This is a genomic window from Eikenella sp. NML120348 (assembly GCF_001648435.1).
Taxonomy (GTDB): Bacteria; Pseudomonadota; Gammaproteobacteria; order Burkholderiales; family Neisseriaceae; genus Eikenella; species Eikenella exigua.
Genome location: NZ_LXSP01000004.1, coordinates 167,855 through 224,185, shown reverse-complemented (window position 1 = coordinate 224,185; position 56,331 = coordinate 167,855). Strand labels below are relative to the sequence as shown.

Sequence of the window (56,331 nt, the reverse complement as noted above, 5' to 3'; positions counted from 1 at the left end):
CCCGCAGCGGGTGCAGCTGTCCGCCAATGCGGTAGCTTGGCCTTCCGACCGACTGCAAGCGTGGCTGGATAAGCGTATTGCGGCGAGCCATGCCACCCATAACACCAGCGCCGCCGATAAGGGTGGGAAGGGGGCGAGATGAGCAGCCAAGCCGTATTGTTGTGCGACCGGAGCAATCTGACTTTCGCCCTTACGGATAGGGCGGGGCTGCTGGCCGCGTTGGAAGCAGGGCAATGGCCGGCAGATGTGCAAATCCACAGTTACAGCCGCCGCAATGCGCTATATAGCTTGGGTTTGGAAACAGAGAAACGCGCGAAACAGGCGGGAGCGGTGTACCTTGTCCGCTATTTTGACGATGTACCGGCAATGGAAAGCCTGCAAGCAGCCTTGCTGGTGTATGACGTGATAAGCAGCGGGCAGATACCGCCGGATGATGAAATCAGGCGTATTCGAGAGCAATGCGAGCAAGGGCGTATTTTGCCGGTGTGGCTGGAAGGATTGCCGTTTGCAGCGGCCTATCAGGCGATTTCGCCATATACTAACCCGCCGCCGATGGTGGAGCAGGCCGAACGGGCGGCCTTGCGCGGCGAAGATGCCCGGCGCGGCAATCCGCCGCCGCTGTTCGCGGTGGTGCATCTGGGCGAAGCGGAAAAGGCTACCTGAAAACCCCACCGCCCCTTGACAGCACAATTCCACCGGGCAATAATGGCCGCGCCGTTTTCAATCAAACGGCCAGCCGTGAGAAGCTGATACAACCAGGCAAGCAGCCGCCCACCGCGCAAGGTGTTTCCGACACCAGCACGCCAAGCGGTATTTTCATGCTTGCATTCCCCTTGCTTTACCTTTCAGAGGCAGGCGGGGGCAAAGTAAGGCGTAAGCCTTGCCGATACTGGTTGTCGGTTTCTCACCCTTTGCCCTTTGCCCTGCCGCCCCACCGCGTGAGAACGGAAAGGCGGCGTAGAGCCTAACCAGAAAGAGGTAAGCAATCATGACCAAAATCCGACAGGGCTATTCACGCCCGCTTGTTTCTCATCCTATCCGCACGTTTCCCAGCCTGATACAGGCTGCTGCCTTTATCGACCGCCTGACGGCCGCGCGTGCCGACCATTACCGCTTCAATATCCAGCAATCCGCCGCCGACAAATGGACGGTGTGCCGTGTGGTATCGGGAGGTGTGGCATGAATACCGGCAAACCCGACACCAGCCGCATCAATATGGCGCTATATGGCGGCTTGGCCGGCTTGTTGGCCAACCGTGAGTATCTTGCAGCGGAGTATGTGGTTGATTTATCCGATACCGAGCTGGACAACCTGCTCGAGCTGTCGGAAGTGGCCTCCCGGCGCTTGGGCTTTATCTTGGAAACGGTAGGCCGACTGCTGGAACACCATGCCACCCTGCCGGCTTCCCAGCAAGAGCTTGGCGCGGCGGAAAGCGCCCGCCTGTCTAATGCGCTGATGGCGGAATTGGGCGCGGCTTTGCTCTATCTGCACGAGCTGTCCGGTGTGCTGACGGAGCAATACGGCTTCCGCCAAGGATTCCAACAAGCTTTGAACGGCACGCAAAAGCAGGAAGGGGGCAAACGATGAACCCTTTAGCCATTAAGCCGTTGTTTGCCTTTGCCAGCCTTGCCGAAACGGCGGAGGCGATAGCCGCATTGGGAGGCAACCGGCCGGAGGGTGCGCGTATTGGCGTGTTGCGGCAGGGTGAGCGCTGGTGTGTGTATCTGTGGGGCGTATCTGCCGGCACGGTGGCGCTGGACAGGTGCAATCCTGCGGCGCTGGCGGGGCTGCTGGAGTGCGGCAGCTTTACTGAAGCGGCGGAATATGCGGCGGCGCATGAGGCCGGCAATCCCATGATTTTGCAGCTGGCAGGCGGGGCTTGGCTGGTGTCGGGCAATCCGCTGGCCTACCGGCGCAGCCAAACGCCAGACCGGCAGCCTGCCGCCGCAAGCAACCGGCATAAACACCGCAAGCGATAAATGCGCGGTAAACGGCTTAAATTTGCGTTTATAGCGCGTTTAAGCCGTGCGGCAGTATTGCCCTATCTTTCCATTCTATCCCCTTAATTTCGCAAATCAGGCCGCCTAGCGCACGTTTTGGCACTAGGCAGGGCGGTTTGCAGCCTGAAGAAAGCCAAATCATGAGTTATCCAGACGAAAAACGGCCGCGCTTTTCCCTAGCCGAAGTGAAGGCGGTGGCACGCGGGCGCTGGCCGGCCATCTTGGCGGCCTTGGGCGTGGATGCCCGCTATACCGATACGCGCAAACACCAGCCATGCCCTGCCTGCGGCGGCAAAGACCGCTACCGCTTTACCGACCATAAGCAGGGTGGCGGTTTTATCTGCAACCATTGTGCCCCGGATGGCGGTAGCGGCTTTGATTTGCTGATGCTGGTGTCGGGTTATGACTTCAAGGAAGCGGTGCGGGCGGTGGCCGGGGTGTTGGGCATGGGCGGCGGGCAGCCTGCGCCGGTGTTGGCCAAAGCCGCGCCGCCTGTGCAAGAAGCGGTAAGGGATGAGGCCAAGCGGCAGCGGCTGGCGGCTTTATGGGGCGAATGCGAGCCGTGGAACGGCAGCCGGCTGATTGCGGATTATCTGCATGGGCGCGGTATTCCCTACCCGGAACAGTTGCCGATAAGCGGCGATTTGCGCCTGCATCCGCGTTTGGCCTATTGGCACGTGGGGCGTGTTATCGGGCGTTTCCCCGCTATGGTGGCGGTTTACCGCGATACGGCGGGCAAGCCGTGCGGGTTGCATCAAACCTATCTCACGGTGGCCGCCGGCGGCGAAGTGGCCAAGGCGGCGCTATATGAGCCGCGCAGCCGGCAACGGCTGCCGGCCAAGAAAATGCAGGCGGTGGGCGCGGGCAGCCTGACCGGTGCGGCCATGCGCCTATTCCGCCCGCAAAACGGCCTATTGGGTGTGTGCGAGGGTATCGAGACGGCGATAGCGGCGCGGTATATATCGGGCGTGCCGATGTGGGCTTGCGGTTCGGCGCACGGGCTGAAATCGCTGGTGTTGCCCGATAGCGTGCGGGAGCTGGTCATTATTGCCGATAACGACCCGAATAAAACCGGCATTCAGGCCGCGCGGGCATTGCAGCGTCGATATAGCGGCAAATTGGACAGCATTAGGATTTGGCAGCCGGACGGTATCGGCACGGATGCGCTGGACGTGCTGGCGGCCAATACGGCTAAAGGCTACCTGAAACAATAGAGGCTACCTGAAAATGAGCGACAACAGAGACGACAGAAACGAAACAGGCGAAAACAACGCGGCAAACGGCCGCCAAGGCGCAGCCAAGGGCAATCAGGGCGGCGGCAAGGGTAACGGCCGCTTGAAGCTGGTTAAGGGCGAACGCAGCGATTTGGAGGCATTGGCCGCCATTCGGGACAGCGAGCCGCAGCCGATAGCGCCCTATTACGAAGTGATTTGGCACAATGCCACCTTGTCGGCGGGGGTGTGGTATCACGGCGTGAGTACGGATAAGGACGGCGTGGAACACTTCAAGAAACCGCAAAAGCTGGCAGACCCGTTCGAGATTGTCGGGCGCGGGCAGGATTTCGAGGGCAACGAATACAGAGTAATCGAGTTCAAACGCAACGGCCGTACGGAGCGGCGCGCGCTGCCTATGGATATAGTGGGGCGGCCGGACGGGTGGGGTTTCCTGCGCGGTTTGGGTATCGGCGTGAAGCAAGGCAGTATGTTGATGGGGCTGCTGGCCGACTATATCCAATGGGAAGGCAACGCCGAGGTGTGGCAGGTAGTGAGGCGCGGCGGCTGGTGTGATAAGCATTTCAGCGCCTATGTATTGCCCAGCGGCGAGGTGTTGGGCAGCCCGGAAGGCAAAGTTATCTATATCGGCGACACCAGCAAGCAGGAAGCGTTTCAGTCTGCCGGCAGCGTGGCGCAATGGCAGGCGGAAATCGGGCGTTATTTGGCCGGCAACAGCCGCCCATTGCTGGCTTTGGGCATGGTTTTTGCCGCACCCCTGTTGCGGCTGGTTAAGCAGGAAAGCGGCGGTTTCCATTTTTTCGGTAGTTCGTCTATCGGCAAGAGCATATCGGGGCTGATTGCGGTGTCCGCACTTGGCGACCCTTCCCGCCTGAAAGTGCAATGGAAAGGCACTTCGCTAGGTTTTGACAATGAAGCCGCCTCCAATAATGACGGCCTGTTGTTTCTCGATGAAATCAGCGAGGCCGACCCGAAAACCGCCAAAGAGGTAGCTTATTCGGTATTCAATGGGCAATCCAAGCTGCAAGGGGCGGCCAAGGGCGGCAATAGAGGCCGCTTGAGTTGGACGGTGGCGGCCATTTCCACCGGCGAATACGATTTAGAAAATTATTTGCGCGCTGCCGGCTTCGAGCTGAACGCGGGGCAGGCAGTAAGGCTGCCGTCTATCCCGGCGGATGCGGGCAAGGGCTACGGCGCATTTGACGAATTGCACGGCTTCGCTGCCGGCAAGAGCTTGGCGGTACATTTGGAGGAAGCGGCCAAAAGCCTGTATGGAACGGTATTTCGCGCTTATGTAGCGGAGCTGGTGCAACGGTTGCACACCGAACCGGAAGCGCTTAAGGGGCGGCTGAAAGCCTTGCAGGGCGAGTTTGAAGCGCAATTACCGCCGGATTTGGCCAGCCAGCCTGCCCGTGCTGCGCGGCGTTTCGTGTTGGCGGCGGCAGCCTTGGAATTGGCAACGGAGTGGGGCATAACCGGGCTTGAAAGGGGGGCGGGCTTTGCTGGTGTTTTATCCTGTTTCGGTGCTTGGTATGAGCGGGACGGCGGCGGCAACCGTGAAGACAGGATAATCCGCAAGAGAGCGCGCGATTTCCTACAGGCTTACGGGCAGAGCAGCAAGTATTTTGTCAATTTGGTGGATGTGGGTATTGGCGGCAGTTACCAACCCGATTATGCGGAGTTTTGGGGCTTCGTTGTGCCGGCAAACTATGAAGACGGCAGTACGGGCAAACCGCGTTATTTCCTCACGGATAAGGTGTTTGAAGAATATATCTGCAAGGGCTTTGACCCGCGCAAGGTATGCCAAGTTTTAACGGCGGATGGCTGGATGCGCAAAGACGGCAAGCATAACCGTATCAAGCTGCCGCGTAAGGCGGTGGAACTAAACCTGCTTTGTGTGAAGCGGATGTATTGCTTTGTCGGGGACGTGCCGCCGGATGAGGCGGCAGAGCAAATTTGACGGTGCGCGTCGGGCGGATATGAGCTGGCGAGGCAAGCGTGGGGTGTGTGCATTTTTAACACCAGCTATCACACGCGCGAGAAGAATAAGTGGGGAAGGTGGGGGCAGGTTTAATATATGTTAGTTAATCAACATATAAATCAATATGATATATTGAAATGTGCCGCTTAATAAAAAGTGGGGAAGGGGTGGGGACACGGTTGGGAAGGTGGGGAAGCGTTTCAGGTAGCCTGCCCTTTCTACCGGCTGGTGTCCCCACCCCTTCCCCACCCCTTCCCCACCTAAGCGCCTTTGTAATATATTGATTATGTTTGGTTTCCCCACTTTCCCCACTTTCCCCACCATGTTTTGTATATATAGAAAAAATAAAATCAGGGTGTGTTTTATAAATTCAGGAAAAACAATATGATAGACGGTATCGTTAGCGGTAGGCTGCAATTAAAGCCGAAAATGCTGAAAACCAAACGGGGAACGGACTACCTAATCGCGAAGCTGACGGTGTACGGCTACCGCAGCGGCAACCTGCCGGCTATCGAGCTGAACGCCGACCTAATCGCCTTCGATAGGCGGCTGTGTAGCAGACTGATGGAATGCAATGCCGGGCAGAGTGCAGCGGTTTGGCTAGAATGGGCGTTGGCTGATAGCCTTAATGTAGGCAGTTGTGTTGTGTTACTGGTTAGGCAGCGTATTTGGTAGAATGGGCAGGATAGCTGCTGAAAATCAAGCTACCTGAAAACCCATGTCTAAAAATGTCTAAAAGTCCAAAAAAAGCCTAGACATTGCAAATCTACGGTATTTTTTACGGTATTTTCGGATTTTTGAAAATTTGTGTCTTTATATTTCAATAAGTTATCTATCCATTTCGATAGAGCCTCTGGCATTTTAGCGGTTATTTTTTTGTCTAACGCCTTTACGGCAATCTCCCAAATCCAAGACCAGCAAGGCTTTCAGTCATGTTTGGAGTTTGTTCAGTATCTATCGCGGATTATCCGGGTGTCATTGAAACGACAGAATTTTTGGGGGTATATTTGGGATATTCTAGAAATACTTTCGAAAAATGCCCCTTATAATGAACCGACAACTAAGTTGATCGTACCAAGTTTAGTTATAACACGGTGGTGAGTATAGGCATACAAATAGGTAAGCGATAAGTGAGCCGGCAGCAAACAAAGAAAGTAGGCATGTGTCACAAACAACGTTTTTCAAGTATCTAAGGCTACCGAGAATTTTCAGGTAGCATTAGATACTTGCATATAAATAAAGAGCCGGGGAAACCGGCTCTTCTGCAATATAAAACGAATTAACGTTTGGAGAACTGTTTGGCGCGCCGTGCTTTGCGCAGACCGAATTTTTTACGCTCCACTTCACGGGCATCGCGAGTAACGAAGCCAGCTTGAGACAGAGCAGATTTCAAACCTGCATCATAGTCGATCAGAGCACGGGTGATGCCGTGACGGATAGCGCCGGATTGGCCGGTTTCACCGCCACCACACACGTTTACCATAATATCGAATGCTTCAGCATTTTCGGTCAGAACCAAAGGCTGGCGCACCACCATGCGGCTGGTTTCACGGGCGAAAAATTCGTCAACGGGGCGACCGTTTACCACAATCTGACCAGAACCTTTTTGCAGGAACACACGGGCTACAGAACTTTTGCGACGGCCAGTGCCGTAGTAGTATTTACCGTTCATAAAATGGTGTCCTTAAATTTCCAATACTTTGGGTTGTTGGGCGGCATGCTGATGTTCGCTGCCAGCGTACACTTTCAGCTTGCGGATCATGGCGTAGCCCAAGGGGCCTTTAGGCAACATGCCTTTAACAGCTTGTTCTAGAGCGCGGCCGGGGAATTTGTCTTGCATTTCCCGGAAAGTGCGCTGGTAGATACCGCCAGGGAAGCCAGAGTGGCGGTAGTAGATTTTGCCTTCATTTTTATCACCGGTAACACGCAGCTTGTCGGCATTAACTACAATGATGTAGTCGCCAGTATCTACGTGCGGGGTGTATTCGGGCTTGTGTTTGCCACGCAAGCGACGGGCGACTTCGGTAGCCACACGACCCAGAACTTTATCTTGGGCATCAATGACATACCATTCGCGCTTCACCTCGTGCGGTTTGGCTGAGAAGGTTTTCATAGCAGAAAAATCCAAATTAATATAAGAAAACTTTAATTTTAAAGATTAAGCGGTTTACTGTCAATGTTTATCCTGAGCGGAAACGGAATTTATGGCGTAATCCCTATACATTGTTGCAGTAAGGCAAGCTAGGGAGGAAGGTTGTATATATGGATTTGGCCGCTGCTGCTTGGCATTGTTTTGCTGGGTGTGAGTTCGGGTAAAGTCAATTTATCTCAATGGATTAGATTTACCCTGTGTTGATCTGGTTTGGCGCATGGAAAACGTGACAAGGAGTGTAGAGGCTACCTGAAAACCGTATTGCCCGTAGCGCCAAGGATATTAGTCATCCCACAACATTTCCTGCATCAGCCGCATGCCCCATTGCCATCCGCCCAAGCGGCGGTTGAGGTGGCCAGGTTGCGGTGCGCGTAACAGCCTGGCTTGCCAGATGGTGGCAGTATCGCTTGCCCAGTTGGTTGGGCACAGCGGGTTTTCATCTTGCCCGATTACTAAAGCGGCTTTGCAGTTGGTACGGGTACGTTGTAGGGTATGCCATTCATCATCCATGCAGGCAGATTGCAGGGGAGAAACCAAGATCATACCACGGATGCGTTGCTGGCCGCGCATGCTGTTCTGAAACTACCAAGCCATCACGGCCGGTACGCCTGCGCCATGTGCCACAATCATGGCTTGGCCGGGAATAAGCCGCCATGCTGTATTGATTTTACTTTGCCATTGGGCAATGCCTTCATCGGCAGCGCAAGATACTTGTTGCACCAGCGGATAACTGCGTGCCCAAATGTCTATCCACATTTCCGGCTCGGCGGCGTCACGCACGAGGAGCAGGGTAAGATCTTGAGCGGCAGACATAGGCGGTAGGGTGGAGTAGGGGAAAGGCATTATTGTAATGTATGGCTATTCCAAAGAGGAGTGAGGAGAGATAAATCCATGCTGTTATTTCTCTTTGGCACAGATGTGAGTTGAGCTTGGCGAGGCTGTGCTGCCACTTTTCAGGTAGCCTGCGGCACGATAGAAGCCACCGAATGCCGGTGCTATAATTTGCCACTTCATATTACGCTGTTTCCATTAAGATGATTTTGCGGTGGAATCAGCTATCCTATTAAGCTAAAACAACAGGTTATCCATGCTTTCTAATTCCACCATCCTCGTCACCGGCGGTACCGGCTCGTTCGGCAACACCTTCGTGCCCATGACCCTGGCCAAATACAATCCCAAAAAAATCATCATATTCTCCCGCGACGAAATGAAGCAGTGGGAAATGGCGAAAAAATTTCAGGGCGACAAACGCGTGCGCTTCTTCATCGGCGACGTGCGCGACAAAGACCGCCTGTACCGCGCGCTCGACGGCGTGGATTACGTCGTCCATGCCGCCGCCACCAAAATCGTCCCCACCGCCGAATACAACCCGTTTGAGTGCGTGAAAACCAACATCAACGGCGCAATGAACCTGATTGACGCCTGCATCGACAAAGGCGTGAAGCGCGTCGTCGCCCTGTCCACCGACAAAGCCAGCAGCCCCGTCAATTTATACGGCGCGACCAAGCTCGCCAGCGACAAACTCTTCGTGGCCGGCAACGCCTATTCCGGCGAACACGGCTGCCGCTTCGCCGTGGTGCGCTACGGCAACGTGATGGGCTCGCGCGGCTCGGTGATACCGTTTTTCCTCACCCAACGCGCACGCGGCACGCTGCCGATTACCGACCCGCGCATGACCCGATTTATGATTTCGCTGGAACAGGGTGTGGAGCTGGTGTGGCACGCGTTTGACGACATGGTGGGCGGCGAAATTTATGTGAAAAAAATCCCGTCCATGAACATTTGCGACTTGGCTGCCGCCGTTGCACCCGAATGCGCGCAGGAAACCGTCGGCATCCGCCCCGGCGAAAAACTGCACGAGCAGATGATTGGCGCGGAAGACTCGTTCCACACTTACGAATATCCCGAACACTTCAAAATCCTGCCCGCCATCAACGGCTGGGATGAAACGCCCGAGCGCATCAAAAACGGCGTGAAAGTGCCCGAAGGCTTCGTGTATGCCAGCAACAACAACACGGAATGGATGACGCGCGAGGAATTGCAGGCGTGGATTGAGGCTAACAAAGAGAAAATCGGCGCGATTTGATAGAGAAGGCTACCTGAAAGGGAAGCTTCAATGAAGTTAAAACTAGTTGAACAATTTTCAGGTAGCCTGAATTTTATGATGGAGACATTAAAGGAGAAAATTATGTATTCAAATCAAAAGAGACTTTTGGCAGCATTGCTAGGAGTAACCGTCCTTTTTGCATGTACATCAATTACGGTTCAACCTGTTAGTGCGGCTGAGGATATTAGGGAAATCTGTATTGAGAATAACCCGCGTGTGCAGGTTAGAGATTTTGTTAGCGTACTGCAAAATCGGTTGGCATATCATAATATTCAGTCGCAAGTTGTAGAAGATAAATCAGCATAAGGTTGTGTTTATTCTATGACTTATACTGCTTTGCGTTCTTGGGACGTAACTACTTACCTATCTCATCTCATGCCGAATTATATCTTTGGAAAGAAGGAAGACAAATTACGCAAGCAGAATATCATTTGCGTGGCGGTGGCGGTCTGGCATTGACAAAATTTGCTTCTACACAAACCAAAATGGAACCTGTCATTGATCAATTGTTAGGACGAAGTGGTGTAAAACAAGGTGCTCCTACAACAGTTACTCAGCCACGAGTTTCCCCTGTTCCTATGCAGCAGCAACCTCAGCAAATAGAGCAGGAGCAGCCGATGATAAACGAGAATATGGGCAGTAATTAAAACCTAATTTCAGGTAGCCTGCATCTGTAAAGGCTACCTGAAAATAAAATCCCAGCAGCTACGCATCAGAAAAGCCATTTCCACAACAAATCCATCTATCCAACTAAAGGACCCCCTCATGATCCCCTATGGCCGCCAAACCATCTCTGAAGCCGACATAGCCACCGTCGTGCGTGTGCTCCAATCCGACTTTCTCACCCAAGGCCCGCAAGTGCCTGCCTTTGAAGACAGCCTGAAGAATTACTGCGGTGCGCAGCACGCCGTTGCTGTAAACAGCGCCACCTCCGCCCTGCACCTCGCCTGCCTCGCCCTTGGCCTGGGCAAAGGCGACAGCCTGTGGACATCTCCCATCACCTTCACCGCCTCTGCTAACTGCGCCCGCTATTGCGGTGCTGATGTGGATTTTGTAGATATTGATCCGCACACGCTGAATATGTCCCCCGCTGCGCTGGAAGCCAAGCTGAAAGCGGCCAAAGTTTCAGGTAGCCTGCCCAAAATCGTTGTGCCGGTTCACTTTTCGGGTGAACCCTGTGATATGCGGAAAATCCACGCATTATCCAAAGAATACGGCTTCAAAATCATCGAAGATGCCTCCCATGCCGTTGGTGGCAGTTATCAGGGCGGCAAAGTTGGCAACTGCCAATATAGCGACGTCACCGTATTCAGTTTTCACCCCGTCAAAATCATCACCACCGCCGAAGGCGGCGCAGCCCTCACCAACAGCCCAGAGCTTGCCGCTAAACTCGCCCTGCTGCGCAGCCACGGCATCACCCGCAATCCTGAAGAAATGACCCAAGAGCCGGATGGCGCTTGGTATTACCAGCAAATCGACCTCGGCTACAACTACCGCATGACCGAGCTGCAAGCCGCCCTCGGCGTGAGCCAGATGACCCGCATCGACGAATTTGTCGCCCGCCGCCACGAGCTCGCCGCGCGATACGACCGCCTGCTTGCCCATCTGCCGCTCGTCTTGCCGTACCGACATCCAGAAAGCCGCTCCGCCTTGCATCTCTACCCCGTACAAGTCCGCGCCGACAGCGGCAAAACCCGCCGCCAAGTGTTCGACTTTCTGCGGCAAAATGGCATCGGCGCCAACGTGCACTATATTCCCGTCCACACCCAGCCCTACTACCGCCAATACTTCGGCTTCAAACCGGGCGACTTCCCTGCTGCCGAAGCCTACTACGCCGGCACAATCAGCATTCCGCTGTATTTTGATCTGACTGAAGCCGAACAGGATAAAGTGGCAGAAGTGTTGGAACGGGCTTTCAGGTAGCCTTTGGCAGCGAGGGGAGGCAGCCTGAAAACGAGGTTTCCGCAGGAAGATGAGTTTCTGCAAAGCTAAAATTTCTGCTGCCTGAGAGAACAATCATGACAAATAAAGCATTATGGATATTACTGGCCTGCACGGTATTTGCTGCCCGGGCCGAGCCTCTGTCGCCTGAGCAAGAACGTGGTTATGCGCTTATGGTTGCAGCCATGCTCGGGCAGGCACATCAGGCATTGGTGCTGTGCGGCCTGTCGCAGGGAAACGACCCATTTTTTGCCGAGGGCAACCCCATTCAGCAAAACATGGTGATTCATATGAATCGCGTAGCGCCTGACGACAAAGCTTTTCCACAAATGTTTTACCAGACGTATCAAGATGCATTCCGCCGGTCCAATCCCGATTTTTCGCCTGAAAAATGTGGTCATTTGGATGAGGAAGCCGTGAATCGGGAAAAGCAGCGTTTGCTGGATCGGTTTGCTGCACCGTTTGGCAGATAGCAACAGCCGTAAGATATGTGTGTGAGCAAGCTTCCCTCTGCTTGCTGATGAAGAGGTCTTGACGCAGACAAGACTGTTCATGTTCAGGTAGCCTTTATTAAAGTATAAAGGCTACCTGAAAACGAACGTAGTGCACTTCTACACAGCATAACTTCAAGCCGCCCGGTGTTCGTATCCCAAATGTGCCGCACCCGCGAAACCGCCGCGCCCTATTGCCGGCACTACGGCATCGAGCCCGCTGAGTTGCCCTGTTTAAACGAATTTTCCTATCTGCCATTCGATTTGATCGCCAAGCTCAGCCCTAGCGAGCGCCGGCCTATTGCCCAAGCCTATTGGCAGCGCGGCGATGTGAACGAGCGAGTGGGGCAGGGCGCAGACAGCTTTGCCGATTTCGATACACGGCTGGAAGCGTTTTTGCAGCAATGGCACCAGTTGCCCGATGGCAGCTTATTGTTCGGCCACGGGATTTGGATTGCCTTATTGGCCTGGAAACTTTTAGGCTTTCAGGTAGCCTCTCCTGCCGACATGGCTGCCTTCCGTGCTTTTCAAACCGCTCTGCCTATGCCGAATACCGCCGTGTGGACGCTCTCCGGCAGCTGCCGAGAAGATTTGCGGCTGGTGTTTCAAAGCGGCCCGGCGGCAGAGTAAGGCGCCGAATGGTGCAAGGCCACCGCCTGCGCTTGCCAAGGATTAATGCAATCATTTTATGCATTGTTTAAAATAATATTTTCAGGCTACCTGAAGGAGTAATCATGACCCTGCAACAAGCCCTCGAACGCCGCCGCTCCGTGCGTCACTACGGCGACGCCCCTATTGATGCCGACACCGTGCGCCAATGCCTGCGCCTTGCCCAGCTGGCCCCCAGTAGCTCCAATATGCAGCTTTACGAGTTCTACCACATCACCGATGCCGCCGTGCTGAAGCAGCTCGCTGCAGCCTGCCTCGGCCAAAAAGCCGCCGCCACCGCGCCGCAGATGGTGGTGTTCGTTACCCGCCAAGACCTGCACCGTAGCCGCGCCCAAGCCGTGCTCGATTTTGAGCGCAGCAACATCCAACGCAACAGCCCGCCGGAAAAACAGGCCAAACGCATTCAGGCGGAAGAAGGCTACCGCAATAAGCTCATGCCCTTTGTTTATGCCTGCTGCTTCGGCCTGCTCGGCGCGTTCCGCAAAATGCTGGCCTGGGGCATCGGCCTGTTCCGCCCGATGATGCGCGATGTGTCTGAGGCCGATATGCGTATCGTGGTGCACAAAAGCTGCGGCTTGGCGGCGCAAACTTTCATGCTTGCCATGGCCGAAGCGGGCTACGACACCTGCCCGATGGAAGGGCTGGACAGCCGCCGCGTGAAACGCATTCTGAACCTGCCGCACGGCGCGGAAATCAACATGGTTGTTTCCTGCGGTATCCGCAAGGAAGGCCACGGCATTTGGGGCGAACGCTACCGCCTGCCGTTTGACGAGGTGTATCGGCATATTTGAAGCGCTGCACACAAATTTGAGGCTACCTGAAAAGTTTCAGGTAGTCTTTTTGATAAACTGGCGGATTTTATATTTGCCATGCCAAGCCCCGCCCAAACCCTTGTTGTGCCCACCGCAATCCCTGCCTGCGCACATTGAAACCGCTGCGGACGACTGCCCAAATCAGCTATAATCCCCGCCTTAATAAACCGTATTCGCCACGCCTTCCCAAAGGCTGGCAGAAACCGCTACTCCATGACCCTTTGCATCATTCCAGCCCGCGGCGGCAGCAAACGCATTCCGCGCAAAAACATCAAGCCATTCAACGGCAAGCCGATGATTGCCTATTCCGTCGAAGCGGCGCTGGAGAGCGGCTGCTTTGCGCGTGTGGCGGTGTCGACCGATGATGAAGAAATCGCCGCCGTGGCGCGGCAATACGGCGCGGAAACCCCGTTTGTGCGCCCGCCCGAGCTGGCGGATGATTTCGCCACCACCGGCGCCGTGATGCGTCATGCCGTTGCCACGCTGCTGGCGGAGAGGCTACCTGAAAGTGAGCGCAGCGGGTTGCTGCATGGCAAAAGCGGGCAGCCGGATTGTTCAGCTAGCCTCAAGCCGGCCTTGCCCGAAGTTTGCTGCCTGTATGCCACCGCCCCTTTCGTGCGCCCTGCCGACCTGCAACGCGGGCTGGATACGCTGCGCCGAAGCGGCGGCGATTATGCTTTTTCGGTAACCGATTTCCCCTTTCCTATCCAGCGTGCCCTGCGGCTGGACGGGCAGGGCGGCGTGTCGATGTTTCAGCCGGAAAATTTTGCCGTGCGCTCGCAGGATTTGGAGCACGCTTGGCACGACGCGGGGCAGTTTTATTGGGGCAGCGCCGAAGCCTGGCTGGCGGAAAAGCCGATTTTCAACAGCCGCGCCGCCGCCGTGAAGTTGCCGCGCTACCGCGTGCAGGATATCGATACGCCCGAAGATTGGGCGCGGGCGGAAGTGATGTGGCGCGTGTTGCGGGAGCGGGGGGAGTGATGTTGCCGCATAGCAGTTTGCTGTACTAGTTTTCAGGTAGCCTGAATTAAAGAGACGATGATGTTTAGTAGAGAAAAACGGGTGGTGCAATATACGTTTGGCAGAAATCAGATTTGGATTTATCTGCTTGCTTATGCATGGATTATCGTGATGTGGACCACCTTGCTGCGTTGGCTGAGTGATGGCGAGGCGGAGGGCGTTCGCGCTTGGTTGTATCTAATTGTAGCCAGCGGTTTGCTGCTTGGTTTCCCAATTTTTGTTTGGAGGCGCATCAAAAGCGCTTATAAAATTTGTGCACTGCTTGATAGTAAGCAGCTGGTGTTGAATGTTTTTGTATGGCGCAAACTGTCGTGGCGGACGCAGTATGAGTTTGCTTATAGTGAAATTCAAAACATTTGTTTTTCTGGAGGATTTTCTGGAGAAGGGAAAGTGTGGCTGTTGTTGCGAAACGGTGGGAAAATCTTGCTCAAAAGTAGCCACGATCAGAGTCGTGCCAAAATCTTCGCGCGGCAGCTAGCGGAAAGGTCGGGCTTGCCGTTTGAATTGATAAAAGAAAACGGCTAGATATTTTCAGGTAGCCTGAAAGTTGTAGAACATGAAATTCCTCATCCGCGCAGACGCCTCCCTGCAAATCGGCAGCGGCCACATCATGCGCTGCCTCACGCTGGCGCACGAGCTCTCGCGGCGCGGTCACGAAGTGCGCTTTATCTGCTGCGCGCTGCCCGGCCATTTGGGCGAAACGATTGAGCGCGCGGGCTTCGGCCTGATTTTGCTGCCCGTGCCGCCGCTGGCCGGAAGGCTACCTGAAAATCGTGATGCGCCCGAACAGAACGCAGCAACGCACTCCCAGCCCGCCCACGCGCATTGGCTGCCCGTATCGCAGGCGCAGGATGCCGCCGATTGCGTGCCGCCTATCCGCGCTTTTGCGCCGGATTGGATTATCTGCGACCACTACGCTTTATCCGCCGAGTGGGAGCTGGCCGCCAAGGCTGCTGCAGGCAGCCGCCTGATGGCGATCGACGACTTGGCCGACCGCCCCCACGCCGCCGATTTGCTGCTGGATCAAAACCTCGGCCACACCCCGGCCGATTACGCCGGCTTAGTGCCGCCCGCCTGCCGCCTGCTTACCGGCACGCGCTACGCCCTGCTGCGCGAAGAATTTGCAGCCTGGCGCGAGGCAAGTTTGCAACGCCGCACTGCCCAAGCCGAAACAGGCTACCTGAAGCATATTTTGGTGAATTTGGGCGGCGTGGATAAGGACAACCATACGTTGGCGGTGCTGCAGGCGCTTTCAGGTAGCCTGCCTGCCGCCTGCCGCGTCACCGTGGTGATGGGCAAAACCGCGCCGCACACCGCTGCCGTGCAGGTTTTTGCCGATAGCGCGCCGTATCCTTGCCGCGTGCTGGTGGGTGCCAACAATATGGCCGAGCTGATGGCCGAAGCCGATTTGGCCATCGGTGCGGCGGGCAGCACTTCGTGGGAACGCTGCTGCCTGGGATTGCCCACCATGATGCTGGTGTTGGCAGAAAACCAACGCGGCATCGCAGAAACCTTGCAGCAGGCCGGAGTGGCGAGTGTGGCCAATATGGCAGATTTGCCTGCCAGCTTGGCCCGCCTACTGGCCGAAACGCCTGCCCTGCGGGCAGAGCAAAGCTGCCGTGCCGCCGCGCTGTGCGATGGGCGCGGCGTGCTGCGGGCCGCCAATAATTTGGCCGATTTCGCGCCTGCCGTGCTGCGTCCTGCCGCGCCTGCCGACTGCCGCCGCCTGTTTGAGTGGCGCAATCATCCCGAGGTTCGCCGCTTTATGTTAGATAGCGGAGAAATCGCTTGGGATGGGCATCAGGCATGGTTTGCCCGCCAGCTGGCCAATCCTGAGTTCACCATACTGTTGTATGAAACCGGCGGTACGGCGCAGGGCTATGCCAGCTTCAAACACCTGGGCGGCGGCCGCTGCGAATGGGGCTTCTACCTCGCCCCCGATTGCCCGCGCGGCCAAGGCCATGGCGGCACATTGGGGCAGCTGGCGTTACAATACGCTTTCTACCGCCTGAATATGCGCGAGGTACACGGCCAAGTGTTGCCGCACAATGCCGCCAGCCTGGCTCTGCACCGCCGGCTCGGTTTCCGCCCGGCAGATAAGGCAGCCGGGCAGGAGGCGCAGCAGGCCTTATCATTTGTGCTTCGTGCCGAAGATTTTTTGTATTAAACGCTAAAACGGCAGCCTCCCCATAACAGGCTACCTGAAACCGAAACCACCCATGAAACCCACATTCCAAATCAACGGCCGCCCCATCGGCGCTGTCCACCCGCCCTACATCATTGCCGAGATGTCGGCCAACCATAACGGTAGCCTGCAAACCGCCTTCAACATCATAGAACAGGCCAAGGCTGCCGGTGCCGATGCCGTCAAAATCCAAACCTACACCGCCGACACCATCACGCTACGCAGCAACGCGCCCGAGTTTCAAATCAAAGGCGGCCTGTGGGACGGGCAAACGCTGCACGAGCTGTATCAAAAAGCGCATCTGCCTTGGGAATGGCACAAGCCGCTGTTTGATTTTGCCCGCGAGCAGGGTATCACCATTTTCAGCTCGCCGTTTGACTTTACGGCGGTGGATTTGCTGGAAAGCCTCGATGCCCCGGCTTACAAAATCGCCTCGTTTGAAGCGGTAGATTTGCCGCTGATCCGTTATGTGGCGCAAACCGGCAAGCCGATGATTGTGTCCACCGGCATGGCCGATGCCGAAGAAATCGCCGAAGCCGTGGCCGCCGCGCGTGAAGGCGGCTGCAAGGAATTGGTGTTGCTGCACTGCGTGAGCGGCTACCCCGCACCGGCGGCGGATTACAACCTGCGCACGCTGCCTGATATGGCGCAGCGCTTCGGCGTGCCGGTGGGTTTGTCCGATCACACGCTGGACAACACCACCGCCATCGCCGCTGTGGCGCTCGGTGCGTGCGTGATCGAAAAGCACTTCACGCTAGACAGAAACGGCGGCGGCCCGGACGACAGTTTTTCTTTAGAACCGCAGGATTTGGCTGAATTGTGCCGCAGCAGCCATACTGCCTGGCAGGCGCTGGGGCAGGCCGATTACGGTTTGAAATCGAGCGAGCAGGGCAATATCCAGTTCCGCCGTTCGCTGTATTTTGTGAAGGATATGAAAGCGGGCGACACCATCGGCGCCGACTGCATCCGCAGCGTGCGCCCCGGCTACGGGCTGGCGCCCAAGCATTACGACGCGCTCATCGGCAAACGCCTGCGCCGCGATGTGGCGGCCAATACGGCCACCGATTGGGATTGCGTGGAAGAGTAGAAAAAGTTTCAGGTAGCCTTACGGCAGTGTTAGAGGCTACCTGAAAACTTGAGTACCAACGAAGCTGGGAATCCGCTTTTTGTGAAATCAAACGCAAAATATTAGGAGAAAACGGTTGAGGTTGTGCCCGCAGTCGCCTTTCTTTTGCTTTCTTTGCTTTGGCGAAGCAAAGAAAAGAAAGTGCCCGCGCCGGCATGAGGCGCAAAGGTGAATAGGGAGTGAATAGCGAAGGCTACCTGAAAAGTTCCTATATGAAGATTCTAAAAGACAGCCTCATCTACCTCGTCGGCGAAATGCTGGCTAAGGCCATGCCTTTCCTGCTGCTGCCCTATCTCACGCGCAAGCTGGGTACGGCGGGGTTTGGCGAGCTGTCGTATTATCAGGCGGCATTTTCGCTGCTGCTTATCGGTTTTGGCATGAGCCAGGATGGCGCGGTGACGCGGTATTACTATATATACGGCCAGCGCAATCTGCACAGCGTGGTGTATGCCGGCGCGCTGTATACCGCTTTTGCCGCGCTTATCGGCTTGTTGGCGGCGTGGCAGCTGCATTCATTGGCGTTGGCCTCGGTGGTGTGTGCGGCGGCGGCGCAAACGGTGTTGGCCACGCAATTGAGCCTGCGCCAATGCCGCAAACAGGCCTTGGCCTATACGGCCATTCAGTTCGGCAGCAGCCTGTTCACCACCGTGCTCACGGTGTGGCTGCTGGAAATGAGCGCGGATTATCCGGTAGAACGGCGCTTCTTGGCTCTGTTTGCCGGCAATGCGCTGGTGTCGCTGGCGGCTTATCTGCTTTATCGGCGCAGTGCCGGACAGCGGCTGGGGTTTAACCGGCAGCGGGTGTGGCAGGCTTTACGCTATATTTTCGCGCTCGGCCTGCCTTTGGTGATTCATCATGCGGGCAATTATGTGAAAGGGCAGTTCGACCGCGTGGTGATTTATCAGGGCTATTCCGCCGCCACGCTGGGCGTGTATTCGGCGGGCTATCAAACCGCCAGCGTGCTGGGCGTGTTGCTGATGGCGCTGAACAAAGCCACCGTGCCGTATTACTACCAGGCCTTGCGCAGCGGCAAAATCACAGCGGCCACGGTGCGCCGCTGGGCACTGCTCTCGCTCTTGACCGCACCGCTGCCGGCAGTGGTGGCCTGGCTGATGCCGGAGCGGCTGTTTCTGTGGCTGCTCGGGGCGCAGTATGCGGGGGTGCATTACTATATTTGCCTGTTTTTGCTTGGTTTCGGTTTGACTGTGCCCTATTATTTGCAGGTGAATTATTTGTTTTACCACGCGCAAAACCAGCGCATCGCGCTCACTTCGCTGCTCTCGGCGGGCGGCTATCTGCTGGTGTTGTTGCTCACCGCGCGGGTAGGTATCCAATGGGTGCCGCTGGCGATGATTGCCGGCAACGCGCTGATTTTCCCGATATTGTTCCGGCAGGTGAAACCGTATGGCTGATTTGGCGAATTTAATCATCTGCCTCACGCCCCTGCAGGCCTTGATGGCGCAGCGGCTGATGGCGCAGCGCGCAGAGCCGTTCGATTTGCTGATGCTGTGCTACGAAGATGCGGACAATGCTAAGTTTCGGCATTATTTTCAAGTAGCCTCTGCGGGCAGCCGCCATGCCGAATATGCCCTGATTCCGCAAAGCAAATGGCGGCGCGAGCTGGGCTTGCCCCGCCTGCTGCGCGGGCTGGATAAAGAATACGCCACCGCCTTTGCCGCCAGCATCGATAATCCGAACGTGCAATATGTGCTGAACCGCATCCGCTTTGATGCGCTGGAAACCTTCGACGACGGCACGGGCAACCTGATTCCCGGCAGCGTGCTCTACCGCAACAGCAGCAACCGCCAGCGGCAGCTGATGAACCGCCTGCGCGGCATCCGCCTGCAAACCGAAGACCTGCGCCGCCTCTCGCGTCGGCACCACACGCTCTATCCCGGCCAGCCCAATATTGCCGCGCCCACCGTGCCGCTGGATTTGTGGGCGGCAGCCGGGCAAGGGCTACCTGAAAGCGGGGAAGGTGGGCTTCGCCAAAGCGAAGGCAGAGAGGTGCTGAGAAGCGGCAATGGGGCAGTGAATGAGTGTGGCTTAAACGAAAGGCTACCTGAAAAAAATACGGCCGACGCGGCTGCCGCAAACCCTACTCCCGTCCGCACCCGCCGCATCCTGCTCGGCCAGCCGTTGCTGCCCAATACGGCAGATAACGCCGCGCTGGCCGAAAGCCTGCTGCGCCGTTTTGAGATTGGCGAATATTTCCCGCACCCGCGCGAAACCTACCGCGTATCGGGCGCCGAATACATTGCCAGCCCGCTGATTTTTGAAGACTATCTATTGGAAAGCCTGCGCCGCGAGCCTGATACCCGCTTCGAGGTGTACCACCTCGTCAGCACCGCTGCGCTGAATGTGTACGCCTTCCCGCGCACCGCCGTGTATGCCGTGCGCCCTGCAGAAGCCGCCTTTCACACGCCAGGCGTGGCGCGGATTTATGACGTGATGGCGCAGTTGGGCATTCCGATTATCGATATTGAGTGAGTTTCACGATAACTGTTTAGCGTTATGAGCAGCGCCTTTTTAATTTTGTGCCACCGCCCGCCGCTTTATTGGCTGCGGCTGGCCGAGCGCCACCCCAAAATCCGCCTGCTGCTGCACTACGATGCCAAGGCAGATATCGGCGCGTTGCTACCCCTGCCGCCGAATGTGGGCCTGATTCCGCAGCGCGTCAACATCCGCTGGGCGGGCTTCAGCATGGTGGAAGCCACGCTGCACCTGATGCGTGCCGCGCTGGCCGATGCAGACATCCGCTTTGTGCACCTCGTGAGCGGCAACTGCGTGTTGCTGCACGCCCCCGAGCAAATCGAGCGCGAATTTGCCGCACTGCCGCGCGGCAGCCTGTTGCTGGAATGCCATGCCGAGCCGCGCCTGCGCTATCGCGTGCGTTTCAACACGCCGCACGCCGACACCGCCTGGCAGCGCCGCCTGCCCGGCAAGCTGCTCACCAAAGCGTTTCAGGCAGCCGATAAAATCCTGCCTACCACGCAAACGGCCTATGCCGGCAGCCAATGGTTTTCTGCCGACCGTACGGCCTTGGCAGTCCTGCTGAACGCGGCCGATAAGCAGGCCTGCGCCTTCTTCCGCAAGAAGCTTTGCCCGGACGAGCATTTCTTCCAATATTTGGCAAAAAGGCTACCTGAAACGGCGGGCATCAAGCTGTGGCCCAGCAACCACCGCCACATCCGTTTCGCTCCGGGCAGCAACCACCCCGATACGCTGGCTTTGGCCGAACTGCAAGCCTTGCGCCACAGCCCGAATTGGCTGGCACGCAAAGTGGACGACGATACCGCACTGCGCTTTTTAGACGAGACAGAAGGAGCAGCGGCATGAGGGCGCCAGCACAAAGCCAGCTTTCAGGTAGCCTTTTGGTGGAAAGCACGCCGCCGTTTTCCGTGTTGATGTCGCTGTATGCACGTGAGCAGCCGGAATATCTGCGCCAATGTTTGGCCAGCTTGGCCGCACAAACCCTGCCGCCAAACGAAATCGTGCTGGTGTATGACGGCGGGCTACCTGAAAACCTGGAAGCCGTTGTAGCAAGCTTTTCAGCTAGCCTGCCGCTGAAGATTGTGCGGCTGCCGCAAAACGTTGGGCTGGGGCGGGCGCTGAATGCCGGCCTAGAGGCCTGTACACACGAATGGGTGTGCCGCATGGATACAGATGATATCTGCCACCCCGAGCGTTTCGCGCGGCAGCTGGCTTTTGTGGCGGCGCACTCAGAGCTTGACATGTGCGGCAGCCAGATTGACGAGTTTGAGCACACACCGGCCGATGCCGCGCACAGCCGCCGCGTGCCCTGCGAACACGAGGAAATTGTACGCTTTGCCAAAAGCCGCAATCCCATCAACCACATGACGGTGTGCTACCGCAAATCGGCAGTGCTGGCAGCGGGCAATTATCAGCACGCGCCGCTGTATGAGGATTATGATTTGTGGGTGCGCATGCTGCTGCAAGGCTGCCGTTTTGCCAACCTGCCCGAAGTGCTGGTGTATGCGCGCGCGGGCGACGAGATGTATCGGCGGCGCGGCGGCTGGGCGTATGCGAAAAACGAGCTGGCCATGCAATGGCGCTTCTACCGCGCGGGCTTTTTGAGCGCGGCGCAGTCGGCGAAAAACGTGCTGTTGCGATTGCCGGTGCGGCTGCTGCCGAATGGGGTTCGGCAGTGGGTGTATCGAGTGTTGTTGCGGAAGTAGATTTGCTGTGAAGCCGGGCTTTTATTAAGCATAAGTTGGGTTTGGGCAGCTTGCTGAATTTCAGGTAGCCTCTACCATTTTTACTCCATTCGCCATTGCTCCCCGAAAAACCGCGCTCCGTTCGGCTGTGCCAGCAGAGAAAACATAGCCCGAACCATATGCTCATAATGGCCTGTGCTTGGTTTTATAGGGTGTTTAAAATTCCAGGTAGCCTGTATCGACCCAACTGCCAAACGAGAAATAACGGAAATAATGAAAACGATAAAAATGATTCTGCGCTTTGTTGCCGCCGCTTTGGTGATTCTGATTGCGCCGGCGTGGTGGTTTTGGCCGCCGCGCGAGTGGACTCATCCCACGGCCACCAATCTTTCCAGCTACAGCCTGCTCTTGGCCGGCCTGCTGCTCTCCTACGCTTTGAGCCGCAACCTGACGCGTTTCCCCGGCGAGCATTCTAAGCTGTCAGTGATTCCGGTGTCGGCCATCGGGCTGGGGCTGCCGCTGGTGTTTGCCGCCATGCTGCGCCTGCCGTATTCGGTGTATTACCTGGCCGCCGGGTTTGCGCTCACGGTGTTGTATCTGTTTGCCGAAACCTGGCTGGAAAAGCGGCACATCCGCCATCTGTATTATATTGATGTGGAAGGCATGCGCGATTTGCCGCAACTATCAAACATCCGCTGGCACGAGCTTGCCGAGCCTAGGTTACCTGAAACCGGCCGCGTGAACACGGTGGTAACCAATCTGCATGCGCCCGATTTGGGGGCGGATTGGCAGCGTTTCCTGGCCGATTGTACCTTGCGCGGCATTGCGGTTTACAACATCCGCCAGGTGGAGGAATCTCTCACCGGTCGCGTGAAAATCCGGCATATGTATGAAAACGATTTAGGCTCGCTGCTGCCCAGCCCGGCCTATATGGCGATTAAGCAGGCGCTGGAAGCCTTGATGGTGGTGGCCAGCCTGCCGCTCACCCTGCCGCTGATGCTGGCCACCGCGCTGGCCATCCGGCTGGAAAGCCCTGGACCGGTGCTGTTTGTGCAAAACCGCGTGGGCCGTGGCGGGCGCGAGTTTAAAATTTATAAATTCCGCAGCATGGTGTGCGATTCGGAAAAACACGGCGCGCAACTGGCGCAGGAAGGCGACACGCGAATCACCCGCACCGGCCGCTTCATCCGCAAAACCCGGCTGGACGAGCTGCCGCAGTTTTGGAACATCATCAAAGGCGACATGGCGCTCATCGGCCCGCGCCCCGAGCAGAAAGCCTTTGTGCAGCAGTTTGAGCAAAGCATCCCCTTCTACGGCTACCGCCACATCGTGCGCCCCGGCCTTTCCGGCTGGGCACAGGTGATGCAGGGCTATGCCGGCAACACAGACGAAACCCAAGTGAAAATCGAGCACGATTTCTACTACATCAAGCACTTTTCCTTCGCGCTGGATGTGCTGATTCTGTTTAAAACCCTGAAAACGATCATCACTGGCTTCGGTGCAAGATAAGTTTCAGGTAGCCTTTTGCCAGCCTAAAGGCTACCTGAAAACCAATGCGGCGGGCTTTTGTGAAGCTAAAATATCATCCAAAACAAAAAGGAAACCCATGTCCACTATCCTCGTTACCGGCGGCGCCGGTTTCATCGGCTCGCACACCGTGGTCGAGCTCATCCAAGCCGGCCATCTCCCCGTGATTATCGATAACCTCTGCAATGCCTCGCCCCAAGTTATCGGCCGCATCGCCGAAATCACCGGCCACACCCCCGCCTTTTATCAGGGCGACATCCGTGACCGCGAATTGTTGCGCCGCATTTTTGCCGAACACCCCATCCAATCCGTGATCCATTTCGCCGCCCTCAAAGCCGTGGGCGAGAGCGTGAAAAAACCGCTGGAGTATTACAGCAACAACGTTTCAGGTAGCCTCATCCTGCTGGAAGAAATGCAGTGCGCGGGCGTGAAAAGCATCGTGTTCAGTTCCTCCGCCACCGTGTACGGCGACCCGGACACCGTGCCGATTACCGAAACCGTCCCCCTCGGCCAAGCCACCAATCCCTATGGCGCGTCCAAGCAGATGATGGAGCGCATGATGGCCGACCTCCACACGGCCGACCCTGCTTGGAGCGTGATTCTGCTGCGCTATTTCAACCCCATCGGCGCGCATCCCAGCGGCCGCATCGGCGAGCAGCCCAACGGCATTCCGAACAACCTGCTGCCCTACGTTTGCCAAGTGGCCGCAGGCAAACTGGCCGAGCTTTCCGTGTTCGGCGACGACTACCTCACCCCCGACGGCACCGGCGTGCGCGACTACATCCACGTTGTCGATCTGGCGCTCGGCCACGTGGCCGCCCTCGATAAAAAAAGCCGCGAAGCAGGCGTGCACATCTACAACCTCGGCACCGGCAAGGGCTCGTCCGTGCTGGAAATCGTCCGCGCCTTCGAAGCCGCCTCGGGCAAAAAAATCCCCTATGCCGTCAAACCCCGCCGCGCGGGCGACATCGCCGAATGCTACGCCGACCCTGCCCGTGCCGCCGCCGAATTGGGCTGGCATGCCGAGCGCAGCCTGAACGACATGATGCGCGACTCTTGGCGCTGGCAAAGTGGCAATCCGAACGGGTATGGAGATTAATGGCGGAAAGGCTACCTGAAAAGAATAATGTGCTAATTTTTCTAAATTTCAAAGCCCTATCTTGTTATGCTGCATGGTGGCAAACCTAATGGGTAGCGGAAAGAGAACTGTTTGTTTATTCAGAGTTGAAACTTAATTGGGTCAGGATTATCATGCTCGCCGGAATATTGCTTCCTCAAAGCATTAAACTGATTTTGTCAGCAGTATTCCGCCGTTGGATGCGGTAAACCGCCGCCACGGCATTCTTTCCATCCACACCGGAGAAAATTATGCAGAAAACCCTAATTGCCTTGGCCGTGTTGGCCTTGTCTGCCGCTGTTCAGGCCGCCCCCACAGATGAGGGTGTGCCGCTGCATCCCATCAAAGACGGCCGCTACACCGTAACCACCGGTTACGCACACGAAAATGCCAAAATCGATCAACTTAAATATTCCGGCAACGGCGTTACCCTGCAAGGCCGCGCCGATATTCCGCTAGCTCAGCAACACGCTATTCGTGCCGAATTGGGCTATCAATACCTCGATTCCGATGCGAAAGCCAATGGCGAAAAAATCATCAACGGTGCCAAAACTAATAACGTAGATGTGTATGCCGGTTATTTGTTCTCTCCCTCCGGCTTCAAAAACGGCGGTCTGCGCGTGGGGGGTGGTTTGGGCTATAGCCACGGCAAAATAGATGTGCACAGCCACCGAATCGATCCCGACGACGATGCTGTCGATATCAGTGCCAACAACCTGTATCTGAAAGCCCAGGTGGAATACGAGCAGCAACTGGGCAGCAGCTGGAGCATTACCCCGTGGACCGAAGCCCAAGTCAGCCTACACCGCCGTGTGGAAGAACAATATACACAGATTGAGTATGCCAGTGACGGTAAATACAAACAAAACAACTACAGCCTCGGATTGGGTGTAGATGTGAACAAACAGCTGGGCGAAAGCACTAGCCTCACCTTCGGCCCCTATTACCGTTACACGCGGGATAAAGCCACCAACTTTACCCACGAAGGTGAAAATATCGAGGTGCAGAAAACCAACCGCCACAGCTTCGGCATCCGGGGCGGTGTGCGTTTCTAATAGTTGTATTTGTCTGCAATGCAAAGGCTACCTGAAAACGAGCTCGCGAGTTTCTGCGAGGCTAAAGTTTTCAGGTAGCCTTTTACCTGATGTTTAAATCCCAACAGGGCGGGCGGTTTATTTACCCATCTGCACGGCCTGGATGGCAGTGAGGGCGATGGTGTAGACGATATCGTCCACCAATGCGCCGCGCGAGAGGTCGTTTACCGGTTTGCGCAGGCCTTGCAGCATGGGGCCGATGCTCAATACGTTGGCGCTGCGCTGTACGGCTTTGTAGGTGGTGTTGCCGGTGTTCAGGTCGGGGAAGACGAACACGTTGGCTTGGCCGGCTACTTTGCTGTCGGGCGCTTTTTGGCGACCTACGCTGGGCACGCTGGCGGCGTCGTATTGCAGCGGGCCGTCGATGAGCAGGTCGGGGCGTTTTTCCTGCGCCAAGCGGGTGGCTTCTTTCACTTTTTCCACATCGGCGCCGCTGCCGGAGGTGCCGGTGGAGTAAGAAATCATGGCCACTTTGGGGTCGATGCCGAAGGCTTTGGCGGATTCGGCCGATTGGATGGCGATGTCGGCCAGCTCTTCGGCGGTGGGCTCGGGGTTCACGGCGCAGTCGCCATACACGAACACCTGCTCGGGCATCAGCATGAAGAACACGCTGGACACTAGGCTGGCGCCGGGGGCGGTTTTAATCAGCTGCAGGGCGGGGCGGATGGTGTTGGCGGTGGTGTGTACCGCGCCGGACACCAAGCCATCCACGTCGTTTTGCTGCAGCATCATGGTGCCGAGCACTACGCTGTCTTCCAGCGCCTGGCTCGCTAAGCCGGGGGTGAGGCCTTTGTTTTTGCGCAGTTCTACCATCGGGGCAACGTATTGCTCGCGGATGGTGTCGGGATCGATGATTTCCAAGCCTTCAGGCAGGGTGATGCCGCGGGTGGCGGCCACTTCGCGCACGGCTTCTGGTTTGGCCAGTAGCACGCAGCGGGCGATACCTTTGCTTTGGCAGATGGCGGCGGCTTCCACAGTGCGCGGTTCGTCGCCTTCCGGCAGTACGATGCGTCGGTTGGCGGCGCGCGCTTGCTCCATCATGCGGAAGCGGAAGGTGGGTGGTGACATCAGTAGTTGGCGCGGCTGGCCGATGTGGCGGCAGAGTTCTTCCACATCAACGTGTTTGGCCACGAATTCCACCATGGTTTCCATGCGCTCGGTGTCGTCGGCGGGAATGGTTTGGTCTTGATGGGCCAGCGCGTAGGCGGTGGCGAAGGTGTCGTGTTCGGTGAGTAGCACCGGCACGTTTTGGCTCAGCGCAGGGCTGATGATGCCTTGCACGGCGGGCGAAGGCGCGGTGCCGCAGGTGAGCAGCAGGCCGGCCACCGGCACGCCGCTGAGGATTTTCAGCGAGGCAGCCATCAGGATGTCTTCACGGTCGCCGGGGGTAATCACCAGTGCGCCGGAAGTGATGCGGTGGTGCATGTGGGCGGCGTTTTGCGCGGCCACCACGATTTCTTTGGTGCGGTTGCCCAAATGCTCTTTTCCGGCAATCACTTGGGTGTTCAGGTAGCCTGCAATGTCGGCCACGCGGCGCAGCGATTGTTCGGGCGCGAAAGGCAGCACGCCCATGCAGGGGATGCCGCCGCGCACTTTGGCAGACACTTCGGCGGCGAAGGCTTTGCTGTCGTTGCCGTTGTAGCGGTTGATGATGAAGCCGGCCACATCGGTATGGCTGTTGGCGTATTCCTGCGCGGCTAGATTGATTTGGTCGGCCACCTGTTCGGCGCTGTGGTTGCCGGCAGTAGCTACCAGGATCACGTTGGCGTTGAGCGCGGCGGCGATTTGCGCGTTTTTGTTGGCGAGGAAACCGAGTTCGCTGTCGGGCACCACGCCTTCAATAATAGCTACATCGTGCTCGGCGGCGGTAACCTGGTCGAAATCGGATACCATCAGCTCGATCAAATCGTCATCACGCCCGGCGCCCACCAATTCTTCTACTTTAGAGAGCGGCTGCGGGCGCGGCGGGTTGAGATGGAACAGTTTGTTGGCAAACACGATGGCGGCTTCGGTGTCGCCGGCGGGAGTGGGTTTGTGCGATACCGGTTTGTAGTACACCGGGCGGCGGCCGCTGCGTTGCAGGGCGCGCAGCAGGCCGAGCGAGATGCTGGTGAGTCCGGTTTTGGTGCCGATAGGCACGAGGAGGAAGTTTGGCATAGGGCTTCTTTCTTGGTAAAGGGTTAATCAATCAGCGTAAAGCAGCCGAATCAATAAGACGGCCGGCAGACGTTTGCCTGTGCTGGTTTTTCGCAGGCCGCATTGTTGCACTATTAACCAGGGGCGGCAAGCGATGGGATTGGGTTTGTTTGGGTAAGGCTACCTGAAAGTGATTCGGTGCCTCAGGTAGCCTTAAGTTTGGGTTTGGCTATTTATTGGCCAGGGCGTAGATGGCGCCGAGGTTGCGCCACATGCCACCGGCATCCATGCCGTAGCCGAACACATAGCGGTCGGGCACGTGGATACCTACATAATCGGCAGTGATGGGTTTAGGGCGGTTGATGTTTTTATTGGCGAATACGGCGGTGTAGCAGGAGGCGGCGCCCATTTCCAGTACTTGTTTGTGGATGGCGGCCATGGTGTGGCCTTCGTCTAGGATGTCGTCGAGCACGAGAACGTGTCGGCCTTCCACGCTGTTTTGCGGGGCACGCAGCCAGTTGAGCTGCACGCTGCCGCTTAGTTCGCTGCCGTAACGGGAAACGTGTACGTAGTCGAAATCGAGCGGGAAGCGCAAGAGGGGCAGGAGCTGGCCGGTGAAAACGACGGCACCGCCCATCACGGGTAGGAGCAGGGGGTATTGCTCGGCCAAGTCGGCGGTAATTTCTTCGGCCATGCGCTCCAGGGCAGCTCGGCAGGCGGCTTCGTCGAACAGGAGGTCGGCTTCTTCCAGTATGGTGCTGGCTTGCCAGAATCGTTGTTTGATGGTCATGTGGGATGTCCTTGCGCTGGGGTTTGGATTGGGGCTATCTGAAAAATGCGTTGCGAACACGCCTTAAGAGGCGAATTTGGAAATGGTGATTTCTATGTTGCGGCCTTTGCGCTCAAAAGGGGTGGCACGGGTGCAGGGGGTGGCGGGGTCGTTGTAGAAGAATCTGACCAGTACACGGTTCGGGGCGGTTGGTTGATGATGAGTTTGATCGGGTAGGCTTCGTTTTGGCCGTTGCCGTTGTAGTTAAAGAGGTTTTGGCTGTCATGGGGGGATGTCTTTGGGGTTGTTGGTATGGTGGCCGCTGCTTATGTGTGGCAGGAAGGTAGTGGGATTATAACGCTAATGGGTGCTGAGGTTAGTGTGTGGTAGTGTTAATGAAAAGGCTACCTGAAAACCGCGTAAGGGGTTTAGGTAGCCTTTGATGATGTATGGCGTGGATTATTTGTCGAGTCGGCGAGTTTCCACGATGCGACCGTCGGCCACCATCCGGGGTAGTTCGTCGCGTTTGATTTGGATGCGCTCGGATTCATCCCAAGTGATGTTGGAGAGGTTGCCGTTCAGGTCTTGTTTGGCGCCTTCTGGCACTTCCCAAGCAGCATCTTCGGTGATAACGATGATGTGGTTGGACTGCACTTCCACCACTTTCATCAGGCCGTAGGCTACGGACTGCTCTTTGCCGTTTCGGCCAAAGCCTTGGTCGGAAAACGCGCTGATTTTAGCGGCGTAGAGGTCGCCCACTTTGGGGTCGGCTAGTACGGAATCGAGAGCAGGGGCGGTAGCAGCGGGTTGTGCGACGCTGGCAGCAACGGGCTGTGTGCTGCTGGTGTCGGTTGATTGAGCCGGGGCAGAGCTGTTGGTTTGACCGCCGCAGGCTGCCAATACGGAAATGAGGGCTAAGGCAAGTAAGCGTTGTTTCATGATTGGGAGGGTCCTTAATGGATAATTGAATTTATGGCTTTCGTGTCCGAAAGCAGGTGTATTATCGCTGTTTTACAGAAAATAGACAAATTATTACGCTTTTAGGCAGCACTTTGTGGCAAGGTCACCTGAAATTGATACATGCATTTTCAGGTAGCCTCCTGCGCGGCAGCAGCCTGTTTTTGCAGTTGATACAGCAGGTCGAGGGCTTGGCGTGGAGTGAGTTCGTCGGGATGCAGCGCAGCGATTTCTTGCAGTAGGGGATGGGCGGCAGGTGGGATGGGCTCGGCTGGGCTGTGTTCGGGCGCAGCTTCTTCGGGCAGGTTGAACATGTCCATCTGTGGGCGGTGGGCGGCGGCTTGGGCTTCGAGCTGTTCGAGGTGTTTCTGCGCGGCTTTGAGGGCGGGGGCGGGCAGGCCGGCGAGTTTGGCCACGGCGATGCCGTAGCTTTTTTCGGCCGGGCCGGGCTCGATGTGGTGCAGGAAGACGATGTCTTGCCCTTCTTCCAGGGCGGAGAGGTGCATATTGACGGCGGCGCTGTGCTGCTCGGGCAGGCGGGTGAGCTCAAAATAGTGGGTGGCAAACAGGCTGAAGGATTGGTTTTTTTGGATTAAATGTTCGGCCACGGCTTGGGCGAGGGCGAGGCCGTCGAAGGTGGAGGTACCGCGGCCGACTTCGTCCATGAGCACTAGGGATTGCTCGGTGGCGTGGCGCAGGATGTAGGCGGTTTCGCTCATTTCCACCATGAAGGTGGAGCGGTTGGCGGCGAGGTCGTCGGAGGCGCCGATGCGGGTGAAAATTTGGTCGATTTGGCCGATGCGGGCGGCTTCGGCGGGCACGAAGCTGCCGGTGTGGGCAAGCAAAACGATGTGGGCGACTTGGCGCATATAGGTGGATTTGCCGCCCATATTGGGGCCGGTGAGCAGCATGAGGCGGTGTTTGTGGTCGAGGCGGGTGTGGTTGGGGGTGAAGTGCGGCACTTGGCCTTCAACCACGGGATGGCGGCCGTTGTCGATTTCGATGCCGGGATAGTCGGTAAACTGGGGGGCGTGGTAATCGTGTTCGGCGGCAAAGTGGGCAAAGCAGCAGAGGACGTCCAGCGCGGCGGCGGCCTTGGCGGTACGCTGCAGCAGGGGCAGTTGCTGCTGGAGTTCTTGCAACAGGCTGTCGTAGAGGCGTTTTTCGAGGGATAGGGCGCGATCTTGGGCGTTGAGCACTTTGTCTTCGAAGGTTTTGAGCTCGGGGGTAATGAAGCGTTCGGCGTTTTTCAGGGTTTGGCGGCGCTGGTAGTCGGCGGGGGCTTCGGCGGCTTGGATTTTGGAAAGCTCGATGTAGAAGCCGTGCACGCGATTGTATTCGACTTTGAGGGTGGAGAGGCCGGTGCGCTCGCGTTCGCGCGCTTCGAGTTCGAGCAGGAAGTCGCTGCCGTGGTTTTGGATGCGGCGCAACTCGTCGAGCTCGGCGGAAAAGCCGTGGTTGATTACGCCGCCGTCACGCAGCCACACGGCGGGCTCGGGCAGGATAGCGGCTTGTAACTTCTCGGCAATATCGGCACCTTGCGGGAAGATGTCGGCCAGGGTGTTGAGTAGGCTGCTTTCAGGTAGCCTGAGTTGGGTGAGGGTGAATAAGCTGTCGCGCAGGCCGGAGAGGTCGCGCGGGCGGGCGGAGCCTACGGCGATGCGGGCGGCGATGCGTTCGATGTCGGCGATGGTTTTCAGGTAGCCTTGCAGGGAGGAATAATCGTTTTGCAGGGCGGATACGGCTTCTTGGCGGGCGCGGATGTGTTCGCGGTTGCGCAGGGGGTTGTGCAGCCATTGGGCGAGCAGGCGGCTGCCCATGTTGCCGGCGCAGCGGTCGAGGGTGGAAAAGAGGGTGGGCTCTTTTTTGCCGGACAGGGTGGCGGTGATTTCGAGGTTGCGGCGGGTGGCGGCATCCATGCCGATGTATTGCTGTTCGGTTTCGAGGCTGAGGTTGTCGAGGTGGCGCGGCAGGCGGGATTGGGTGTGGCGGATGTAGTTGAGCAGGGCGCCGGCGGCGCCGATGGCGGGGTCGTGTTCGCCGGCTTGGAGGCCGAAGCCGAGCAGGTCTTGGCAGCCGAAGTAGTCGGTGAGCAGGGTGTGGGCGCTGTCGGGGGCGAATTGCCAGTCGTGTAGGCGGGTGGGGTTGCAGTTTTCAGGTAGCCTCAGTTTGGCGGCGGCTTGGTCGGGCAGCAATACTTCGGCGGCCTGCAAGCGTGCGAGTTCGTCGGGCAGTTGGGCTGGGGTGATGATTTTGGCTTTGAATTCGCCGCTTTGCAGGGAGGCCCAGGCGAGGCCGACCGGTTGCTTGGCCTTGCCGTTCCAAGCCACGGCGGCGATGCGGTTGGTTTCTTTGTCTTCCAACAGGGCGGCATCGGTGAGCGTGCCGGGGGTAATGATGCGCACCACTTCGCGCGCCACGGGGCCTTTATTGGCGCCCACTTCGCCCACTTGCTCGCAAATAGCCACGCTGCGGCCGAGTTTGACCAATTTGGCCAAGTATTGCTCGGCCGCATGATGCGGCACGCCGGCCATTTTGATGGGTTCGCCGTTGATTTGGCCGCGGGTGGTGAGGGTGATGTCGAGCAGGCGGGCGGCTTCTTCGGCGTCGGTGAAGAAGAGCTCGTAGAAGTCGCCCATACGGTAGAACAGCAGTTTGTCGGTATGCTGGGCTTGGATCTCGAGATACTGCTGCATCATGGGGGATACGGCGCTTTTGCGGCTCATGAAAGGCTACCTGAAAAATGGAAAGGCGAAAAACAGTATTGTAGCCGATGCGGCAGCGGGCGAAATGTTTGTACTTGTAAAATGATTTGCCCGGCGGCTTGGGTGGGTGGTTAAATTCTGCCAGTTTGCGCCTGCGGCCGCCGTAAACGGGCAGGAGTTGGCTAGAATGCATCGGAAACGGTGCGGGACGGGCTGCAATGTTTATATATTATTTATCGATTTCTTTCAGTGGTATAAATTCAACTTCATGGAATGAAAACTGAAATGGCAGGAAAATTTCTTTCTTCTCGTAACGGCTGGCTGTTGCTGTCGGCATTGTTGCTGGGCGGCTGTTTTTTTCATAGCCGGCCCAAGCCCTCTGGCAGTGGTATCAGCGGTATGCCGGCTTTGCCGCTCGGCCAGCGTTATGCGGAAGGCTATCAGCACCGGGTTTCAGGTAGCCCGGCAGGGTATAAGGCGGTATCGTTTGCGGCGTTGCCGCAGTGGCCGCAGCAGGATTTTGCGGCTAGCCTGAATGCGTTTCGCAAAAGCTGTACTGCTTTGAAGAACAAGCCGCAATGGCAGAATGTGTGTGCTCAGGCTGACAGGGTGGGCAGTCAGTCTGCGGCGGCCAGGCAGTTTTTCGAGCAATATTTCACGCCGTGGGAAGTGAGCCACAATGGGCAGTTGGGCGGCACGATAACCGGCTACTACGAGCCTGTGTTGCACGGCAGCGCACGGCAAACGGTACAGGCACGCTTCCCGATTTATGGCTTACCCGCTGATTTGGTTACTGTGCCGTTGGCTGGTGCGCCGCAATCAGGAACGGTGCGTATCCATCTCACCGGTCGCAATAGTGGCCAAATTGCCGCCAATGGTGAATACACGGCTAATCTGGCTGATTTCCCTGGTCGTGAGAAAAGCCGATCTTTGAAAGGGCGGGTTTCAGGTAGCCATTTTGTGCCGTATTACACCCGTGCCCAAATTAATGCTGGTGCGGTAAACGGTAGTGCGCCAGTGTTGGCTTATGCCGATGATCCGGTTGAGTTGTTTTTCCTGCATATCCAAGGCTCCGGCCGAATCCGTACGCCAGACGGGCGCTATATCCGCCTGGGGTTTGCCGATAAAAACGATCATCCCTATATTTCTATCGGCCGCTATATGGCCAATAAAGGTTATTTGCCGTTAGCGCAAACCAGTATGCCGAAAATCCGCGATTGGTTGCGTGCACATCCGGATAAACTGGCTGAGGTGTTGGGTCAAAACCCCAGTTATGTGTTTTTCCGCCAACTACCGGATGGCAATGACGGGCCGATTGGTTCATTGGGTGTGCCATTGAGCGGCGGTTATTCCGGCGCGGTGGATAAACGCTTCATCACTTTGGGCGCACCACTGTTTCTGGCCACTGCGCATCCTGAAACCGGCCATGCGCTCAACCGCCTGATTATGGCGCAAGACACCGGCAGTGCCATCAACGGCGCGGTGCGGGTGGACTTTTTTTGGGGGTATGGCGATGAGGCAGGAAGGGTGGCCGGCCGCATGAAGCAGACAGGCTATGTTTGGCTGTTGTTGCCCAACGGGGTGTTGCTGTGAAAATTGCCTATCAGTTACTGCCTGCTGGGAGGAGAATAAAGATACGCTGTTGGTGCGTAACTCCTCTTTTTGGTGGCGGTTTTCGTGAATCCGTTTGAATAGAACGTGTAAATTAATATATACTTTAGGCTGAATTTTCAACATTTGTATTTGGAAAGACGTAATAAGAGAAGTAGGATGAATATTTTCATTCAATTATGTTTAGGGAGGGTGGGATAAATGGATCTGATGATTCTGATTCCGCTATTGGTGGTTTTAGCCGGCTTGATTTTTGTTCAACGCCGCCAGAAACAGCAGGCAAAAGCCGCTGTTGATGAAGAGAAAAAAGGCAGAAGTAAGCGTGCTGCCGCTAGGGTGGCCAGCAAGAAATCGGCTCCAGCGGCAGATCGACAGTCTGTAGCCGCTTCGTTATCCGAGCCTGAAGAGGTTGAAGTGAGCGAAGACTGGGGTTGGGAAGCTGTACCTGATGTGGAAGTGGAAGAGGCTGCCAATGTGTCGCAGGAAGTGGATGCCCTGACGGAATATAAAGTCTATAAGCAATTCGGTTACCACGAAAAAGCTGCCGAATCGCTGTCTCAATATCTAACTTCTGGCTCGGTAGTCGTGAGCGATGGTATGCGCAGCTCTTTAGTTAATGAGCTGGTGCAGCTGTGGCTGGATGCTAAAAAGCCGGATGAATTGGCTGAAACTTTGCGCCAGTTCGGCAATCTGCTCACTAAAGCGCAAACCGAGGACTACATCAAACAAGGTTTGGCAGTTGATAAAAACAACCTTAGTCTGCGCGTGTTGGCTGAAGAATTACTAGGCTGGGGTATACAGCAGACCTCTGCTGAAATCGGCGAACGCATCGGGCTGGATATGCCGGCACAAACCAAGCAGAAAAGCCGCCGTGTAGCCGTAGAAGCCGAGAGCGAGCAGAAAGTGGCCAATTCAGCATTGGCCGAGTCCCGCAAAGAGCTGGTTACCAATTCCAAATATACCGGTGCTATTCTTGTACATGATGAAGAAAAAGCTGCTCTGATGGGCTTTATGAAGCCTGAATCTGGCTATCGCCTGATGAAGGACAGGCTTGCCTACGATACGGCAGTTAGCTATGCCAATAAGGCCATCCGCCAGGCCAACAAACCGGCTGCGTTGATTATTGATGCGCTGAGTTTGGACTATAAAAATCAAAATATTGACCGTTTTGCCCAACATCTTTGGCAGCTTTATTACACCTTGGGTCAGTATGGCCGCCAAGTGAAGGAAAGAATGCTGGGCTGGGGTCTCAACCTGGGCGAACACACCATCTTCACTCAGTTGGAATCCAATCCGAATGAGGTTCAACTGCGCGAAATCGGGACTGCCAACGGTTTCTTGGATCGTGGCACCAGTACTCAAAAAGCGCACCGTAAACCCCTTATTAAAACACGTACTGATGATGTCAGTATGAAACAGACCCCGGCAGAAAAAGTGTTGCGTGATGTCGAATCATTACTGATGTATGGCCAGTTAGATGAAGCAATGAATTTGCTGGAAGAATCCATCTTGGAGTACCCCAGCGAATCACAGTTGTATATTACATTGTTTGATATTTGCGAACGTGCAGAAGAATGGGAGCGCCTGGAACAGGTATTGCATAAGATACGTGCCAATATCCAGCATCCGCCAGAGGAGGTAGTATTGGCAATGAGCCAATTACTACAAAAAATCAACTACGGTTCTGTTCGGACATGATAAATGACTAATAACGCAATCCCCCAAGTGAAGACGGTTCACATCATGTTGTTGGGCATGGATGAGCGCCAATATGCGATGTTCCGTATGGCATTCAAAATGCATGGTATTACTAATTATGAACTGGTTACAGTGGAGCAGGGTATTCAGCCAGATATGGTATTGGCCGATGCCGATACTGATGTGGAGATTTGGAAAGATGCAAAAAACCAGTTTCCCGATGCGAAGGTGGTGTATTTTTCCAGCTTGCCGCCTCCGGTAACCGCTCCTTATCTGGCCAAGCCGATTAAGTTCGATACTCTGTTTTTGAACTTAAAAAACCTGCAACAGGGTAACGGCATTTGGGTAGCCAGTAGTAGTAGCCGATCGGAGCATGCTCCTAGGCTGGCAACACAGGAAACCGAGCAAGCTTCGTCTGTACGATCTCATTCGGCTAGTATCACCATCGAACATTTCGATGAAGACAACGGTTTGTTGGGCGAAGTACGCAAAGCAGCCAAGCAGGATGTCAATGTGGCGGTAATGCACAACGGCAAACCTATGTTGCTGGTGTTCCCGTCCATTCAGAAAGTGTTGTTGGTAACCGATTCTGAAACACTCAAATCTTTGTGTGAACAGAAATTTGTTGATTTGCAAACGCGAGCGATTACTGAAGAGAACTTGAAAGCCAAGGCCAAGCTTTCCATTACTGCTTGCTTATGGCAGTTGGCTATTTGGACAAGTAATGGCCGCTTTCCCAAAGTAATCAACAAAAGCACAGTATTCAAAGTTCGCAACTGGCCAAACCTGACTCGTTTGGCACCGCTTGCCGAATCAATGCGCCTATCCGCCTTCTTAACCAAGGCTTCAGGTAGCCTGACTATTCTGCACAAGCTGATGCTTATCGATAACAAAGATTTAGCTGATTATCTTACTGCGGTCTATGTTACCGATCATCTGATTGTGGAATCGGCCGGGCAGGCTGAGACTCAGACTGCTGGAGCAGGGCAAGCTAGAGTTGCTGCACAAACGCAAACTATACAGCGTCCGGAGAGAGTTCATACTAGAGCGCATGAAGAAGATAGCGACGAAGAAGTACCGAAACAGCGCGGGCTGCTGCAACGTTTGATGAATAAAATTATTGGCCGATAAAGGAATATAACATGGCAGAGAATAAGATTATTTTTACAGGTCCGGTCGGCGTAGGGAAAACTACCGCTATTGCTGCGCTGTCAGATGACCCACCAATTAAGACTGATGCCCGTGCATCTGATATGACTACCTCCATGAAAAGCCACACCACCGTGGCCATGGACTACGGTGTGATTCACTTAGATGAGAATACCAAGGTGCATTTGTACGGCACGCCCGGGCAGGAACGTTTTGATTTCATGTGGGACATTTTGAGCCAAGGCAGTATGGGCTTGGTGTTGCTGTTGGATAATACCCGTTCCAATCCTTTGAAAGACCTGAAATTCTTCTTGGATTCGTTTAGTGATTTGCTCAAAACCGCACCTGTGGTTGTGGGTGTAACCAAGATGGATTTGAAAGCCACGCCCGGTATCGAGGTGTATCAGAAATACCTGCTGCAATACGGCATGAACGTGCCGGTATTTGAAATTGATGCGCGGAATGAAAACGATGTGAAACAGCTGGTTACTGCGATGCTGTATTCAATTGATCCTGGTTTAGAGGTATAAAAATGGATTCGACACTACTTTTGCAGCCTAATCTATACCCACGAGTAACTCCCGCTGGCGCATACTATGCGGTTTCCAATAAAGGCCAAAGCGCTAGCCGTACTCTGCTGGGCGGTATTCTGCAGGCTGGCGAGCAGGAAACTGTTGGCCGGGAAAATTTATTGCGTTGGGCGCAAACCAACGATATTGATGCCGCACTCAACTTGTTGTACCGCATGCAGCGTTTGGAATTTTTGTATGGCGAAGACGAGCCAGACAAAAAAACCGATTTGCTCAGCGGCACCGGCCTGCCCAATATCCTGACACACCTCTCTGATGTGCAGAAGGCATTATTGGTAGATCAAGACGGTTTCTATTTTTCCAGCTCCGGTTTCAACCACGAAGCTGCTGAAGAAATCGCAGTGTTGGCCAGTGAAGCCGTTCGCTTGTATGAACAGCATAGCCTCTTGATTAAGAACAACCTGAATATCTACCACAATGCGGTGGGCATTTGTGATCCGTCAGGCCAGAGTGAGCTGACTTTCTTCCCGCTGTATATCGGTGATTTGAAATTTATCCTGGTTACCGGCGGTGTACCGCAGCTGCATAAAGATGAATTTGTATCTTTAGTGCGGGCGCTGTATCAAATCGTTGATTCTGCTAACCAGATTGAAGCACTCTAATTAAATTATTGGGAAAACACAATATGCAACAACAATTAGTTTCTTCTGTATTGAGCGATTTAAACAGCTCGTCTGTTGATATTACCGCTTCCGCTGTTATTTCCAGTGACGGCTTGCCGGTTGCCTCTATGCTCCAGGCCAATATTGACCCGGATCGTGTGGGTGCTATGTCTGCCGCGTTGCTGGCCTTGGGCAACCGTACTACCAAAGAGCTACTATGTGGCGAATTGGAGCAGGTGATTGTGAAAGGCACCGATGGCTACATCCTGCTGATTCAAGCCGGTGAAGACACTGTATTGGTAGTAACTGCCCGAGAAAGTGCCAAACTAGGTTTGATCTTGCTCGACGCCCGCCGTGCCGCACGCAGCATTGTAGATTTGGAAAGCAGCTAAACGCCTATCCGACACGCAATGAGTGCCGCACGCCAGGCTACCTGAAAATACAGCCAATCTGTTTCAGGTAGCCTTTGTTCCATTGCTGGTTAGTAAACCGGTTTGTTTATGGAGTATAACCAACCAGATGGTATTTGGATTTTTTAGAAAGCGCAAAGCGCAACCCACAGCCCCGCAACAGGAAGCCGAGTTGGTACAGGCGGTTGAAGAAGTAGTGCAAGCCGAAGAGGTTGCGACGCAATCTGCATCAGAAACAGCAGAGCAAGCCGCTGCCCCGACATTTGCTGCTGAAATTTCTGTTGCCGAATCGAAATCGACTGACTTGCCCAACAAAACATTGGTGCATGAAACTGCAGCTACAGAGGTAGCGAATGCTGAAGCACCGCTCGTGCAACTGGAAGTCTTGGCTGAACAATCCATTGCCACGGCTGAAGAAGTTGCTTCGATCGATGAATATGCCTCTGATGAGCAGTCAACCAACGAACTAGCATTCAATGAACAGGAAGCCGCTGAACTGGCTGCTTCATTAATTGCAGAAGCAATCACTACCGAACCTTCGCCTGAACAGTCCGCCTCGCTCAGCTGGGCCGACCGACTCAGACAAGGCTTGAGCAAATCGCGCCAGCAAATGGCCAAGTCGCTGGCCGGTGCGTTTGGCGGCGGCAAGATAGACGAAGACCTGTATGAAGAGCTGGAAACCGTGCTGCTCACCAGTGATATGGGCATTGAAGCCACCGAGCATCTGATGGAAGAAGTGCGCCAGCGTGTGAGCCTGCGCGGCCTGAAAGACGGTGAAGAACTGCGCGGTGCATTGAAAGAGGCCATCTACGAGCTGATTAAACCGCTGGAACAGCCACTGACCTTGCCCGCAGACAAACGGCCGTTTGTGATTATGCTCGCCGGCATTAACGGCGCGGGCAAAACCACTTCTATCGGCAAGCTGGCCAAATATTTTCAAGGGCAGGGCAAAAGCGTGCTGCTGGCTGCCGGCGACACTTTCCGCGCCGCTGCCCGCGAGCAGCTGGCCGAATGGGGCGAGCGCAACGGCGTTACCGTGATTTCCCAAGCTTCCGGCGATTCTGCCGCCGTCTGTTTCGATGCCGTGGAAGCCGCCAAGGCGCGCGGTATCGACATCGTGCTGGCCGACACCGCCGGCCGCCTGCCTACGCAAACCCATTTGATGGAAGAAATCAAAAAAGTGAAGCGCGTGTTGCAGAAATCCATGCCCGACGTGCCGCACGAAATCGTGGTGGTGCTGGATGCCAATATCGGGCAGAACGCCGTGAACCAAGTGATTGCCTTCGATGACGCGCTGGGTCTCACCGGCCTCATCGTGACCAAGCTCGACGGCACGGCCAAAGGCGGCGTATTGGCCGCACTCGCCAGCCGCCGCCCCGTGCCGGTGCGCTTTATCGGCGTGGGCGAGGGCATCGACGACTTGCGCCCGTTTAACGCCCGCGAGTTTGTAGACGCACTACTGTAATTCCAAGATACACAGCAAAAGGCTACCTGAAAAACCGTTTTCAGGTAGCCTGTTATATAATCCGCCTCACTCTTCCCTTTCGAGAACACCATGCTGCTTGCCCTCTCTTTGCGCGATTTTGTAATTGTTGAGCAACTCCATTTGGATTTCCAGCCTGGCTTTACCGTGCTCACCGGCGAAACCGGTGCCGGTAAATCCATTACGCTCGATGCGCTCAGCCTGTTGCTCGGCGACAAGGCCGACTACAGCCAAATCCGCCACGGCTGCCCCGAAGCGCAGCTTTCCGCCCTGTTTGATTTGAGCGACCTGCCCGCATTGCGCGCCGAACTCTGCGAACAAGGCCTGCTCGGCGCAGACGAGGTCGAGCTTTCCATCCGCCGCACCATCGACAGCAAAGGCCGTAGCCGCAGCTTCATTAACAATCAGGCTGTCACCCTGGCCCAACTGCGCCAAATCGGCAGCCGCCTGGTGGACATCCACGGCCAAAGTGCACACCACTCGCTCAACAGCGAAGCCGTGCAGCGCGATCTGCTGGACGCTTTTGCCGGCAGCAAACCTTTGGCCGAACAAGTGCAAGCCGCTTATCGGCAATGGCGGCAGGTGCAGGAGGATTTGGCCACCGCCGAGGCTGAGGGCGAGCGTTTGGCCGAAGAGCGCGAACGGCTGGCCTGGCAGGTGGGCGAAATGGAAAAACTCGCCCCGGTGGAAGGCGAATGGGCGCAGCTTTCGCAAAGCTACGACAGCCTAGCGCATGCTGCTGAGCTGTTGCAGGCTGCCGAAGAAGTGGCTGCTCACATCGACGGCGACAACGGCCTGCACAGCCTGGCCGGGCGCTGCCGACGCCAGCTGGAAAGCCTCTCCGGCATCGAACCGCGTTTTGCCGAAAGCCTGGAAATGCTGGATAGCATCGAAGCCGAGCTGAGCGAAATCAGCAGGCACATGCACAGCGTGGCCGCCCGTGCCGAAATCAACCCCGCCGAATTGGCCGCGCAGGAAGAGCGCATGGCCGAACTGATGTCTGCCGCCCGCCGCCACCGTATCGAGCCAGAAGAGCTGCCTGCCCGCCTGGCACAGCTGCAGCAGGATTTGGCCGATTCCGAAGCCGCCGCCGACATCGAAGCATTGCGCGAACAAGTGCGCCTGGCCGAAGCCGCCTACCAGCAGCCCGCACGCGAGCTGTCTGCCCAAAGGCAGCAGGCCGCCGCCAAACTGGCCGAAGAAACCACCGAGCATATGCAGCAGCTTTCCATGCGCGGCGCACGTTTCCACATCGAGCTCATTCCGTGCGAAGCGCAGGCATACGGGCTGGAGCAGGTGCAGTTTCAGGTAGCCGCCAACCAAGGCAGCCCCTTGCGGCCGTTGAACAAAGTCGCTTCCGGCGGCGAACTGGCCCGCATCAGCCTGGCTCTGCAGGTAACCGCCAGCCAATACACCCAGATTCCCACCCTGATTTTTGACGAAGTAGACAGCGGCATCGGCGGCGGCGTGGCCGAAACCGTCGGCCGCGCCCTGCGCACGTTGGGGCGGCAGCACCAAGTGCTCGCTGTTACCCACCTGCCGCAAGTGGCCGCCTGCGGCGCGCAGCATTGGCAGGTGAGCAAACACAGCGGCGGCGGCCAAACCGTGAGCACCATCCGTGAGCTCGAAGGCAGTGCGCGCGTTGAAGAAATTGCCCGTATGCTCGGCGGCGAAACCCTCACCGACACCACCCGCCGCCATGCCGCCGAAATGCTGGAAATGGCGGCAGCAGAGTAGGGCGGTGGTTTCAGGTAGCCTGTAGGCCAAGCAAGAGGCTACCTGAAAACCGCCAAAATTTCAGGTAGCCCGCAAACACGAAAGGCTACCTGAAAGCAGCCATTCCACTATAAAACCCGCTGCCTGTTGGCAGCCAGCCTTCCCTATCCCAAGCCCATCTCATCATGACCGATTCCCTCTACCTCCCCGCCGCCAGCCTGCGCCCCACCGCCATTACGCTGCCCGGCTCCAAAAGCATCAGCAACCGCACCCTGCTGTTGGCCGCCCTGTCCGACAACGCCTGCCGCATTGAAAACCTGCTCGATGCCGACGACACCCGCCATATGCTTGCTGCGCTGCAAAGCCTCGGCGTCCGCATCGAACATCATGGCGGCGGCAGCTACACCGTACACGGCTGCGGCGGCCGTTTCCCGCAGCGGCAGGCCGATTTGTTCCTCGGCAACGCCGGCACCGCTTTCCGCCCGCTCACCGCCGCTCTGGCCTTGCTTGGCGGCGATTACCGCCTGCACGGCGTGGCGCGGATGCACGAACGCCCCATCGGCGATTTGGTCGATGCCCTGCGCCAAGCCGGGGCAACTATCCGCTACGAAGGCCGGGAAGGCTATCCGCCGCTGCACATCAACGAACGGCAGGCTGGTGGCCAGAGCCGCATTACCGTGCGCGGCAACGTGTCCAGCCAATTCCTTACCGCCCTCTTGATGGCCTTGCCGCTCACCGGCCGGGCGCACGAAATAGAAGTGCAGGGCGAGCTGATTTCCAAACCCTATATCGACATCACACTCAAACTGATGGCGCAATTCGGCATTCAGGTAGCCCATGAAAACCACCGCCTGTTCAGGCTACCTGAACGCGCCCGCTACCATGCTCCGGCCACCCTCCATGTGGAAGGCGATGCCTCCGGCGCGTCCTATTTCCTCGCCGCCGGCCTGCTTGCCGCCGCCCCCGTGCGCGTGTACGGCATCGGGCGGCACAGCATCCAGGGCGATACCGCGTTTGCTGCCGAGCTGGAAAAAATCGGCGCCGCCGTGGAATGGGGTGAAAATTATATTCAGGTAGCCCGCCGCCCCGGCCAGCGCATCAGCCCCTTTGATTTGGATGCCAACCACATCCCTGATGCGGCAATGACTCTGGCCGTGGTGGCGCTTGCCTCCGGCGCGCGTTGCAGCCTGCGCAACATCGGCTCGTGGCGCGTGAAAGAAACCGACCGCATCGCCGCCATGGCCACCGAACTGCGCAAACTCGGCGCACGGGTGGAAGAGGAAGCCGAAGCCATCCACATCAACCCGCCGCCCCGCCTGGCCGCCAACGCCAGCATCGACACCTATGACGACCACCGCATGGCCATGTGCTTCTCGCTGGTTTCCCTGCTCGGCATGCCCGTGTGTATCAATGATCCACAATGCGTGAGCAAAACCTTTCCTGATTATTTCCAATTGTTTGGATCCATGTGGGCGTAAGGGCTATTTGAGATTCCGCAGGGTATATTTAATGCCTGCACGCCACTGCACCGAAGGCTACCTGAAATCCATTTTTCAGGTAGCCTTTCATACAAAACCGCCCGCAAGTTTCCCTGTGGGCGGCTGTTCGGTTTAAGCCAACTGTGCGCTTAGTTCGGAGACACCAAAATCTTCACTTGGCTCTTCTCTTTCACTAGGGCTTCAAAGCCTTCGCTCACGATGTCTTGCGGCTTGATGCGTTTGGTAACCAGCTTGTTTTCGGGAAGTAGCCTTGTTCCATCAGTTGCAATACGGCGGGGAAAATGTCGCGGTAGGCGATGATGCCTTTCACAGTTCTTTCCTTAATCACGATTTCGTTCGGGTGGATGGAGGCTTCGTTTTCCCAAATGCTCACGATCATGCATTTGCCGTCGTTTTCCACGGCTTCGATGGCCTGTTTCAGCACGGGAGCCACGCCGGTTACCTCAAACGACACGTTTACGTCGTCATCGTTTTCGGCTTTGATGTGTTCTACCACATTCACTTTGGAGGGGTTGATCACCACGGCACCCAGTTTGCGAGCTTTGGCTTGGCGTTCGGGAGAAAGCTCAATGGCGTAGATGGTGGTAGCACCAGCAGCACGCAGGGCTTCGATGGTGGGCAGGCCGATGGGGCCGCAGTCGAATACGGCAGCGGTGTTGCCGGCTTTGAGTTTGCTCTGGCGCACGGCATACAGGGCCACGGCGGCGGGCTCGGTGAGCGCGCCTTGTTCATAGTCGATGCTGTCGGGCAATTTGTGGCACAATTCGCCGTCTACCACGCAGTAGCTGGTGAAGCCGCCGTCGGCAGCCAGGCCAACGAAGCCGAGATTTTTATCGAGGTTGTATTTGCCTTTGAGTCCGTCTTTGTCCAAAATCGGCCCAACGGTTATGCAGTCACCTACTTTCACATTGGTTACGCCTGTTCCCACTTCCACGATTTCGCTGGCAAATTCGTGGTCGGGCGTGAGCGGGCCTTTGCGGCTGGAATAGGGATGCTCTTTCTCTACCAGGATAAAGATAGGGCCGTTGAGGTATTCGTGCAGGTCGCTGCCGCAGATGCCGGTGTATTTCACAGCGATTTTCACTTATGACGGGCGTGTGATTTCGGGAACGGCTACGTCTTCCACGTGGATGTCACGGCGACCGTACCATCTTGCAGTTTTCATTGTACTCATATCAGTATCATTATTAGGTTGAGTTAAGAACGAGGATCGATTTTAGAAATTTTGGGCGGCAGTTTCGAGCAGACTTAGGCTATTATTCTGATATTATTTTTCAGGTAGTTGAATAAAATGGACAGTTTCTGGCAACTTTGTTAAGAATTTAAAATGTTAAGAATTTAAAATTTATGATTGAAATACAGGAAATTACCTATCGCTATCCGCAGGCGCAGGAAAATGCGCTCAACGGCGTGAGTCTGCCGATAGTCGAAGGGGCTGCACTGGGCTTGCTCGGCCCTAACGGTGCGGGTAAAACCACGCTGATGTCGCTTTTGGCCGGGCTTTTGCCGGTGCAGGGCGGGCAGATTTTGTTTGACGGCGTGCTGCTGGGCAGGCTGCCGGCCAAAGAGCGGCAGCGTATTTCGCTGGTGCCGCAGGATTTTGCCTTTTATCCCTTGCTCTCGGTGTGGGACAATATGCGCTTTTTTGCCGCGCTGTATGCCGTGCGCGACGAAGGCTACCTGAAAACCCTGCTGGAGCAGGCCGGCCTGGCCGTACACCGAGCGAAGCTGGCTAAACACCTTTCCGGCGGCCTGAAGCGGCGGCTGAATTTCGCCATCGGCCTCATCAACCGCCCCAAGCTGATTTTTTTGGACGAAATCACCGTAGGCATCGACCCCGAATCGCGCCGCTTTATTTTGGATAGCGTGGCCGCGCTCACGCAGCAAGGCATCACGGTGGTGTACACCTCGCATTATTTGCAGGAAATCGAGCTGTTGTGCCGCGATATTGCGCTGCTGCACGGCGGACGGCTGGTGTATCACGGCGGCCTGCATGAGGTGCTGCGCCAAGGCGGGCAACCTGGCCTGGCCTTGCGCACCGTGCCGCCGCTGCCCGATGCCGAGCTGGCCGCGTTGCAAGGCCGCTGTGCCGCCGACGGCACGTTGCATTTCGATACCGATACGCCCGCCGAACTGCTGGCTGCACTGCAAAATAAAGGCTACGCCGCCGAAGCCTGCCGTTTCGGCTTTGCCTCGCTGGAAAGCTTTTATTTGGACTTCTTGGCCAAGCAGGCTACCTGAAAACCATAAAACGAATATGACCAAGCCCATGCAAGCATCCCATCCCACAAGGCCGGCCTCATGTTAGCCGCCGCCATTGCAAAAGAACTCAAGCTGCTCAGCCGCGATCTGCACGGCGTGGCCGTGCTGTTTGTAATGCCGATTCTGTTTATGCTGATTATGTCGGCCGCCTTGAGCAGTAGTCGGGAAAACCTCAATCCCGATGCGCAAATCGTGCTGCTCGGCAAACCCGACAGCCAGCTTAACCAACAGTTTCTGCAAGCCCTGCAAAACGAGAAGCTGAAAGTGCAGCTGGCCGATAAAAGCCGCCTGGCCGATTTTCAGGTAGCCTTACAGCGCGGCGAGGCCGATTTGCTGCTGCTCAATCCAAACGATGAAACCACCCCGCTGGAAAAAGAACAGCCCCTGCGCCTGTGGCTCCAGCCCGATGCCGACCGCGGCTGGCTGCTCGGCATCAAAGGCCTGATGCGCCAGCACTACACCCAGGCACGCCTGGCGCAGTATTTCGATGGCAACGAAATCGTGTTGGACAACAACAAAAACCCCGCCGTGCGCCGTATTCAAGATCAAGTGAACAAAGAATTGGACGGTAAGTTCGGCCAAGTCAAAACTTATCTCGGGCGCGAAATGTGGCAGGAAACGTATCTGAACCGGCAGGGCGAGGCGGTGGAGCAGCCCAATTCCGTGCAGCACAGCGTGCCCGCCTGGCTGATTTTCGGTATGTTTTTCATTATGATACCGCTCTCCAACGTGATGGCGATGGAGCGGCAGACCAACACGCTCACCCGCCTGAACATGGCGCGTGCCCCCGCTTGGAAACTCTTGGCTGCCAAGCTGATTCCCTACTTCTTAATCAACCAGTTGCAGTTTGCTGGCATGATTGCGCTGGGCGCATGGGTGCTGCCCCTGCTCGGCATGCCTGCCTTTGCGCTGGCCGGAGGCTGGGCTGGCTATGCCGCCGTATCCTGCGCCGTGAGCCTGGCCGCGCTGGGCTACGGGCTTTTGGTGAGCGTGCTGGCCAAAACCACCGAACACGCCGTGGTGCTGGGTGGTGGCGGCATCATCATCATGGCCGCACTGGGCGGCGTGATGGTGCCGGTGCACATCATGCCTGCGCTGATGCAGCAGCTCTCCCAGCTCTCGCCGATGGGCTGGGGGTTGGCCGCCTTCCAGAAGCTGCTGTTAAACCATTACACCCTGGCACAAATCATTCCACAGCTGCTGCGCCTGGCCGGCTTCGGCCTGGCCGCCCTTGCCGCTGCCGCCGCGCTCTACCGCCGCCAACTCAAAACCCAAGCGAGATTTTAACGTGAACACGCCCGATTTAAGCTCCCCCGCGCTGGAGCAGGCCTTGAAAAGCCTGATTGTGCGCGAAACCGAAAAACAAGACGACGTGGACATGGCCGCCTTTGCCGACGACTCCCCGCTGTTCGGCCCGGAAAGCCCGGTCGGCCTCGATTCGCTCGATGCGCTGCAAATCACCGTCGCTCTGCAAGCCCGTTACGGCGTGCGCCTCAACGGCGACCGCATGGTGCGCAAACACATGATGAACGTGCGCGATTTGGCCGCCTTTATTCGCGAACAGCATGGCGCATAAAGGCTACCTGAAAAACCGTTCTGCCCGCTTTCAGGTAGCCTTTGCCGTATCGCTAAGCACAACGCATGAATCCGAAAATCGCCCAACTCCAACAACGCAACGCCCAAGCCCGCCTGCAGCAGCGCTACGCCTTTTTAAATATTGCCGACATCCAATCCACAGATGGCGACATTGCCCGTCGGTTTATCGACAGCGGCATCTACCGCACCGTCCGCCCGGCTGCCGCCATCTTCCCGTTTCATCAAAACGGCATCATCGACCACCCGCTCCGCCAAGCCCAACACCAAGCCGCCCGTGCCGAAATGGTGCGCCGGATACGCGCCTTGCTTGCCGATAAAGCTTGGATAAGCCTAGAAGAAAACGGCTTCGGCTTCTGGGCGCGCATTTCCCTGCCCGCCTTGCAGGCCGCTTTGGATCATTGGTTTGAACAACATGACGATTTCGGGCTGTATCTTGAAAACGGCTATGTGCTGGCCATCCATGAGGCGGAGTATGAATGGGAATTGCTGGAAACGCCGGGCAGACCACTTGAGGCTACCTGAAAAATGAACACCATAAACACTCCATCCCGAGCCGCCTATTTGTGCGGCAGCAGTTATTGGTGCGCACAAGGGCAGGGCAGCCGCCCGTTCGGGCTACCTGAAACACCCTTCCTACCGCCCGCCCGCCGTACCGCACACGGCCTGGGGCGGCCGCGCGAGCTGCCGTATTTTGCCGCCTTCCCCGCCGCTCCGGCCACGCTGGCGCAGCTGTGCGGCTGGATTGAGGCTCAAATCCGCCAAACCGCTACGGCAGCTGGCTGGGATGCAGACAACCTGGCCGGCATTCCCGTGTTTATCGGTTCCACCTCCTATGTGATGTCCGACCGCGAAGCTGCGCCGGCTGCCAGCCCAGAAGAAGAACACTACACCTTGTGCGAAATCGGAGGCTACCTGAAAACCCGTTTCCGCAGCCCCAACGTATTCAGCTTCGCCACCTCTTGCACCGCCGCCGCCCAAGCCCTGCTTGCTGCTGCCAGCAGCATCGAAAACGGCTTGGCCGAACGCGCTATCGTGGTCGGTTTTGAAAGCTTCAATCGGCTCACCTTCGAGCATTTCTATGCCATGAATCTGCTCGACACCGAGCCGGGCAGGCTGCCGTTTCTCGATGCCGGCGGGCTGGTGTTGGGTGAAGGTATGGCCGCGCTGGCACTCTCTGCCCAACCGCACAACGATTACGCCTGCCGCCTGCACGGTTTCACCGCGCAAACCGACCACCTTAACCTCACCGCCTCTTCCACCGAACCGCTGCACAGCCTGCTTGCCGAATGTCTTCGCCGTGCCGGGATGGTCGCGCCGGATTTGTGCGGCGTGAAAACCCACGGCAGCGGCGGCCTGAGCGATGAAGTAGAAATGCAGGTGCGCCGCCAAATCTGGCCGCATACTCCGGCCATGCTGTTCAAACCCTACACCGGCCACACCCTCGGCGCGAGTGCCTCCTTGGAAACCGCCCTGCTGCACGCCGCCTTGCAACAAGGCCGCCTGCCGCCCCTGCCCATATCCTCCCCCGATTTCCCTTTGCCCACACTGCACGGCCAGCCGCTGCCAAACGGCAGCTATCTGAACTATTTCCTTGGCTTCGGCGGCAGCCATTGTGCCTGGGTGTTGGATTGGCAGGGTTAAGGCTACCTGAAAAGTATATTTGATGATGTCGAATCCATTGCACCCAGGCCAAACACTGGCCTACCTCCAAGCCAGCGCCCGCTTTATTGCCGAACCGCAGCAGCCTGATGCCGAGCTGCGCCGCCTTTTGCGCGAGCAATACGGTATTGATGCCCGCCGCCTGAGCCGTTTCACCCTGCTCGCCCTGCTCGGCGCCTTGCCGCTGTGCCAAGGGCTACCTGAAAACCCTGCCATTTATCTCGCCTCGCCGTTCAGCTCCCCCTCCCGCATGGCCGCGATGCAGCAAAAACTTACCGCCTGCCAGCCCTCGCCACTCGACTTCATGGCCAATCTTCACAACGCCACCACTTTCCAGCTGGCGCAAATCCTCGGCAGCAGCGGCAACAGCGTGTTTCTCGCCGCCGATGCCGACGATTACCTCAGCCCACTGTATGCCGCCCTGAATGAAATGCTTGCTATGCCGCAGCAAACCGTGCTGCTGGGCTGGACCTACGAGCAGGCAGGGCAGGGGGAGCAGGAAGGCAGCGTGTGGTGGCAAGTTTCAGGTAGCTTGTCACCCCAGTGGCACGGCTGGCGGATAAGCACCGCTGCAATCAATCACACCATCACCGTCATGCCGCACCAATTTGCCTTTCTGCCTGCGGCATTGGTCTTGGAAGAGCAGCTGTACGGCCGGGGCCGGCTTCTGCTGCCACCACACGGCATCTGGCCAGTGTTGCAAATAGAGACACTTTCTGCCAACAAGATAGAGTAGTTAAACTGATTAGAGACATTCCCGAACACCGCCTGTCTGTCAGCACACACAGCGTGATTGTGGATATATACGGTAAAGATGAGTGTGAAATTGAATTCGTGGGCGGAAACGGCGAAACCTTGGCCTTGCCCGTTTTAAACGGGCAGGCAGATTCTGAGCCGGAGTAGGGGGGGATATATAGCCCATCATTACACAGAGAATAGTGGGTAAAGTTCATCCTGCCAACATAATAAGGCTACCTGAAAGCTCCAGCTTCTACGAAGCTAAATTTCAGGTAGCCTTTTATGTTAGTTTGGCCAAATAGCAGAGAAGGTTTGTAGCAGCCAGAAAGGCCATAGCTGAAGCACTCATACAAGGCGAACCAACGCAGTAGGATAGAGAAGTGCTTTAGCTATATACCTAAGGCCACAACTGCAACTTTTCCCTGCCCTCCCATTTACATAAAAACCTATTGCCATACTAAATTAGTTTCCATTACTATACACTAATAATACTGATTATCAATAGAACAACTATTTTTAAGGGGCACACTCATGTTTGTTTGTGTTTGTAATGCCATTTCCGACCGCCAGATTCAAGAAACCGTTGCCGCCGGAGCCACCAGCCTTACTGACCTGCAAAACGCCTTGGGCGTGGCCACCTGCTGCGGCTGCTGCGCCGATTTGGCCGTTTCCTACCTAGGCAACCACAGCGATAACCATCAGGCTGCTGCCGGCAAAAACAATCTGCAATAGCCGCAGTTTTGCCACCGTGCACCCAGCTCGGCCAACCCTGTCCACACATTGACACTGCTGCCGTATTACGGCAGCATTTTGCTTTTCAGGTAGCCTCAACAATACACATTATGGACTTATTCAACACCAGCTCCGTTACCTTCGAGCAGCCCACCGCCATGCTGCGCGCCTACCATGGCAAAGTAAAACGCTTCTGCGGCCAGCTGCACGCCCTGCCCGACTATCTGCAACAGCACGGCTACAACACTGTAGCTGAGCAAGCCGTTGCCCAAATCTGTCACTATTTCAACGTAGCCGCTCTTCTACACCACCAAGACGAAGAAGAAGATTTCTTTCCCCTACTGCTGCAATACGCCCCCGAAGCCAAGGTGCTGATCCAAGAATTGGAAAGCGAACACCAATCCCCGCACAGCAGCTGGGATTTGCTCAACCAACACCTAGCCTCCCTCGCCGACGGCATGCCGCCCAACCTCGAGCTCATCACACGCTTCACTGCCGGCTACGACTTCCACATTCCGCGCGAAGAGCAGCTGTTCGACCTAGGTGACCACAAAATCCCCGAAGCCGAACTGCACATCATCGGCAAGCGCATGGCCGCCAGGCGGCAAGGGTAAGGGCTGAGTACCGTTCGGCAGTAAGATTAAAAAGGCTACCTGAAAGTTTCAGGTAGCCTTCTTTATCAAAAGAACCAACCAAACTTAGCTGCCACAAACGCCACAGCAACCGCTTTCGGTGGTTTCGCCGTTGTTGTTGTCGGCATTGTTGAGCACCTTCAGCTCGGTATCATCCTGCACTTGCGGTGCATTGTTATCGGCGGATTCGGGCTGGAGGTTTTCGTTTTGGCTCATTGTTTTTCCTTTCATCGGATGTGTTGGCAGGAAAATAATACACCGTGATTTTAAAGCTGTTTGTCGGCAGCGGCCTCTTGCTGCTCTGATTCTTCTGCAGCCTGTGCGTTCAGCGGAACAGCAGCTTGGTCTTGCTCGGCAGCCTCATCTGCCAAAGCCGGAGCGGGTTCGGCAAGAGGCTGGTCAGTTTCGCCTGCATCTGTTGCCTCAGCGCTGCCGGCATCGGCGTCGTTGCCGCCACGCACATTGTGGCTGTAGTCTTTCGGCGGGCTGGGCTGCTTGCCCTCCATGATCTCCAGCACTTGATCGCGATCGATGGTTTCCCATTCCATCAAGGCCTTGCACATGGTTTCCATCTTATCGCGGTTTTCATCCAAAATTTTGTAGGCCACCGCATATTGTTCGTCCAAAATGCGGCGGATTTCGGCATCCACATCCTGCTGGGTTTTCTCGGAAATATGCTGCGAGCGGGTAATGCTGCGGCCAAGGAACACTTCGCCTTCGTTTTCGGCATACACCATCACACCCATTTTTTCGCTCATGCCATAACGCGTTACCATTTCGCGCGCTATCTGTGTGGCACGTTCGAAATCGTTGGACGCACCGGTGGAAATGCGGCCGACAAAAATGTCTTCGGCAATGCGTCCGCCAAACAGGATAGCCAGCTGGCTGAGCATTTGGTCTTTATACATCGAAATACGGTCGCGCTCCGGCAGCTGCCAGGTCAAGCCCAGCGCACGGCCGCGCGGCATAATGGTTACTTTATGCACCGGATCGGTAAACGGCAGGCTCTCGGCCACGATGGCATGCCCGGCTTCATGATAAGCGGTGGCGCGTTTTTCGTCTTCGTGCATCACCATGCTGCGCCGCTCGGGGCCCATATAGATTTTGTCTTTGGCATCTTCAAAGTCGCTCTGATCAACCTTGATTTTATTGCGGCGGCCGGCAAACAGCGCAGCCTCATTCACCAAGTTAGCCAAATCCGCACCGGAAAAACCGGGTGTGCCGCGCGCCAGCGACACCAAATCCACCGAAGCATCCAGTGGCACTCTCTTGGCGTGCACTTTCAAAATCTGTTCGCGGCCGCGGATATCAGGCAACGGCACCACCACTTGGCGGTCGAAACGGCCGGGGCGCTGCAAGGCTGGGTCGAGTACATCCGGGCGATTGGTGGCAGCAATCACGATAACCGTTTGATTGCTTTCAAAACCATCCATCTCCACCAGCAGCTGGTTCAAAGTCTGTTCGCGTTCATCGTTGCCGCCACCCAAACCGGCACCACGCTGGCGGCCCACGGCATCGATTTCATCGATAAAGATGATACAGGGCGCATTTTTCTTAGCCTGCTCAAACATATCGCGCACGCGGGAAGCGCCCACGCCCACGAACATTTCCACAAAGTCCGAACCAGAGATGCTGAAAAACGGCACGCCTGCTTCGCCGGCAATCGCCTTGGCCAACAAAGTCTTACCTGTACCCGGGCTGCCGGCCAGCAAAATTCCGCGCGGCACACGGCCACCCAAGCTCTGATAGCGGTTTGGCGCTTGGAGGTAATCCACGATTTCCTGCACTTCTTCTTTCGCCTCGTCGCAACCGGCCACATCGGCGAAGGTTACGCGGTTGGCATCTTTATCCAGCAGCCGAGCACGGCTTTTGCCGAAGGAAAACGCCCCGCCTTTGCCCCCGCCGCCGTTTTGCATGCGCAAAAAGTAAAACCAAGCGCCAATCAGCAACAGTACCGGCAAGAGGCTGGTGAAGAAAATATTGCTCCACAGGCCGGGTTTTTCTTCGGGGATGTATCGGAAATCAACGTTCTTGTCCTGCAGCATCGTCAGGAGTTTGTCGTCCATCGGCGCATTGGTATAGAACTTGGATTTGTCGGTGCGCTCGCCTTTAATCACATAACCGCTCAGCAGCGTGCCTTCAATATCCACCTTGGCCACTTCGCCTTTGTTTACCTGCTGGATAAACTGCGAATAGTTGATCAGCTGTTTGTCTTCCCTCTTGCCCAGCAACGTTTGGGCCGAGGCAAGCAGCACCCCGGCCAGAAACAGCCAAACCAAAATCGTCCTAACGGTGTTACGCACGGTAACAAGCTCCTAACTATATAAATGCCACAAATAAAAAACAGATGATAACCAGTACCTTGCCGATTTACCGCTTACTCCTGCCCAGCAGATACACTTCGCTGGAACGGCTGCGCGAGGCCTTGGGCTTGCGCACCTGCACTTGGGCAAACACCCCGCGCATGGCCTGCATATATTCCTGAAATCCCGCGCCCTGGAACACTTTCACCAGCATATTGCCGCCGGTTTTCAGATGCTCGGCGGCAAAATCCAGTGCCAGCTCGCACAAAACATAGCTGCGCGCCTGGTCGGTTACCGCATTGCCCGACATATTGGGTGCCATATCGCAAATTACAAGGTCTAGCGCGCGGCCTTCGAGCAAGTTTTCCAACTCTTCCAGCACCTCGTTTTCGCGGAAATCGCCTTGGATAAACGATACGCCCACAATCGGCTCCATCGGCAAAATATCCAATGCAAACACCCTGCCCTGCGACCCCGCCAGCTTAACTGCCACCTGCGACCAGCTGCCCGGCGCGCTGCCCAAATCGGCCAACACAGAGCCATTTTTAATCAACTTGTCTTTGTCGTTGATTTCCAGCAATTTGTATGCCGCCCGGGCACGATAGCCGTCTTTCTGCGCCTGATGCACATAGGGGTCGTTCACGTGCTCGTTCAGCCAGCTTTTGGAGGATTTGGAACGGGTTGCCATCATCAATCCCAATCAAAGAAACGGCCGCATTGTAGCCGATAAGGCTACCTGAAAACCACAATCGGGGTTCCAGGTAGCCTTCTGATGCGCTAATCCAAGGGCTCAAACATTAAAGCTTTCGCCGCAACCGCATTCGTTTTTCACGTTCGGGTTGGCGAATTTGAAGCCCTCCTGAAGGCCTTCTTTGGTGAAGTCCAACTCGGTGCCGTCGAGATAGATATGGCTTTTCGGATCAACCAATACTTTTACGCCGTGCCCTTCAAACACCAGATCATCGGGCAGTATTTCATCGGCAAATTCCAGCGTGTAGGCCATGCCGGAGCAGCCGCTGGTTTTCACGCCGATGCGGATACCTTCGCCTTTACCACGCTTGGTGAGGAAGCTGCGGATGTGTTCGGCAGCGTTGGGTGTGAGTGTAATCATGGGGTTTCCTTTGTTTTAGGTTCTTAAGAGGCTACCTGAAAAACAATATCAGGTTTTCAGGTAGCCTTTTGTCGGTTTACTGCCCAAGCGATAGCGGTGGCTATGGCAGATTTGGCCTGCGGGCTGTTTTTCCAGCAACTGCTGCCGGTAAGCGCCGCGCCCTGCTCTAATACATCGGCAGCATCAGCGGCAGCCAGTTTGGCCACGTCGTCCAAACCCATTTGCTGTAAGCGTTGCAGCACGGTTTTGCCGATACCTTTTTCGGCGAGCAGGGATTGGGTTTCTTCTGGGGTAAACATAGGTTTATTCCGTATTGATGTCGGCAGGTTTTTTTGGGGCAGGCTACCTGAAAACCGTCATCAGACAGTAAAACGATCATACACGGCATCGATGCCCGAGCAGGCGCGTTGTCAGGAAACTCGGTTGCTATGAAACCATCAGTTTCAGGTAGCCTATTTCAGCTGGCTGTCCTTGCTGCCGCGCCGATTGTAGGCGGAGCGGAATTGCTGCTGTTTGTCGGCCTCTTCTTGGCAGGTAATGCACAACTGCACGCCGGGCAGGGCACGGCGGCGGGCTTCGGGAATGGGTTCGCCGCATTCGGTGCATTCACAGGCGCTTTCACCGGAGGGCAAATGTCGCCGGGCGGCGGCCAGCGCATCGTCTAAATTGGCATCAATTTACGCCTGTTCCGCGCCGTCGGGCGCCCAGCCACCGGCCATAGTTATACGCCTTTTTTCTTTTTATAATCGGCCACGGCGGCTTTCACTGCGTCTTCCGCCAAAATCGAGCAGTGGATTTTCACGGGCGGCAATTCCAATTCTTCGGCAATTTCGCTGTTTTTAATCGCCAGCGCGTCGTCCAGGCTTTTGCCTTTCACCCATTCGGTAATCAGGCTGGACGAGGCAATGGCTGAGCCGCAACCGTAGGTTTTGAATTTCGCATCTTCGATGATGCCTTGATCGTTCACTTTGATTTGCAGGCGCATCACGTCGCCGCAGGCGGGCGCACCCACCATGCCGGTGCCAACGTTGTTGTCGTCTTTATCAAGCGTGCCGACGTTACGCGGGTTTTCGTAGTGGTCAATAACTTTATCGCTGTATGCCATGATGTGTTTCCTTATTAAAAATTATGATGGTTTGTGATTGGATTAAGGCTACCTGAAAACGGAGTTTCTGCGAAGCTAAAGTTCTAGTTTCAACGAAATTAAAACGGGCAAAACAGATTCCTGCGAAGCTCAAATGGGGCGGCTAAATTTTGCACGCACCGCCTTCACAGCCGTCATCGTTGTTTTCAGGATCAGTGCCGCCTTCCACGGTGATACCATCGAAGTCTTCGAGTAGGGCATCCAAATTATCAAGGTCTAGTTCTTGGTCGTTCATGGTTGTGTTCTTCAAAGTTTAATGTGGAATTAAGGCTACCTGAAAAAAGGATTTTGCTATTGTTGGGTTTTTAACCCAACCTACTTGCTAGGATTGGTAGATAAATCTCAGCCAGCCTTCTCTTTGAGAGCAAATCAATGTTCTGCCCACTCTACCGTACTCAAATCAATTCCTTCCTTAAACATCTCCCACAGCGGAGAAAGCTCGCGCAGTTTGCCGATTTTGGATTTAATCAGTTCTGCTGCAAACTGCACCTCTTCTTCGGTGGTCATGCGGCCGAAGGTGATGCGCAGAGATGAGTGCGCCAGTTCGTCGTTGCGGCCGAGCGCGCGCAGGACGTAGCTGGGTTCGAGCGAAGCGGAGGTACAGGCTGAACCGCTGGATACGGCAAGTTCTTTAACCGCCATAATCAGGCTTTCGCCTTCGACAAAGTTGAAGCTGACGTTCAGGTTGTTCGGGGCGCGGTGTTCGAGGTCGCCGTTGATATAGACTTCTTCGATGTCTTCGATGCCTTTGAGGAAAATGTCGCGCAGTTTGGTGTAGTGCGCCATATCTTGCGCGAGTTCTTCTTTGGCGATGCGGAAGGCTTCGCCCATGCCGACGATTTGGTGGGTGGGCAGGGTGCCGCTACGGAAGCCGCGTTCATGGCCGCCACCGTGCATTTGGGCTGCGAGGCGGACGCGGGGTTTGCGGCGGACGTATAGTGCGCCGATGCCTTTGGGGCCGTACACTTTGTGTCCGGACATGGACAGTAAGTCGATTTTGGCGGCTTCAACGTCCACAGGTATTTTGCCGCAGGCTTGTGCGGCATCGACGTGGAAGATGATTTTGCGTTCGCGGCAGATTTCTCCGATGGCGGGGATATCTTGAACCACGCCGATTTCGTTGTTCACCCACATCACGGAAATCAGGATGGTGTCGGGTCGGATGACAGCTTTGAGTTCGTCCAAATCGATCAGGCC

General features: G+C 56.1%; 60 protein-coding genes and 1 pseudogene (2 of these 61 only partly in view). 44 read left to right on the top strand and 17 right to left on the bottom strand.

All coding sequences use genetic code 11. The features are described from left to right. From A7P99_RS08175 to A7P99_RS08140, 8 genes are all read left to right on the top strand, one after another. Positions 1–142: the 3' portion of an AlpA family transcriptional regulator gene (locus A7P99_RS08175; protein WP_167738627.1), read on the top strand. The gene continues 128 nt to the left of window position 1, outside the view; 142 of the gene's 270 nt are visible here — the last part of the coding sequence; its start codon lies beyond the left edge, outside the window; the stop codon is at positions 140–142. Further along, positions 139–663, top strand: a complete 525-nt coding sequence (locus tag A7P99_RS08170) for a hypothetical protein (RefSeq protein WP_067447881.1) — start codon at positions 139–141, stop codon at positions 661–663. The genes A7P99_RS08175 and A7P99_RS08170 overlap by 4 nt, the downstream gene beginning before the upstream one ends. 325 nt (positions 664–988) lie before the next feature. Then, positions 989–1,183: a hypothetical protein gene (locus A7P99_RS08165; protein WP_067447883.1), complete on the top strand. Its 195-nt coding sequence runs from the start codon at positions 989–991 to the stop codon at positions 1,181–1,183. Next, entirely contained in the window at positions 1,180–1,587 is a 408-nt protein-coding gene (locus A7P99_RS08160; protein ID WP_067528697.1) for a hypothetical protein, read from the top strand. Before A7P99_RS08165 ends, A7P99_RS08160 begins: the two co-directional genes overlap by 4 nt. After that, complete coding sequence (locus A7P99_RS08155) at positions 1,584–1,979, top strand: hypothetical protein (protein ID WP_067687183.1); 396 nt, start codon at positions 1,584–1,586, stop codon at positions 1,977–1,979. Before A7P99_RS08160 ends, A7P99_RS08155 begins: the two co-directional genes overlap by 4 nt. 161 nt (positions 1,980–2,140) lie before the next feature. After that, the gene (locus tag A7P99_RS08150) at positions 2,141–3,214 is read left to right on the top strand and encodes a toprim domain-containing protein (RefSeq protein WP_067448202.1); all 1,074 of its coding nucleotides are present in this window, start codon (positions 2,141–2,143) and stop codon (positions 3,212–3,214) included. A 13-nt stretch (positions 3,215–3,227) separates the two neighbouring features. Then, positions 3,228–5,192, top strand: coding sequence for a DUF927 domain-containing protein (locus tag A7P99_RS08145; RefSeq protein WP_067687180.1), 1,965 nt, complete (start codon positions 3,228–3,230; stop codon positions 5,190–5,192). A 450-nt stretch (positions 5,193–5,642) separates the two neighbouring features. After that, positions 5,643–5,888 carry a hypothetical protein gene (locus A7P99_RS08140; protein ID WP_156499727.1) on the top strand — a complete coding sequence of 82 codons (246 nt, stop codon included), beginning with the start codon at positions 5,643–5,645 and terminating at the stop codon, positions 5,886–5,888. Positions 5,889–6,492: 604 nt separating this feature from the next. Here A7P99_RS08140 and rpsI read toward each other — a convergent pair. From rpsI to A7P99_RS08125, 3 genes and pseudogenes are all read right to left on the bottom strand, one after another. Further along, positions 6,493–6,885 (bottom strand): 30S ribosomal protein S9, encoded by a 393-nt coding sequence (gene rpsI / locus A7P99_RS08135; RefSeq protein ID WP_003822527.1) that lies wholly within the window; start codon positions 6,883–6,885, stop codon positions 6,493–6,495. Positions 6,886–6,897: 12 nt separating this feature from the next. After that, the gene (gene rplM, locus A7P99_RS08130) at positions 6,898–7,326 is read right to left on the bottom strand and encodes a 50S ribosomal protein L13 (protein WP_023887079.1); all 429 of its coding nucleotides are present in this window, start codon (positions 7,324–7,326) and stop codon (positions 6,898–6,900) included. Positions 7,327–7,647: 321 nt separating this feature from the next. Then, positions 7,648–8,178, bottom strand: a pseudogene (locus A7P99_RS08125) (alpha/beta hydrolase). A 274-nt stretch (positions 8,179–8,452) separates the two neighbouring features. Here A7P99_RS08125 and pseB point away from each other — a divergent pair. From pseB to A7P99_RS08040, 18 genes are all read left to right on the top strand, one after another. Beyond that, positions 8,453–9,451: a UDP-N-acetylglucosamine 4,6-dehydratase (inverting) gene (pseB, locus tag A7P99_RS08120; RefSeq protein ID WP_067441155.1), complete on the top strand. Its 999-nt coding sequence runs from the start codon at positions 8,453–8,455 to the stop codon at positions 9,449–9,451. A gap of 30 nt (positions 9,452–9,481) precedes the next feature. Next, complete coding sequence (locus A7P99_RS08115) at positions 9,482–9,778, top strand: hypothetical protein (RefSeq protein ID WP_067447893.1); 297 nt, start codon at positions 9,482–9,484, stop codon at positions 9,776–9,778. 38 nt (positions 9,779–9,816) lie between these two features. After that, the gene (locus A7P99_RS10135; RefSeq protein ID WP_156499724.1) at positions 9,817–10,119 is read left to right on the top strand and encodes a hypothetical protein; all 303 of its coding nucleotides are present in this window, start codon (positions 9,817–9,819) and stop codon (positions 10,117–10,119) included. Positions 10,120–10,237: 118 nt separating this feature from the next. Beyond that, complete coding sequence (gene pseC / locus A7P99_RS08110; protein ID WP_067687177.1) at positions 10,238–11,395, top strand: UDP-4-amino-4,6-dideoxy-N-acetyl-beta-L-altrosamine transaminase; 1,158 nt, start codon at positions 10,238–10,240, stop codon at positions 11,393–11,395. A gap of 95 nt (positions 11,396–11,490) precedes the next feature. Beyond that, positions 11,491–11,886, top strand: a complete 396-nt coding sequence (locus tag A7P99_RS08105; protein ID WP_067447897.1) for a hypothetical protein — start codon at positions 11,491–11,493, stop codon at positions 11,884–11,886. 165 nt (positions 11,887–12,051) lie between these two features. Then, positions 12,052–12,534, top strand: coding sequence for a histidine phosphatase family protein (locus tag A7P99_RS08100; protein WP_231863744.1), 483 nt, complete (start codon positions 12,052–12,054; stop codon positions 12,532–12,534). 104 nt (positions 12,535–12,638) lie between these two features. Next, positions 12,639–13,364 (top strand): nitroreductase family protein, encoded by a 726-nt coding sequence (locus A7P99_RS08095; protein ID WP_067528683.1) that lies wholly within the window; start codon positions 12,639–12,641, stop codon positions 13,362–13,364. Between the two features lie 234 nt (positions 13,365–13,598). After that, positions 13,599–14,366 (top strand): pseudaminic acid cytidylyltransferase, encoded by a 768-nt coding sequence (locus tag A7P99_RS08090; RefSeq protein ID WP_067447902.1) that lies wholly within the window; start codon positions 13,599–13,601, stop codon positions 14,364–14,366. A gap of 60 nt (positions 14,367–14,426) precedes the next feature. Next, positions 14,427–14,930: a hypothetical protein gene (locus A7P99_RS08085; RefSeq protein ID WP_067447904.1), complete on the top strand. Its 504-nt coding sequence runs from the start codon at positions 14,427–14,429 to the stop codon at positions 14,928–14,930. Positions 14,931–14,961: 31 nt separating this feature from the next. Next, a complete protein-coding gene (gene pseG, locus A7P99_RS08080) occupies positions 14,962–16,572 on the top strand; it encodes a UDP-2,4-diacetamido-2,4,6-trideoxy-beta-L-altropyranose hydrolase (RefSeq protein WP_067687174.1) in 1,611 nt (536 codons plus the stop codon). Positions 16,573–16,624: 52 nt separating this feature from the next. Further along, complete coding sequence (gene pseI, locus A7P99_RS08075) at positions 16,625–17,677, top strand: pseudaminic acid synthase (protein ID WP_067447908.1); 1,053 nt, start codon at positions 16,625–16,627, stop codon at positions 17,675–17,677. A gap of 251 nt (positions 17,678–17,928) precedes the next feature. Further along, positions 17,929–19,128: an oligosaccharide flippase family protein gene (locus tag A7P99_RS08070; protein WP_067528674.1), complete on the top strand. Its 1,200-nt coding sequence runs from the start codon at positions 17,929–17,931 to the stop codon at positions 19,126–19,128. Continuing rightward, on the top strand, positions 19,121–20,206 hold the full coding sequence (locus tag A7P99_RS10270) for a glycosyltransferase family 52 (RefSeq protein ID WP_067447912.1): 1,086 nt from the start codon (positions 19,121–19,123) through the stop codon (positions 20,204–20,206). The genes A7P99_RS08070 and A7P99_RS10270 overlap by 8 nt, the downstream gene beginning before the upstream one ends. A gap of 24 nt (positions 20,207–20,230) precedes the next feature. After that, a complete protein-coding gene (locus tag A7P99_RS08060) occupies positions 20,231–21,055 on the top strand; it encodes a beta-1,6-N-acetylglucosaminyltransferase (RefSeq protein WP_067528672.1) in 825 nt (274 codons plus the stop codon). Then, a complete protein-coding gene (locus A7P99_RS08055; RefSeq protein ID WP_067447916.1) occupies positions 21,052–21,915 on the top strand; it encodes a glycosyltransferase in 864 nt (287 codons plus the stop codon). The genes A7P99_RS08060 and A7P99_RS08055 overlap by 4 nt, the downstream gene beginning before the upstream one ends. A gap of 252 nt (positions 21,916–22,167) precedes the next feature. Beyond that, positions 22,168–23,403, top strand: coding sequence for a sugar transferase (locus A7P99_RS08050; RefSeq protein WP_082880686.1), 1,236 nt, complete (start codon positions 22,168–22,170; stop codon positions 23,401–23,403). Between the two features lie 97 nt (positions 23,404–23,500). After that, complete coding sequence (galE, locus tag A7P99_RS08045) at positions 23,501–24,520, top strand: UDP-glucose 4-epimerase GalE (protein ID WP_067687162.1); 1,020 nt, start codon at positions 23,501–23,503, stop codon at positions 24,518–24,520. Positions 24,521–24,789: 269 nt separating this feature from the next. After that, positions 24,790–25,593 carry an outer membrane beta-barrel protein gene (locus A7P99_RS08040; RefSeq protein WP_067447920.1) on the top strand — a complete coding sequence of 268 codons (804 nt, stop codon included), beginning with the start codon at positions 24,790–24,792 and terminating at the stop codon, positions 25,591–25,593. Between the two features lie 117 nt (positions 25,594–25,710). Here the strand turns inward: A7P99_RS08040 and pta are convergent, their stop codons facing one another. The 4 genes from pta to mutS form a co-directional block, all read right to left on the bottom strand. After that, positions 25,711–27,789, bottom strand: coding sequence for a phosphate acetyltransferase (gene pta, locus A7P99_RS08035; protein WP_067528661.1), 2,079 nt, complete (start codon positions 27,787–27,789; stop codon positions 25,711–25,713). Positions 27,790–27,997: 208 nt separating this feature from the next. After that, complete coding sequence (locus A7P99_RS08030; RefSeq protein ID WP_067447924.1) at positions 27,998–28,558, bottom strand: hypoxanthine-guanine phosphoribosyltransferase; 561 nt, start codon at positions 28,556–28,558, stop codon at positions 27,998–28,000. Between the two features lie 438 nt (positions 28,559–28,996). After that, positions 28,997–29,476 (bottom strand): hypothetical protein, encoded by a 480-nt coding sequence (locus A7P99_RS08025; RefSeq protein ID WP_067524008.1) that lies wholly within the window; start codon positions 29,474–29,476, stop codon positions 28,997–28,999. 149 nt (positions 29,477–29,625) lie between these two features. Next, positions 29,626–32,220 carry a DNA mismatch repair protein MutS gene (gene mutS / locus A7P99_RS08020; protein ID WP_067447928.1) on the bottom strand — a complete coding sequence of 865 codons (2,595 nt, stop codon included), beginning with the start codon at positions 32,218–32,220 and terminating at the stop codon, positions 29,626–29,628. 264 nt (positions 32,221–32,484) lie between these two features. Here mutS and A7P99_RS08015 point away from each other — a divergent pair, with 264 nt between their 5' ends. The 9 genes from A7P99_RS08015 to aroA all read left to right on the top strand — a co-directional run bounded on the left by A7P99_RS08015 (position 32,485) and on the right by aroA (position 42,936). Further along, positions 32,485–33,792, top strand: coding sequence for a murein transglycosylase A (locus A7P99_RS08015; RefSeq protein ID WP_231866527.1), 1,308 nt, complete (start codon positions 32,485–32,487; stop codon positions 33,790–33,792). A gap of 219 nt (positions 33,793–34,011) precedes the next feature. After that, positions 34,012–35,508 carry a hypothetical protein gene (locus tag A7P99_RS08010; protein ID WP_067447932.1) on the top strand — a complete coding sequence of 499 codons (1,497 nt, stop codon included), beginning with the start codon at positions 34,012–34,014 and terminating at the stop codon, positions 35,506–35,508. 3 nt (positions 35,509–35,511) lie between these two features. Further along, positions 35,512–36,639, top strand: coding sequence for a hypothetical protein (locus tag A7P99_RS08005; protein ID WP_067447934.1), 1,128 nt, complete (start codon positions 35,512–35,514; stop codon positions 36,637–36,639). Positions 36,640–36,650: 11 nt separating this feature from the next. Then, positions 36,651–37,187 carry an ATP/GTP-binding protein gene (locus A7P99_RS08000; RefSeq protein ID WP_064089950.1) on the top strand — a complete coding sequence of 179 codons (537 nt, stop codon included), beginning with the start codon at positions 36,651–36,653 and terminating at the stop codon, positions 37,185–37,187. Positions 37,188–37,189: 2 nt separating this feature from the next. Continuing rightward, positions 37,190–37,849 (top strand): roadblock/LC7 domain-containing protein, encoded by a 660-nt coding sequence (locus A7P99_RS07995; protein WP_067441086.1) that lies wholly within the window; start codon positions 37,190–37,192, stop codon positions 37,847–37,849. Between the two features lie 23 nt (positions 37,850–37,872). Next, on the top strand, positions 37,873–38,241 hold the full coding sequence (locus A7P99_RS07990) for a roadblock/LC7 domain-containing protein (protein WP_067441083.1): 369 nt from the start codon (positions 37,873–37,875) through the stop codon (positions 38,239–38,241). Between the two features lie 127 nt (positions 38,242–38,368). Further along, positions 38,369–39,724, top strand: coding sequence for a signal recognition particle-docking protein FtsY (gene ftsY / locus A7P99_RS07985; RefSeq protein ID WP_082881558.1), 1,356 nt, complete (start codon positions 38,369–38,371; stop codon positions 39,722–39,724). A gap of 90 nt (positions 39,725–39,814) precedes the next feature. Continuing rightward, the gene (gene recN, locus A7P99_RS07980; protein ID WP_067687156.1) at positions 39,815–41,479 is read left to right on the top strand and encodes a DNA repair protein RecN; all 1,665 of its coding nucleotides are present in this window, start codon (positions 39,815–39,817) and stop codon (positions 41,477–41,479) included. A 164-nt stretch (positions 41,480–41,643) separates the two neighbouring features. Further along, the gene (gene aroA / locus A7P99_RS07975; protein ID WP_067528652.1) at positions 41,644–42,936 is read left to right on the top strand and encodes a 3-phosphoshikimate 1-carboxyvinyltransferase; all 1,293 of its coding nucleotides are present in this window, start codon (positions 41,644–41,646) and stop codon (positions 42,934–42,936) included. A gap of 214 nt (positions 42,937–43,150) precedes the next feature. Here aroA and A7P99_RS07970 read toward each other — a convergent pair whose 3' ends face one another. Then, positions 43,151–44,041: a zinc-binding dehydrogenase gene (locus tag A7P99_RS07970; protein ID WP_304439349.1), complete on the bottom strand. Its 891-nt coding sequence runs from the start codon at positions 44,039–44,041 to the stop codon at positions 43,151–43,153. Between the two features lie 263 nt (positions 44,042–44,304). Here A7P99_RS07970 and A7P99_RS07965 point away from each other — a divergent pair, with 263 nt between their 5' ends. The 9 genes from A7P99_RS07965 (at position 44,305) to A7P99_RS07930 (ending at position 50,558) form a co-directional block, all read left to right on the top strand. Next, entirely contained in the window at positions 44,305–45,198 is an 894-nt protein-coding gene (locus A7P99_RS07965) for an ABC transporter ATP-binding protein (RefSeq protein WP_067528650.1), read from the top strand. Between the two features lie 60 nt (positions 45,199–45,258). Then, positions 45,259–46,506, top strand: coding sequence for an ABC transporter permease (locus tag A7P99_RS07960; protein ID WP_067687153.1), 1,248 nt, complete (start codon positions 45,259–45,261; stop codon positions 46,504–46,506). Between the two features lies 1 nt (position 46,507). Continuing rightward, complete coding sequence (locus A7P99_RS07955; protein ID WP_067447944.1) at positions 46,508–46,795, top strand: acyl carrier protein; 288 nt, start codon at positions 46,508–46,510, stop codon at positions 46,793–46,795. A gap of 65 nt (positions 46,796–46,860) precedes the next feature. Further along, entirely contained in the window at positions 46,861–47,337 is a 477-nt protein-coding gene (locus A7P99_RS07950) for a hypothetical protein (RefSeq protein ID WP_067447946.1), read from the top strand. Between the two features lie 3 nt (positions 47,338–47,340). Next, the gene (locus A7P99_RS07945) at positions 47,341–48,456 is read left to right on the top strand and encodes a beta-ketoacyl synthase N-terminal-like domain-containing protein (RefSeq protein ID WP_082880688.1); all 1,116 of its coding nucleotides are present in this window, start codon (positions 47,341–47,343) and stop codon (positions 48,454–48,456) included. A gap of 22 nt (positions 48,457–48,478) precedes the next feature. After that, positions 48,479–49,210 carry a hypothetical protein gene (locus A7P99_RS10490; RefSeq protein ID WP_156499722.1) on the top strand — a complete coding sequence of 244 codons (732 nt, stop codon included), beginning with the start codon at positions 48,479–48,481 and terminating at the stop codon, positions 49,208–49,210. A gap of 53 nt (positions 49,211–49,263) precedes the next feature. Then, complete coding sequence (locus tag A7P99_RS10710) at positions 49,264–49,377, top strand: hypothetical protein (RefSeq protein WP_369799383.1); 114 nt, start codon at positions 49,264–49,266, stop codon at positions 49,375–49,377. A 366-nt stretch (positions 49,378–49,743) separates the two neighbouring features. After that, positions 49,744–49,944, top strand: a complete 201-nt coding sequence (locus A7P99_RS07935) for a (2Fe-2S)-binding protein (protein ID WP_067441055.1) — start codon at positions 49,744–49,746, stop codon at positions 49,942–49,944. Positions 49,945–50,054: 110 nt separating this feature from the next. After that, positions 50,055–50,558, top strand: coding sequence for a hemerythrin domain-containing protein (locus A7P99_RS07930; protein ID WP_067528644.1), 504 nt, complete (start codon positions 50,055–50,057; stop codon positions 50,556–50,558). A gap of 84 nt (positions 50,559–50,642) precedes the next feature. Here the strand turns inward: A7P99_RS07930 and A7P99_RS10260 are convergent, their stop codons facing one another. The 9 genes from A7P99_RS10260 to A7P99_RS07895 all read right to left on the bottom strand — a co-directional run. Next, on the bottom strand, positions 50,643–50,792 hold the full coding sequence (locus A7P99_RS10260) for a hypothetical protein (protein ID WP_167738608.1): 150 nt from the start codon (positions 50,790–50,792) through the stop codon (positions 50,643–50,645). Between the two features lie 50 nt (positions 50,793–50,842). After that, the gene (gene ftsH, locus A7P99_RS07925; protein ID WP_067447950.1) at positions 50,843–52,879 is read right to left on the bottom strand and encodes an ATP-dependent zinc metalloprotease FtsH; all 2,037 of its coding nucleotides are present in this window, start codon (positions 52,877–52,879) and stop codon (positions 50,843–50,845) included. Between the two features lie 67 nt (positions 52,880–52,946). Beyond that, positions 52,947–53,567: an RlmE family RNA methyltransferase gene (locus A7P99_RS07920; protein ID WP_067448208.1), complete on the bottom strand. Its 621-nt coding sequence runs from the start codon at positions 53,565–53,567 to the stop codon at positions 52,947–52,949. Positions 53,568–53,669: 102 nt separating this feature from the next. Then, positions 53,670–53,990 carry an iron-sulfur cluster assembly protein IscA gene (gene iscA / locus A7P99_RS07915; protein WP_049257904.1) on the bottom strand — a complete coding sequence of 107 codons (321 nt, stop codon included), beginning with the start codon at positions 53,988–53,990 and terminating at the stop codon, positions 53,670–53,672. 56 nt (positions 53,991–54,046) lie between these two features. After that, positions 54,047–54,289 carry a recombinase RecA gene (locus A7P99_RS07910; RefSeq protein ID WP_067528642.1) on the bottom strand — a complete coding sequence of 81 codons (243 nt, stop codon included), beginning with the start codon at positions 54,287–54,289 and terminating at the stop codon, positions 54,047–54,049. A gap of 153 nt (positions 54,290–54,442) precedes the next feature. After that, positions 54,443–54,667, bottom strand: a complete 225-nt coding sequence (locus tag A7P99_RS07905; protein WP_231863751.1) for a DksA/TraR family C4-type zinc finger protein — start codon at positions 54,665–54,667, stop codon at positions 54,443–54,445. Between the two features lie 44 nt (positions 54,668–54,711). After that, a complete protein-coding gene (gene iscU, locus A7P99_RS07900) occupies positions 54,712–55,095 on the bottom strand; it encodes a Fe-S cluster assembly scaffold IscU (RefSeq protein WP_067447952.1) in 384 nt (127 codons plus the stop codon). A 142-nt stretch (positions 55,096–55,237) separates the two neighbouring features. Continuing rightward, complete coding sequence (locus A7P99_RS10595) at positions 55,238–55,369, bottom strand: hypothetical protein (RefSeq protein ID WP_255361152.1); 132 nt, start codon at positions 55,367–55,369, stop codon at positions 55,238–55,240. A 134-nt stretch (positions 55,370–55,503) separates the two neighbouring features. Further along, positions 55,504–56,331: the 3' portion of an IscS subfamily cysteine desulfurase gene (locus A7P99_RS07895; RefSeq protein ID WP_067447954.1), read on the bottom strand. The gene runs 387 nt beyond the window's last position; only the last 828 of its 1,215 coding nucleotides appear in the window; its start codon lies beyond the right edge, outside the window; the stop codon is at positions 55,504–55,506.

Coding starts and splice junctions, on each gene's coding strand:
- A7P99_RS08170 (WP_067447881.1), top strand. CDS start 139: ATGAGCAGCCAAGCCGTATTGTTGTGCGACCGGAGCAATCTGACTTTC.
- A7P99_RS08165 (WP_067447883.1), top strand. CDS start 989: ATGACCAAAATCCGACAGGGCTATTCACGCCCGCTTGTTTCTCATCCT.
- A7P99_RS08160 (WP_067528697.1), top strand. CDS start 1,180: ATGAATACCGGCAAACCCGACACCAGCCGCATCAATATGGCGCTATAT.
- A7P99_RS08155 (WP_067687183.1), top strand. CDS start 1,584: ATGAACCCTTTAGCCATTAAGCCGTTGTTTGCCTTTGCCAGCCTTGCC.
- A7P99_RS08150 (WP_067448202.1), top strand. CDS start 2,141: ATGAGTTATCCAGACGAAAAACGGCCGCGCTTTTCCCTAGCCGAAGTG.
- A7P99_RS08145 (WP_067687180.1), top strand. CDS start 3,228: ATGAGCGACAACAGAGACGACAGAAACGAAACAGGCGAAAACAACGCG.
- A7P99_RS08140 (WP_156499727.1), top strand. CDS start 5,643: ATGCTGAAAACCAAACGGGGAACGGACTACCTAATCGCGAAGCTGACG.
- rpsI (WP_003822527.1), bottom strand. CDS start 6,885: ATGAACGGTAAATACTACTACGGCACTGGCCGTCGCAAAAGTTCTGTA.
- rplM (WP_023887079.1), bottom strand. CDS start 7,326: ATGAAAACCTTCTCAGCCAAACCGCACGAGGTGAAGCGCGAATGGTAT.
- pseB (WP_067441155.1), top strand. CDS start 8,453: ATGCTTTCTAATTCCACCATCCTCGTCACCGGCGGTACCGGCTCGTTC.
- A7P99_RS08115 (WP_067447893.1), top strand. CDS start 9,482: ATGAAGTTAAAACTAGTTGAACAATTTTCAGGTAGCCTGAATTTTATG.
- pseC (WP_067687177.1), top strand. CDS start 10,238: ATGATCCCCTATGGCCGCCAAACCATCTCTGAAGCCGACATAGCCACC.
- A7P99_RS08105 (WP_067447897.1), top strand. CDS start 11,491: ATGACAAATAAAGCATTATGGATATTACTGGCCTGCACGGTATTTGCT.
- A7P99_RS08095 (WP_067528683.1), top strand. CDS start 12,639: ATGACCCTGCAACAAGCCCTCGAACGCCGCCGCTCCGTGCGTCACTAC.
- A7P99_RS08090 (WP_067447902.1), top strand. CDS start 13,599: ATGACCCTTTGCATCATTCCAGCCCGCGGCGGCAGCAAACGCATTCCG.
- A7P99_RS08085 (WP_067447904.1), top strand. CDS start 14,427: ATGTTTAGTAGAGAAAAACGGGTGGTGCAATATACGTTTGGCAGAAAT.
- pseG (WP_067687174.1), top strand. CDS start 14,962: ATGAAATTCCTCATCCGCGCAGACGCCTCCCTGCAAATCGGCAGCGGC.
- pseI (WP_067447908.1), top strand. CDS start 16,625: ATGAAACCCACATTCCAAATCAACGGCCGCCCCATCGGCGCTGTCCAC.
- A7P99_RS08070 (WP_067528674.1), top strand. CDS start 17,929: ATGAAGATTCTAAAAGACAGCCTCATCTACCTCGTCGGCGAAATGCTG.
- A7P99_RS10270 (WP_067447912.1), top strand. CDS start 19,121: ATGGCTGATTTGGCGAATTTAATCATCTGCCTCACGCCCCTGCAGGCC.
- A7P99_RS08060 (WP_067528672.1), top strand. CDS start 20,231: ATGAGCAGCGCCTTTTTAATTTTGTGCCACCGCCCGCCGCTTTATTGG.
- A7P99_RS08055 (WP_067447916.1), top strand. CDS start 21,052: ATGAGGGCGCCAGCACAAAGCCAGCTTTCAGGTAGCCTTTTGGTGGAA.
- A7P99_RS08050 (WP_082880686.1), top strand. CDS start 22,168: ATGAAAACGATAAAAATGATTCTGCGCTTTGTTGCCGCCGCTTTGGTG.
- galE (WP_067687162.1), top strand. CDS start 23,501: ATGTCCACTATCCTCGTTACCGGCGGCGCCGGTTTCATCGGCTCGCAC.
- A7P99_RS08040 (WP_067447920.1), top strand. CDS start 24,790: ATGCAGAAAACCCTAATTGCCTTGGCCGTGTTGGCCTTGTCTGCCGCT.
- pta (WP_067528661.1), bottom strand. CDS start 27,789: ATGCCAAACTTCCTCCTCGTGCCTATCGGCACCAAAACCGGACTCACC.
- A7P99_RS08030 (WP_067447924.1), bottom strand. CDS start 28,558: ATGACCATCAAACAACGATTCTGGCAAGCCAGCACCATACTGGAAGAA.
- A7P99_RS08025 (WP_067524008.1), bottom strand. CDS start 29,476: ATGAAACAACGCTTACTTGCCTTAGCCCTCATTTCCGTATTGGCAGCC.
- mutS (WP_067447928.1), bottom strand. CDS start 32,220: ATGAGCCGCAAAAGCGCCGTATCCCCCATGATGCAGCAGTATCTCGAG.
- A7P99_RS08015 (WP_231866527.1), top strand. CDS start 32,485: ATGGCAGGAAAATTTCTTTCTTCTCGTAACGGCTGGCTGTTGCTGTCG.
- A7P99_RS08010 (WP_067447932.1), top strand. CDS start 34,012: ATGGATCTGATGATTCTGATTCCGCTATTGGTGGTTTTAGCCGGCTTG.
- A7P99_RS08005 (WP_067447934.1), top strand. CDS start 35,512: ATGACTAATAACGCAATCCCCCAAGTGAAGACGGTTCACATCATGTTG.
- A7P99_RS08000 (WP_064089950.1), top strand. CDS start 36,651: ATGGCAGAGAATAAGATTATTTTTACAGGTCCGGTCGGCGTAGGGAAA.
- A7P99_RS07995 (WP_067441086.1), top strand. CDS start 37,190: ATGGATTCGACACTACTTTTGCAGCCTAATCTATACCCACGAGTAACT.
- A7P99_RS07990 (WP_067441083.1), top strand. CDS start 37,873: ATGCAACAACAATTAGTTTCTTCTGTATTGAGCGATTTAAACAGCTCG.
- ftsY (WP_082881558.1), top strand. CDS start 38,369: ATGGTATTTGGATTTTTTAGAAAGCGCAAAGCGCAACCCACAGCCCCG.
- recN (WP_067687156.1), top strand. CDS start 39,815: ATGCTGCTTGCCCTCTCTTTGCGCGATTTTGTAATTGTTGAGCAACTC.
- aroA (WP_067528652.1), top strand. CDS start 41,644: ATGACCGATTCCCTCTACCTCCCCGCCGCCAGCCTGCGCCCCACCGCC.
- A7P99_RS07965 (WP_067528650.1), top strand. CDS start 44,305: ATGATTGAAATACAGGAAATTACCTATCGCTATCCGCAGGCGCAGGAA.
- A7P99_RS07960 (WP_067687153.1), top strand. CDS start 45,259: ATGTTAGCCGCCGCCATTGCAAAAGAACTCAAGCTGCTCAGCCGCGAT.
- A7P99_RS07950 (WP_067447946.1), top strand. CDS start 46,861: ATGAATCCGAAAATCGCCCAACTCCAACAACGCAACGCCCAAGCCCGC.
- A7P99_RS07945 (WP_082880688.1), top strand. CDS start 47,341: ATGAACACCATAAACACTCCATCCCGAGCCGCCTATTTGTGCGGCAGC.
- A7P99_RS10490 (WP_156499722.1), top strand. CDS start 48,479: ATGATGTCGAATCCATTGCACCCAGGCCAAACACTGGCCTACCTCCAA.
- A7P99_RS07935 (WP_067441055.1), top strand. CDS start 49,744: ATGTTTGTTTGTGTTTGTAATGCCATTTCCGACCGCCAGATTCAAGAA.
- A7P99_RS07930 (WP_067528644.1), top strand. CDS start 50,055: ATGGACTTATTCAACACCAGCTCCGTTACCTTCGAGCAGCCCACCGCC.
- A7P99_RS10260 (WP_167738608.1), bottom strand. CDS start 50,792: ATGAGCCAAAACGAAAACCTCCAGCCCGAATCCGCCGATAACAATGCA.
- A7P99_RS07920 (WP_067448208.1), bottom strand. CDS start 53,567: ATGGCAACCCGTTCCAAATCCTCCAAAAGCTGGCTGAACGAGCACGTG.
- iscA (WP_049257904.1), bottom strand. CDS start 53,990: ATGATTACACTCACACCCAACGCTGCCGAACACATCCGCAGCTTCCTC.
- A7P99_RS07910 (WP_067528642.1), bottom strand. CDS start 54,289: ATGTTTACCCCAGAAGAAACCCAATCCCTGCTCGCCGAAAAAGGTATC.
- iscU (WP_067447952.1), bottom strand. CDS start 55,095: ATGGCATACAGCGATAAAGTTATTGACCACTACGAAAACCCGCGTAAC.
- A7P99_RS10595 (WP_255361152.1), bottom strand. CDS start 55,369: ATGAACGACCAAGAACTAGACCTTGATAATTTGGATGCCCTACTCGAA.